General features: G+C 71.1%; 48 protein-coding genes and 3 pseudogenes (1 of these 51 running past the window's edge). 33 read left to right on the forward strand and 18 right to left on the reverse strand.

Annotation, left to right across the window (positions count from 1 at the left end; all coding sequences use genetic code 11):
• Positions 1-76: 76 nt before the first annotated feature.
• The gene (locus ABZU52_RS10385; protein ID WP_354970761.1) at positions 77-1162 is read right to left on the reverse strand and encodes a DUF3866 family protein; all 1086 of its coding nucleotides are present in this window, start codon (positions 1160-1162) and stop codon (positions 77-79) included.
• 49 nt (positions 1163-1211) lie between these two features.
• Positions 1212-2216: a cation diffusion facilitator family transporter gene (locus ABZU52_RS10390; RefSeq protein WP_354970762.1), complete on the reverse strand. Its 1005-nt coding sequence runs from the start codon at positions 2214-2216 to the stop codon at positions 1212-1214.
• Positions 2217-2333: 117 nt separating this feature from the next.
• Between ABZU52_RS10390 and ABZU52_RS10395 the strand changes: the two genes are divergently transcribed.
• The 6 genes from ABZU52_RS10395 to ABZU52_RS10420 all read left to right on the forward strand — a co-directional run bounded on the left by ABZU52_RS10395 (position 2334) and on the right by ABZU52_RS10420 (position 7145).
• The gene (locus tag ABZU52_RS10395; protein ID WP_354970763.1) at positions 2334-3332 is read left to right on the forward strand and encodes a WYL domain-containing protein; all 999 of its coding nucleotides are present in this window, start codon (positions 2334-2336) and stop codon (positions 3330-3332) included.
• Positions 3329-4384, forward strand: coding sequence for a YafY family protein (locus ABZU52_RS10400; RefSeq protein WP_354970764.1), 1056 nt, complete (start codon positions 3329-3331; stop codon positions 4382-4384). The genes ABZU52_RS10395 and ABZU52_RS10400 overlap by 4 nt, the downstream gene beginning before the upstream one ends.
• Before the next feature lie 10 nt (positions 4385-4394).
• Positions 4395-4640, forward strand: coding sequence for a hypothetical protein (locus tag ABZU52_RS10405; protein ID WP_354970765.1), 246 nt, complete (start codon positions 4395-4397; stop codon positions 4638-4640).
• A 160-nt stretch (positions 4641-4800) separates the two neighbouring features.
• Positions 4801-5115 carry a Sec-independent protein translocase subunit TatA gene (tatA, locus tag ABZU52_RS10410; RefSeq protein ID WP_124776013.1) on the forward strand — a complete coding sequence of 105 codons (315 nt, stop codon included), beginning with the start codon at positions 4801-4803 and terminating at the stop codon, positions 5113-5115.
• A gap of 18 nt (positions 5116-5133) precedes the next feature.
• On the forward strand, positions 5134-6084 hold the full coding sequence (gene tatC / locus ABZU52_RS10415; protein WP_354970766.1) for a twin-arginine translocase subunit TatC: 951 nt from the start codon (positions 5134-5136) through the stop codon (positions 6082-6084).
• Positions 6085-6230: 146 nt separating this feature from the next.
• Positions 6231-7145 (forward strand): diacylglycerol kinase, encoded by a 915-nt coding sequence (locus tag ABZU52_RS10420; protein ID WP_354970767.1) that lies wholly within the window; start codon positions 6231-6233, stop codon positions 7143-7145.
• Here ABZU52_RS10420 and ABZU52_RS10425 read toward each other — a convergent pair.
• Both ABZU52_RS10425 and ABZU52_RS10430 read right to left on the reverse strand, forming a co-directional pair.
• Positions 7108-8019, reverse strand: a complete 912-nt coding sequence (locus tag ABZU52_RS10425; protein WP_354970768.1) for an EamA family transporter — start codon at positions 8017-8019, stop codon at positions 7108-7110. The two genes, ABZU52_RS10420 and ABZU52_RS10425, sit on opposite strands and share 38 nt — an antisense overlap.
• A gap of 150 nt (positions 8020-8169) precedes the next feature.
• The gene (locus ABZU52_RS10430) at positions 8170-8940 is read right to left on the reverse strand and encodes an HAD-IA family hydrolase (protein WP_354970769.1); all 771 of its coding nucleotides are present in this window, start codon (positions 8938-8940) and stop codon (positions 8170-8172) included.
• A gap of 86 nt (positions 8941-9026) precedes the next feature.
• Between ABZU52_RS10430 and ABZU52_RS10435 the strand changes: the two genes are divergently transcribed.
• On the forward strand, positions 9027-11828 hold the full coding sequence (locus tag ABZU52_RS10435; protein WP_354970770.1) for a DEAD/DEAH box helicase: 2802 nt from the start codon (positions 9027-9029) through the stop codon (positions 11826-11828).
• A gap of 165 nt (positions 11829-11993) precedes the next feature.
• Positions 11994-12878 carry an MHYT domain-containing protein gene (locus tag ABZU52_RS10440; protein ID WP_354970771.1) on the forward strand — a complete coding sequence of 295 codons (885 nt, stop codon included), beginning with the start codon at positions 11994-11996 and terminating at the stop codon, positions 12876-12878.
• Between the two features lie 47 nt (positions 12879-12925).
• On the opposite strand, the gene ABZU52_RS10445 is transcribed toward ABZU52_RS10440, so the two are convergent.
• The 3 genes from ABZU52_RS10445 to ABZU52_RS10455 all read right to left on the reverse strand — a co-directional run bounded on the left by ABZU52_RS10445 (position 12926) and on the right by ABZU52_RS10455 (position 17381).
• Positions 12926-13816, reverse strand: a complete 891-nt coding sequence (locus tag ABZU52_RS10445) for an endonuclease/exonuclease/phosphatase family protein (protein WP_354970772.1) — start codon at positions 13814-13816, stop codon at positions 12926-12928.
• A 131-nt stretch (positions 13817-13947) separates the two neighbouring features.
• Positions 13948-14886, reverse strand: a complete 939-nt coding sequence (locus tag ABZU52_RS10450) for a superoxide dismutase (protein WP_354970773.1) — start codon at positions 14884-14886, stop codon at positions 13948-13950.
• A 161-nt stretch (positions 14887-15047) separates the two neighbouring features.
• A complete protein-coding gene (locus ABZU52_RS10455; protein ID WP_354970774.1) occupies positions 15048-17381 on the reverse strand; it encodes a beta-L-arabinofuranosidase domain-containing protein in 2334 nt (777 codons plus the stop codon).
• Between the two features lie 688 nt (positions 17382-18069).
• On the opposite strand from ABZU52_RS10455, the gene ABZU52_RS10460 reads away from it, so the two are divergent.
• Together ABZU52_RS10460 and ABZU52_RS10465 are read left to right on the forward strand one after the other, a co-directional pair.
• Entirely contained in the window at positions 18070-19845 is a 1776-nt protein-coding gene (locus ABZU52_RS10460) for a family 43 glycosylhydrolase (protein ID WP_354970823.1), read from the forward strand.
• A 344-nt stretch (positions 19846-20189) separates the two neighbouring features.
• The gene (locus tag ABZU52_RS10465; RefSeq protein ID WP_354970775.1) at positions 20190-21575 is read left to right on the forward strand and encodes an endo-1,4-beta-xylanase; all 1386 of its coding nucleotides are present in this window, start codon (positions 20190-20192) and stop codon (positions 21573-21575) included.
• Between the two features lie 54 nt (positions 21576-21629).
• Here the strand turns inward: ABZU52_RS10465 and ABZU52_RS10470 are convergent, their stop codons facing one another.
• The 3 genes from ABZU52_RS10470 to ABZU52_RS10480 all read right to left on the reverse strand — a co-directional run bounded on the left by ABZU52_RS10470 (position 21630) and on the right by ABZU52_RS10480 (position 25262).
• Entirely contained in the window at positions 21630-24515 is a 2886-nt protein-coding gene (locus ABZU52_RS10470; RefSeq protein WP_354970776.1) for a glycosyl hydrolase, read from the reverse strand.
• A 155-nt stretch (positions 24516-24670) separates the two neighbouring features.
• The gene (locus ABZU52_RS10475; RefSeq protein WP_354970777.1) at positions 24671-25069 is read right to left on the reverse strand and encodes a hypothetical protein; all 399 of its coding nucleotides are present in this window, start codon (positions 25067-25069) and stop codon (positions 24671-24673) included.
• A 40-nt stretch (positions 25070-25109) separates the two neighbouring features.
• Positions 25110-25262: a hypothetical protein gene (locus ABZU52_RS10480; protein WP_354970778.1), complete on the reverse strand. Its 153-nt coding sequence runs from the start codon at positions 25260-25262 to the stop codon at positions 25110-25112.
• Between the two features lie 317 nt (positions 25263-25579).
• On the opposite strand from ABZU52_RS10480, the gene ABZU52_RS10485 reads away from it, so the two are divergent.
• Together ABZU52_RS10485 and ABZU52_RS10490 are read left to right on the forward strand one after the other, a co-directional pair.
• A complete protein-coding gene (locus ABZU52_RS10485; RefSeq protein ID WP_354970779.1) occupies positions 25580-25882 on the forward strand; it encodes a GNAT family N-acetyltransferase in 303 nt (100 codons plus the stop codon).
• A gap of 113 nt (positions 25883-25995) precedes the next feature.
• Positions 25996-26712: an isocitrate lyase/phosphoenolpyruvate mutase family protein gene (locus ABZU52_RS10490; protein WP_354970780.1), complete on the forward strand. Its 717-nt coding sequence runs from the start codon at positions 25996-25998 to the stop codon at positions 26710-26712.
• Positions 26713-27437: 725 nt separating this feature from the next.
• Here ABZU52_RS10490 and ABZU52_RS10495 read toward each other — a convergent pair.
• The 4 genes and pseudogenes from ABZU52_RS10495 to ABZU52_RS10510 all read right to left on the reverse strand — a co-directional run.
• Positions 27438-27701, reverse strand: a pseudogene (locus tag ABZU52_RS10495) (hypothetical protein); the annotation flags it as partial.
• Positions 27702-28952: 1251 nt separating this feature from the next.
• Positions 28953-30301: pseudogene (locus ABZU52_RS10500) on the reverse strand (NAD(P)/FAD-dependent oxidoreductase).
• A 124-nt stretch (positions 30302-30425) separates the two neighbouring features.
• Positions 30426-30743 (reverse strand): annotated as a pseudogene (locus tag ABZU52_RS10505) (TcmI family type II polyketide cyclase); the annotation flags it as partial.
• 94 nt (positions 30744-30837) lie between these two features.
• Positions 30838-31635, reverse strand: a complete 798-nt coding sequence (locus ABZU52_RS10510; protein WP_354970781.1) for a BTAD domain-containing putative transcriptional regulator — start codon at positions 31633-31635, stop codon at positions 30838-30840.
• 426 nt (positions 31636-32061) lie between these two features.
• Between ABZU52_RS10510 and ABZU52_RS10515 the strand changes: the two genes are divergently transcribed.
• The 9 genes from ABZU52_RS10515 to ABZU52_RS10555 all read left to right on the forward strand — a co-directional run bounded on the left by ABZU52_RS10515 (position 32062) and on the right by ABZU52_RS10555 (position 40347).
• Positions 32062-32400, forward strand: coding sequence for a TcmI family type II polyketide cyclase (locus ABZU52_RS10515; protein ID WP_354970782.1), 339 nt, complete (start codon positions 32062-32064; stop codon positions 32398-32400).
• On the forward strand, positions 32397-34136 hold the full coding sequence (locus ABZU52_RS10520; RefSeq protein ID WP_354970783.1) for an acetyl-CoA carboxylase carboxyltransferase subunit alpha: 1740 nt from the start codon (positions 32397-32399) through the stop codon (positions 34134-34136). The genes ABZU52_RS10515 and ABZU52_RS10520 overlap by 4 nt, the downstream gene beginning before the upstream one ends.
• A 140-nt stretch (positions 34137-34276) precedes the next feature.
• Positions 34277-34780, forward strand: a complete 504-nt coding sequence (accB, locus tag ABZU52_RS10525; protein WP_354970784.1) for an acetyl-CoA carboxylase biotin carboxyl carrier protein — start codon at positions 34277-34279, stop codon at positions 34778-34780.
• A gap of 19 nt (positions 34781-34799) precedes the next feature.
• The gene (locus ABZU52_RS10530; RefSeq protein ID WP_354970785.1) at positions 34800-36230 is read left to right on the forward strand and encodes an acetyl-CoA carboxylase biotin carboxylase subunit; all 1431 of its coding nucleotides are present in this window, start codon (positions 34800-34802) and stop codon (positions 36228-36230) included.
• Positions 36227-36982, forward strand: coding sequence for an SRPBCC family protein (locus ABZU52_RS10535; protein WP_354970786.1), 756 nt, complete (start codon positions 36227-36229; stop codon positions 36980-36982). Before ABZU52_RS10530 ends, ABZU52_RS10535 begins: the two co-directional genes overlap by 4 nt.
• On the forward strand, positions 36975-37379 hold the full coding sequence (locus tag ABZU52_RS10540) for a cupin domain-containing protein (protein ID WP_354970787.1): 405 nt from the start codon (positions 36975-36977) through the stop codon (positions 37377-37379). The genes ABZU52_RS10535 and ABZU52_RS10540 overlap by 8 nt, the downstream gene beginning before the upstream one ends.
• Positions 37380-37434: 55 nt before the next feature.
• Positions 37435-38709 carry a beta-ketoacyl-[acyl-carrier-protein] synthase family protein gene (locus tag ABZU52_RS10545; RefSeq protein WP_354970788.1) on the forward strand — a complete coding sequence of 425 codons (1275 nt, stop codon included), beginning with the start codon at positions 37435-37437 and terminating at the stop codon, positions 38707-38709.
• A gap of 67 nt (positions 38710-38776) precedes the next feature.
• A complete protein-coding gene (locus tag ABZU52_RS10550) occupies positions 38777-40033 on the forward strand; it encodes a beta-ketoacyl synthase N-terminal-like domain-containing protein (protein ID WP_354970789.1) in 1257 nt (418 codons plus the stop codon).
• Positions 40030-40347: an antibiotic biosynthesis monooxygenase family protein gene (locus ABZU52_RS10555; RefSeq protein ID WP_354970790.1), complete on the forward strand. Its 318-nt coding sequence runs from the start codon at positions 40030-40032 to the stop codon at positions 40345-40347. Before ABZU52_RS10550 ends, ABZU52_RS10555 begins: the two co-directional genes overlap by 4 nt.
• Before the next feature lie 158 nt (positions 40348-40505).
• On the opposite strand, the gene ABZU52_RS10560 is transcribed toward ABZU52_RS10555, so the two are convergent.
• Both ABZU52_RS10560 and ABZU52_RS10565 read right to left on the reverse strand, forming a co-directional pair.
• Positions 40506-41384 carry a transposase gene (locus ABZU52_RS10560; RefSeq protein WP_354970791.1) on the reverse strand — a complete coding sequence of 293 codons (879 nt, stop codon included), beginning with the start codon at positions 41382-41384 and terminating at the stop codon, positions 40506-40508.
• A gap of 93 nt (positions 41385-41477) precedes the next feature.
• Positions 41478-42719 (reverse strand): IS701 family transposase, encoded by a 1242-nt coding sequence (locus tag ABZU52_RS10565; RefSeq protein ID WP_354970824.1) that lies wholly within the window; start codon positions 42717-42719, stop codon positions 41478-41480.
• 1038 nt (positions 42720-43757) lie between these two features.
• Between ABZU52_RS10565 and ABZU52_RS10570 the strand changes: the two genes are divergently transcribed.
• Genes ABZU52_RS10570 through ABZU52_RS10585 form a run of 4 tightly spaced genes read left to right on the forward strand, consistent with a single transcriptional unit; the run spans position 43758 to position 48970 of the window.
• Positions 43758-45131, forward strand: a complete 1374-nt coding sequence (locus ABZU52_RS10570; protein WP_354970792.1) for a formylglycine-generating enzyme family protein — start codon at positions 43758-43760, stop codon at positions 45129-45131.
• Between the two features lie 47 nt (positions 45132-45178).
• A complete protein-coding gene (locus ABZU52_RS10575) occupies positions 45179-46837 on the forward strand; it encodes an ABC transporter substrate-binding protein (RefSeq protein WP_354970793.1) in 1659 nt (552 codons plus the stop codon).
• On the forward strand, positions 46834-48096 hold the full coding sequence (locus ABZU52_RS10580) for an MFS transporter (RefSeq protein WP_354970794.1): 1263 nt from the start codon (positions 46834-46836) through the stop codon (positions 48094-48096). The genes ABZU52_RS10575 and ABZU52_RS10580 overlap by 4 nt, the downstream gene beginning before the upstream one ends.
• Positions 48077-48970: a class I SAM-dependent methyltransferase gene (locus tag ABZU52_RS10585; RefSeq protein WP_354970795.1), complete on the forward strand. Its 894-nt coding sequence runs from the start codon at positions 48077-48079 to the stop codon at positions 48968-48970. Before ABZU52_RS10580 ends, ABZU52_RS10585 begins: the two co-directional genes overlap by 20 nt.
• A gap of 95 nt (positions 48971-49065) precedes the next feature.
• Here the strand turns inward: ABZU52_RS10585 and ABZU52_RS10590 are convergent, their stop codons facing one another.
• On the reverse strand, positions 49066-49239 hold the full coding sequence (locus ABZU52_RS10590) for a hypothetical protein (protein ID WP_354970796.1): 174 nt from the start codon (positions 49237-49239) through the stop codon (positions 49066-49068).
• Between the two features lie 730 nt (positions 49240-49969).
• Here ABZU52_RS10590 and ABZU52_RS10595 point away from each other — a divergent pair.
• Positions 49970-50797, forward strand: coding sequence for a M55 family metallopeptidase (locus ABZU52_RS10595; protein WP_354970797.1), 828 nt, complete (start codon positions 49970-49972; stop codon positions 50795-50797).
• A 438-nt stretch (positions 50798-51235) separates the two neighbouring features.
• Positions 51236-52585: a class I adenylate-forming enzyme family protein gene (locus ABZU52_RS10600; protein ID WP_354970798.1), complete on the forward strand. Its 1350-nt coding sequence runs from the start codon at positions 51236-51238 to the stop codon at positions 52583-52585.
• Here the strand turns inward: ABZU52_RS10600 and ABZU52_RS10605 are convergent.
• Positions 52513-53199 carry a 4'-phosphopantetheinyl transferase superfamily protein gene (locus ABZU52_RS10605; RefSeq protein ID WP_354970799.1) on the reverse strand — a complete coding sequence of 229 codons (687 nt, stop codon included), beginning with the start codon at positions 53197-53199 and terminating at the stop codon, positions 52513-52515. The two genes, ABZU52_RS10600 and ABZU52_RS10605, sit on opposite strands and share 73 nt — an antisense overlap.
• Before the next feature lie 15 nt (positions 53200-53214).
• On the opposite strand from ABZU52_RS10605, the gene ABZU52_RS10610 reads away from it, so the two are divergent.
• The 6 genes from ABZU52_RS10610 to ABZU52_RS10635 all read left to right on the forward strand — a co-directional run.
• Entirely contained in the window at positions 53215-53499 is a 285-nt protein-coding gene (locus ABZU52_RS10610) for an acyl carrier protein (protein ID WP_354970800.1), read from the forward strand.
• Complete coding sequence (locus ABZU52_RS10615; protein ID WP_354970801.1) at positions 53499-53744, forward strand: acyl carrier protein; 246 nt, start codon at positions 53499-53501, stop codon at positions 53742-53744. The genes ABZU52_RS10610 and ABZU52_RS10615 overlap by 1 nt, the downstream gene beginning before the upstream one ends.
• Complete coding sequence (locus ABZU52_RS10620) at positions 53737-54840, forward strand: beta-ketoacyl synthase N-terminal-like domain-containing protein (RefSeq protein ID WP_354970802.1); 1104 nt, start codon at positions 53737-53739, stop codon at positions 54838-54840. The genes ABZU52_RS10615 and ABZU52_RS10620 overlap by 8 nt, the downstream gene beginning before the upstream one ends.
• A 161-nt stretch (positions 54841-55001) precedes the next feature.
• A complete protein-coding gene (locus ABZU52_RS10625) occupies positions 55002-55439 on the forward strand; it encodes a beta-ketoacyl synthase chain length factor (RefSeq protein ID WP_354970803.1) in 438 nt (145 codons plus the stop codon).
• A complete protein-coding gene (locus ABZU52_RS10630; protein ID WP_354970804.1) occupies positions 55436-57052 on the forward strand; it encodes a class I adenylate-forming enzyme family protein in 1617 nt (538 codons plus the stop codon). The genes ABZU52_RS10625 and ABZU52_RS10630 overlap by 4 nt, the downstream gene beginning before the upstream one ends.
• Positions 57049-57671 carry the 5' portion of a beta-ketoacyl-[acyl-carrier-protein] synthase family protein gene (locus ABZU52_RS10635; RefSeq protein WP_354970805.1) on the forward strand. 616 nt of this gene lie beyond the right edge of the window, so 623 of the gene's 1239 nt are visible here — the first part of the coding sequence; it begins with the start codon at positions 57049-57051; its stop codon lies off the right edge, out of view. The genes ABZU52_RS10630 and ABZU52_RS10635 overlap by 4 nt, the downstream gene beginning before the upstream one ends.

The following is a 57671-nucleotide window of genomic DNA, read 5'->3' on the forward strand; positions in this document are numbered from 1 at the left end:
TTCATGATCGACCAGGGCGGGGCGGGGCGGGGCAGGGCAGGGCGCCGGGGGTCGGGCGGGGGGCGGGGGCGGGGTTTTAGGGGAGCAGGGTTGCCGCATGGCGGCCGGCGGCGGCTGCCGCCAGGAAGTACGCGCGGTCGGCGTCGAGGCCGCGGCCCATGGTGGACAGCGGCACGGTGCTGGCCCGCAGCGCGGCGTCGAGGCCACCCGTGGGCACCCGCACGATGCGGTGTCGGGTCGCCAGGGGCGCCAGCGCGGCGTCCACCTCGGCGGTGAGGACCGGGTCCAGGTCCTCGGGCACCACCAGCTCCGCCGGGGCGAGCGCCACCCGGCCGTACGCGGTGAGGCTGTGGTGTGACACGCCCCGGTGTCGGGGGCGGGGGTCGGCGTCGGAGATGCGCAACGACCCGACCGGCCGCCCGCCCAACGTGGCGACCGCGTTGACCGCCTCGCCGACGGCGACGCCGGAGAAGCCCCACCGGGTGCCGGTGCCCAGGTTGCCGGGTCCCTGAGCCACGATCGCCACGTCCGCCTGCAGCACGTGCCGGGCGGCGAGCAGACCGCCGTGCAGGGTGGTGGCCTCCAGGTCGCCGCCGAACGCCTGCCCGACGGTGATCGTGCCGACCAGCTCGGACCGCAGCCCGGCGAGGGTACGGGAGAACCAGGCGGGCAGCGCCCCACCGTCGGTGAGCAGGTACGCCACCCGCGCCCGCGGGGCGTCGGCCCGGATGCCGGCCAGGATCGCCGGGAGCGCCGAGTGCAGGTCGGCGGTGACCACCGGCAGGCCGCCCAGGTCGTCCGCGTCGGCCAGCACGTCGCGGTGCGGGGAGGCCTCCTCGTCGACGCCGAGCAGGATCGGCTGCAACGGGGTGTAGCGGGCCTTGACCAGGTGCCCGGCGTCGCGGGTGTCGGCGACGTCCGGCGGGTCCGGTGGCAGCCGGTCCGGCAGGGCGACCACCAGGGCATACCCGCCGGTGCCCAACCCCATCAGCAGCGCGCCGGCGTTGAGCAGCACCCGGTCGCCGGGCTCGGGCGTGCCGACCAGTTCCGGGTAGGCCAACGCCCGCATCCGGGTGCCGTCGGGCAGGTCGACGTCCAGCTCCACCGCCCCAGCCCACTGCCGTCGCAGCGTCGCCACCGTCCCCGTACGCCATCGCACCATGACGGGCACGCTAGCCGCGCGGGCCCGGCGGCCCGCGCCCGGGTGTGGTTCAGGTCGGCTCGGGGCCCCCGGCGTCCGGGCTCGGCCGGGCCTGGGTGTGCCGGGCGCTGCCGGTGGCGCCCGGTAGCGAACGGGTGGGGTCGAGGAAGACGAACCGGATCTCCGGGTACCGGCCGGTGAGCCGCCGCTCGGCCTCGTCGGCGGTGGCCTCGATCTCTGCGCCGGTGGCCTCGTTGCGGAAGTCGACCTTCGCGGCGACCAGGATGTCGTCCGGGCCGAGCTGCATGGTCAGCAGGGTGTCGATGCGCTCCACCTCGGGCAGCCCGGCCAGGTCCCGCTCGATCTCGCGGCGCAGTCGCTCCGGCGCGGCCCGGCCGACCAGCAGCGACAGGTTGTTGCTGGCCAGGATCGCGGCGACGACAAGCAGCAGCAGACCGATCAGGATCGACGCGACGCCGTCCCACACCTCGTCGCCGGTGGCGTGCGACAGGCCGACACCGAGCCCGGCCAGCACCAGACCGATCAGAGCCGCGCTGTCCTCCAGGAAGACCGCCTTGACGGTGGTGTCGGCGGTCAGCCGCAGGAACCGCCGAGGCGTCGTCCGCCAGCGGCGGGACTCGCGGCGGACCTGGCGCACGGCCCGGGCCAGGGAGATCGACTCGATGACGAACGACACCCCGAGCACGATGTACGAGATCAGGTAGTTGCCGCTGTGCTCGTGCACCAGGATCGTGGTGACGCCGTGGGTGACGGCGAAACCGGCGCCGGCGACGAACGTGAACATGGCGGCGAAGAACGCCCAGACGTAGCTCTCCTTGCCGTACCCGAAGGGGTGTCGCTGGTCGGCCGGACGGGCGCCGCGGCGCAGCGCCTGGAAGAGCAGCACCTCGGTGGTGGTGTCGGCGACCGAGTGCGCCGCCTCGGAGAGCATCGCGGCGGATCCGGAGATCAGCCCGGCGATCAGCTTGGCCACCGCGATGGCGAGGTTGGCGGCGCCGGCGACCACGACGGTGCCGACGCTCTCGCTCTCGGGCCTGGCCTCCGCTTGCGCCATGAGGCTCACCCTATGACCGACGGCGGCGACGCGCCGGGGGAGACCCGATCCGAACAAGTGTGCGGCACGCCCGCGCGGGTGCACGGTCTGGGCGGGTCGGCTGCTAGCGTCTACCGCGTGTCGCGGACCCGCACCGAACGCCTGGTCAACCTGGTGATCTGCCTGCTGTCCACGCGACGGTTCCTGACCGCCGCGCAGATCGCCGCGACCGTGCCCGGTTACGAGCACGATCCTGACGACGCGCGCGACCACGAGGCGTTCCAACGTAAGTTCGAGCGGGACAAGGCCGAGCTGCGCGAGCTGGGCGTGCCACTGGAGACCGGCACGGCGAGCGCCTTCGACGCCGAGCCCGGCTACCGGATCGCCCACCGCGAATACGCGCTGCCCGACATCCTCCTCGAACCGGACGAGGCCGCCGCGGTCGGCATCGCCGCCCGGCTGTGGCAGCACGCCGGGCTGGCTGCCGCCGCGTCGTCCGGGCTGGCCAAGCTGCGCGCCGCTGGAGTGGACGTGGACCCGCAGGCGACCCTCGGCCTGGAGCCGATGGTCACCGTCGACCCGGCGTTCGCGCCACTGACCGCCGCCGCCCGGGACCGCCGCGAGGTGGGGTTCGACTACCGGGTGCCCGACCGAGACGCGCCCAGCCGGCGACGGCTGCAACCGTGGGGCGTGGTCTGCTGGCGCGGCCGGTGGTATGTGGTCGGCCACGACCAGGACCGGGAGGCGACCCGGTGCTTCCGGCTGTCCCGGGTGGTCGGCGCGGTCCGGGTGACCGGCGCCCCCGGAGGGTACGAGCCGCCGGCCAACGTCGACCTGATCAGCCACGTGGCCCGCTGGTCGGGTCCGGTGGAGCGCACCGGTCGGGCCACCGTGCTGGCCGCGTCCGGGCGGGCCGCCGGGCTGCGCCGCTGGGCGGTGGAGGTGACCGCCGGGCCGGACGGCGATCGGCTCGTCCTGCCGTACGCGGACCCGGACGGGCTGGCCGGTCATCTCGTCGGCTACGGCCCGGACGTGCGGGTCCTCGACCCACCGGAGGTCCGCGAGGCGGTCATCCAACGACTCAAGGAGATCGCCGTGCGCCACGACGAGCTGGCCGCCAGCGGGGGCGCCCGGTGACCCGCCCGGCCGCCCGCAGCGGTTCGCGCGCGTCCGCCGACCGGTTGGCTCGACTGCTCAACCTGGTGCCCTACCTGCTGGCCCGGCCGGGCATCGAGATCGCCGAGGCGGCCGGTGACCTGGGCGTCACCGAGCGGCAGCTCCGGGAGGACCTGGAGCTGCTCTGGGTGTGTGGGCTGCCCGGGTACGGCCCCGGTGACCTGATCGACATGGCGTTCGACGGCGACCGGGTGACCATCACCTACGACGCCGGCATCGACCGGCCGTTGCGGCTGACCCCGGACGAGGCCCTCGCGCTCGTGGTGGCATTGCGGATGCTGGCCGAGACGCCCGGGGTGGCCAACCGGGAGGCCGTGGAACGAGCCCTCGCCAAGATCGAGGACGCGGGTGACCTGGTGGGCGCCCCGGTGGCGGTCCGGTTGCCCGGGGACACCCCGCGGGTCGAGGCGCTGCGCGCCGCGGTGGAGGGCGGCAAGGCCCTGCGGATCACCTACTACACGGCCGCCCGGGACGAGACCACCGAGCGGGTCATCGACCCGCTGCGGATGCTCATGGTCGGCGGCCGGGCGTACGTGGAGGCGTGGTGTCGGCGCGCGGAGGCCGTCCGGCTGTTCCGCGCCGACCGGATCGACGCGATCATCGAGTTGGACGAGCCGGCCACGGTGCCGCCGCAGGCCGTGCCGCACGACCTCACCGAGGGCGTGTTCCGCCCGTCGGCCGACCTGCCGCTGATCACCCTGCGCATCGGCCGGAGCGAGCGGTGGATCACCGAGTACTACCCGTGCGAGCGGGTGGAGGCCGGCGACGGCGACCAGTGGCTCGTCTCGCTGCGGGTCACCGACCTGGGGTGGGCCCGCCGGTTCGTGCTGGGCCTCGGCCCCGAGGTGACGGTGGTCGCCCCGGTCGAGTTGGCCGAGCAGGTGCGGGCGACCGCGGCCGCCGCGTTGAACGCGTACGCCGTGCCCCCGCCCACGAACGTGCCCCGGCCGGCCGAGGTCGCCCCGGCGCGCGCGCCGTCGGGTGACCCGGCGGTGGCCGGCCGCACCCAGTAGGCTGACCGCCGTGCTGATCTGGATCGTGCTCGCGGTGGTGCTGCTACCCCTCGTGGCGCTCGCGCTGGCCGTGCGGCCGGTGCTCGCCCGGCTGCCCCGACTGCGCCGCGCCGCCGTGGCGTTGCAGCGGCGGGCCGCCGAGGCCGAGGCGCTGCGGGAAACCGCCGAGGCGCTGCAACAGCGTGCCGAGGAGGTCCAACGTCGGCTCGACACCACGTCCCACCGGCTCGCGGTGATCAAGGCCAAGCGCGGCTGATCGAGTACGCACCCGGCGGGTGGTTGACGGATCATCGCGGGTTGGTCAAGACTTCACCCTCCCGGCCAAACCACCACCACCCAGCGGGTGGCGGGCAGCCGATCCGCACGTACGATGGGCTGCGTACCACCCCCCGGACACAGAGCGACTGGAGCTTCTCATGGGTGCCCTCAAGCCGTGGCACATCGCTGTTCTCGTGGTTGTGCTGATCCTGCTCTTCGGTGCGAAGCGGCTCCCCGACGCGGCCCGGTCGCTGGGTCGGTCGCTGCGGATCATCAAGGCCGAGACCAAGAGCCTGCAGGACGACGACCGCGACCTCGCCGAGAAGGCCGACGCGCAGGCCGGCTACCAGCCGCTGCCGCCGCACGCCGGGCAGCAGGCGCCCTACACCGGGCAGCCGCAGCAGGCCCCGTACCAGCAGGCCCCGCCGCAGCAGCCGGTTGTCGACCCGGTGCACCGCGTCCGCGACAACTGACCGAAGGGCCCCACTCCCGTGGCCTTCGCCCTGCGTAAACGCGGCCCGAGCACCTTCGAACGGGCCGCCGACGGCTCGATGACGCTCATCGAGCACGTCCGCGAGCTGCGCAATCGTCTCTTCCGCGCGTCCGTGGCGATCCTGATCGGGTTCGGTCTCGGCCTGTGGTTGGCCAAGCCGGTGCTGCACCTGCTTCAGCAGCCCTACTGTGATCTGCCACAGGCGAGATACGTCGACGGCAAGTGTGAGTTCGTGCAGCTCGGCCCGGCCGACCTGTTCCTGCTCAACCTGAAGGTCGCCCTCTGGGTCGGGTTGATCGTGGCCGCGCCGATCTGGCTCTACCAGCTCTGGGCGTTCATCGCGCCGGGCCTGCACCGGCACGAGCGGCGGTACGCGTACTTCTTCACCGCGTTGGCCGCGCCGCTGTTCGCGGCCGGTGCGGTGCTGGCGTACTTCGTCACGGCCAAGGGCCTGGAATTCCTGCTCAGCATCTCGGACAGCGAGATCAGCACGACGCTGGAGATCACCAAGTACATCTCCTTCGTCACCAACCTGATCCTGTTGTTCGGGGTGGCCTTCGAGTTCCCGTTGATCGTGCTGATGCTCAACTTCGTGGGCATCGCCAGCGCGAAGCGGTTGCTCAGCTGGTGGCGGGTGGCGATCTTCGTGTTCTTCGCGTTCTCCGCCGTGGTCACCCCCACCCCGGACCCGTTCGGGATGACGGCCCTGGCGATCTGCCTCTCCGCGCTCTACTTCGGTGCGGTGGGCGTCGCCTTCCTCAACGACCGGCGGCGTGGGCGGGGCAAGGAGATCTACGCCGGCATCGACGACGACGAGGTGTCGCCGCTGGAGTTCGACGCGGACCCGGTCGTGGCCGGGCAGCGGGTCGACTCAGCCGCGCCGATCGGCGTACCCGAGCCGATCGCCCCACCGGCACCGATCGAGCGCCGCTACGACGACATGACCTGACGGCCCCGCGCCGCCCGGTCCACCGACGCCGTCCCCGCTTGCCGGGGGCGGCGTCGCCGCGTCACCTCACGCGTTCACAGCGGGACCGATGGTGACGGCGGCTGCCCCTGGTGAACGGCGGGTGTCCGACCGGTACGGTGCTGCCCGTGACCGCAGACGATCAGCTGCCCGGCCCGGTCGCCGTGCTCGCCAACCCGGCCGCCGGTCGGGGACGGCACCGCGGCCTGCTGCCCCGCCTACTGGACGGGTTGGCCGTCGCGGGCCGACCGGTCCGGTTGCTGTCGGCGTCCGACCCGGACGAGGCGGAGGCGGCGTGCCGGGCCGCCGTTGCCGATGGCGCTGGCGCGCTGGTGGCGGTCGGGGGTGACGGGACCGTGCACCGGGCGTTGCAGGCGGTCGCCGGCACCGACGTGCCGTTCGGCCCGATCCCGGCCGGCACCGGCAACGACTTCGCCCTGGACACCGGCTTTCCGGCCGACCCCCTCGCGGCGGCGGCGGTGATCGCCGAGGCGGTGCGCGACGGCCGCAGTCAACCGGTCGACCTGGCCCGGATGGTCGGGGTCGACGGCGTCGAGCGCTGGTACGGTGCGGTCCTCGCGGCCGGGTTCGACGCGATCGTCAACGAGCGGGCCAACCGGATGCGCTGGCCTCGCGGCCCGCGCCGGTACGACCTGGCGATCCTGGTCGAGCTGGCCCGGCTGCGCCCACGCCGCTACACGCTGCGCCTCGACGGGGTGCCGCACGAGCTGGACGCGGTGCTGGTGGCGGTGGGCAACTGCCCCACCTACGGCGGCGGGATGCGGATCTGCCCCGACGCGGACCCGACCGACGGGCTGCTCGACGTGGTGGTGGCGGGTCGGGTCAACCGGCGGACCCTGGTTCGGGTGAAGCCGCGCATCTACCAGGGCACCCACGTCAGCCACCCGCTGGTGCGCAGCTTCCGGGCCCGCACCGTGGAGTTGGCCGCCGAGGGCATCACCTCGTACGCCGACGGGGAACGGTCCCTGGCGCTGCCGGTGACGATCAGCGCGGTTCCGGGCGCCCTGCGGCTGCTGCGTTGACCCGTACCGCGCCGATGCTCGCCGCGATGACCAGCACGATGGCGGCGCACTCCAGCACTGTCAGCGCCTGCCGCAGCACCAGCCACCCGGCGAGCGTGGCGATGGCCGGGCCGAGGCTCATCAGCACGGCGAAGGTGGCGGTGGGCATCCGCCGTAGCGCCAGCAGCTCCAGGGTGTAGGGCAGCCCGGAGGCGAGCACCGCGAGGGCGGTGCCGAGCGCCAGCACCGGCGGGTCGAGCAGCACCGCACCGCCGCCGACGATGCCCAACGGCAGGGTGACCAGCGCGGCGAGGGTCAGCGCCAGGGCCAGCCCGTCCGCGCCGGGGAAGTGGCCGCCGACCCGGGCGCTCAGCACGATGTACGCGGCCCACATGGCGCCCGCACCGAACGCGAAGGCCACCCCCACCGGGTTCAGCCGGTCGAAGCCACCCTGCCCGAGCAGCGCCACCCCGGCCAGGGCGAGCCCCGCCCAGCCCCAGCTGGCCAGCCGTCGGGCGGAGAACACCGACAGGGCGAGGGGGCCGAGCACCTCGAGCGTCACCGCCGGGCCCAGCGGGATACGTTCGATGGCCTGGTAGAAGAGCGAGTTCATGCCGGCCAGCGCCAGCCCGAACGCGCCGGCCGCGAGCCAGGCCGAGCGGTCGTGCCCGCGCAGTCGGGGCCGGCACACGACGAGCAGCAGCACCGCCGAGATGGTCAGTCGCAGGGTCACCGCGCCGGCCACCCCGGTACGCGGGAAGAGCAACGCGGCCACGGCGGAGCCGAACTGCACCGACAGGGCCCCGCCGAGCACCAGCCCCACGGCGGCGACGCCACCGCGCCGGGCGGGTGGCGCGTCGGCCGGTGGTGGCGTGGGCAGCAGGATCTCGGTCACGGGCACGACGGTAGGCCGTCCGCTTCGGCCACCTTGCGGCGGTATCCACCTCCCGACACGGCCGTAAGTGTTCGCCAACGCGGTACTACCAGCGGCGATGGCGAGCTACCGGTGATCCACATTCCCGACTGACGGCACACAAACCGCCTCTCAGCCTGGCAGGGCGAGGTCGAGCACCGCTCCCAGCCCGTTCTCCCGGCCCGGCTCGGCCGCCGGGAGCACCAGCACCGAGCAGCCGGCGGCCACCGCGCCCGCGTCCGCCGGTGTGTCGCCGACCATCAGGGTCTGCTCCGGGTCGACGCCCAGCATCCCGCAGGCCCGCCAGAAGATCGCCGGGTCGGGTTTGCAGCGCCCCACCTCGTAGGAGAGCGCGAACGCGCCGACCAGGTCGGTCAGCCCCCAGGCGTCGAAGTGTGGCCGCAGGTCGAAGCCGATGTTGCTGACCACCGCCACCGGCACCCCGGCGTCGCGCAGCGCGGTCAACGTGGGCGCGGTGTCGGCGTACGGTTGCCAGCCCTCGGCGACCAGCAGCCGCTCGTAGAGCGCGTCGGCGAAGCCGTCGATGCCGGCGTCGACGGTCTCGGCCAGCCCGGTGTACGCGCCCCGGTGGGCGTGTTGGTAGAGGTCCCGGTCGGCCCACAGTTCGGCCAGCCGGGGTGGCACCCGCGCCGGCAGTGGCCCGCCGGCGCGGCCGGCAGTCAGCAGTCGGTCGGCCAGCGAGGTGGCGCGGACCCGGTCCAGGGTGACGCCGCACGCCGCCGCGGCCTTCAGCACCCACTGCTGGGGGTCCTCCACCTGGGCGAGGGTGCCGTGGAAGTCGAAGAGCACCGCCTTGACAGGGCGTCGGGACGCCCGGCGGGCGGCGGGCGCCTCGGCGGTGCCCGGCGGACTGGTCTGGGGCGGTTCGGCATGGTCCGGCACGCCGTGCACCCTACCGACCGCCCCCGACCGCGCCTCCGGACGGCCTTGTGGGGTGACGTGTCCCGGCACGCACTAATCTTGGTGACATGTCGAGCCCCGCCGAGCGGTACGCAGCGGCGCGCCGCAAGGCCGCACAAGCCGCACAGTTTCCGGCGCTGGACGAGTTCGCCCTCGAGTTGGGGTTTGATCTCGACGACTTCCAGCGGGAGGCGTGCCAGTCGCTGGAGCGGGGCAGCGGTGTGCTGGTCTGCGCTCCCACCGGCGCCGGTAAGACAGTGGTCGGGGAGTTCGCCGTCCACCTGGCGTTGCGTGGGCGGCCCGACGACCCGGTGCCCGCCGCCGACGCGACGACCCCGCCGGCGCGGCGCAAGTGCTTCTACACCACCCCGATCAAGGCGTTGTCCAACCAGAAGTACCACGACCTGGTCGCCCGGTACGGCGCCGAGCAGGTCGGGCTGCTGACCGGCGACAACGCGATCAACGGCGACGCGCCGGTGGTGGTGATGACCACCGAGGTGCTGCGCAACATGCTCTACGCGGGTTCCAGCACCCTTCAGGGCCTCGCGTACGTGGTGATGGACGAGGTGCACTACCTGGCGGACCGGTTCCGCGGTGGGGTGTGGGAGGAGGTGATCATTCACCTGCCCGCCTCGGTCACCCTGGTCTCGTTGTCGGCGACCGTGTCCAACGCCGAGGAGTTCGCCGACTGGCTGGTCACCGTGCGCGGCGAGACCGCCGTGGTGGTCAGCGAGCACCGGCCGGTGCCGTTGTGGCAGCACATGCTGGTCGGCAAGCGGATGTTCGACCTGTTCCACGACGCCGACGCCGCCCGCAAGCACGACGTGCACCCGGAGTTGCTGCGCTACACCCGGGACACCGTGCGGCGGCTGGAGTTGGGCGAGGGGCGCAGCGCGGGGCCCGGTGCCGGTCGGCGTGGGCCGCGCTGGCGTGGCCCGATGCGCCCCGACATCGTCGACCGACTGGACCGGGAGGGCCTGCTGCCGGCGATCCTGTTCATCTTCAGCCGGGCCGGTTGCGCCGCCGCGGTGCAGCAGTGTCTCGCCGCCGGGTTGCGGCTCACCTCGGCGGAGGAGCGGGCCGAGATCCGCCGGGTCGTCGAGTCCCGGGTCACCGCCATTCCCGGCGAGGACCTGTCGGTCCTGGGCTACTGGGAGTGGTTGGACGGCCTGGAACGCGGCCTGGCCGCCCACCACGCCGGCATGCTGCCGGTTTTCAAGGAGGTCGTCGAGGAGCTGTTCGTCCGCGGTCTGGTCAAGGCGGTCTTCGCCACCGAGACCCTCGCTCTGGGCATCAACATGCCGGCGCGGTGCGTGGTCCTGGAACGGCTGGTCAAGTACAACGGCGAGGCGCACGTCGACCTGACCCCGGGGGAGTACACGCAGCTCACCGGGCGCGCCGGTCGCCGGGGCATCGACGTGGAGGGCCACGCGGTCGTGGTGTGGTCCCCGGAGACCGACCCCCGGCACGTGGCCGGGCTCGCGTCGACCCGCACCTACCCGCTGCGTTCCAGCTTCCGGCCGTCGTACAACATGGCCGTGAACCTGGTCGGCACGGTCGGCGCGGAGCCGGCCCGGGCCCTGCTGGAGTCCTCGTTCGCGCAGTTCCAGGCGGACCGGTCGGTGGTCGGCCTGGCCCGGCAGGTGCAGCGCAACACCGAAACCATCGAGGCGTACGGCGCGGAGGCCGCCTGCCACCACGGCGACTTCGACGAGTACTTCGCGCTGCGGGTGGCGATTGCCGACCGGGAGAAGGCGATCGCCCGGCAGGGGCAGACCCAGCGCAAGGCCGCCGCGGTGGCGGCGTTGGAGCGGCTGCGCGTCGGCGACGTGATCCGGGTGCCGTCGGGCCGCCGCGCCGGGCTGGCCGTCGTGCTGGACCCGGCGACCGGCGGGTTCGGTGAGCCCCGACCGCTGGTGCTCACCCAGGACCGGTGGGCCGGGCGGGTCAGCCCCGGCGACTTCACCACGCCGGCCGAGGTGCTGGCCCGGATCCGGGTGCCCAAGCACTTCAACCACCGGTCCCCGGCCGCCCGCCGGGATCTCGCCGCCGAGGTCAGCGGCACCGGCCTGGACCGGCACGGCGGCCGACGCGGTGGCCGGTCCCGGCCGGCGACCGGCGAGGACCACCGGATCACCCAGCTCCGCACCGAGCTGCGCCACCACCCCTGCCACGCCTGCCCGGAGCGGGAGGAGCACGCCCGCTGGGCGGAGCGGCGTCGGCGGCTGGAGCGCGACACCGAGGAGCTGCGCGAGCGGGTCAGTGGGCGTACCGGGTCCCTCGCTCGGACGTTCGACCGGATCGTGGCGTTGCTGACCGAGCGCGGCTACCTCGCCGCCGACGGCGCGGTCACCGACGCCGGTCGGATGCTGGGCCGGATCTGGACCGAGGCGGATTTGCTGGTCGCCGAGTGCCTGCGCCGGGGGGTGTGGAACGGGCTGTCCCCGGCCGAGTTGGCCGCCGCGGTGTCGGTGGTGGTGTTCGAGGCGCGCCGCGATGTCGACGAGCGGGCGTCGCTGCCGCGTGGGCCGGTGGCCGACGCGGTGGACGAGACGCTGAAGCTGTGGGGGGAGATCGAGGCCGACGAGGCGGCGCGGGGGCTGACCGCGACCCGGGAGCCGGATCTCGGGTTCGCCTGGCCCGTCTACCGGTGGGCCCGGGGCGAGGCGCTGGCCAAGGTGCTCGGCAGCGGTCACGAGATCGAGGGTGAGATGCCGGCCGGCGACTTCGTCCGGTGGGCCCGACAGGTCGTCGACCTGCTCGGTCAGATTGCCGACTCGGGCGGTGCCGCACCGGAGCTGCGTTCCACCGCCCGCCAGGCGATCGCGGCCGTCAATCGGGGCGTTCTCGCGTACCATACGTCGGCCTGACAATTACTTTCGGTAGTTATTGTCGTCGAATCGACGCAGCGCACGGTCACCGCAACCGCACCCCTCGGATAGCCCGGGGGGTGCTGTTGCTCCTGCTCACAGCACCCCTGATCATTGCCGAGGCGTCTCGTTGACGCGCCGGTAACTAATGGGGAGAGGTCCGCCGTGGCGGAGATCAATCATTTTGAGTACGGGTGGATCACACCCGCGCTGAGCTACGCGTTGTCCGTGCTCGGCTCGATCCTCGGTCTGGTCTGCGCCGGGCGCATTCGCACGGCCCGGACGAACGGTCAGCGGGCGTGGTGGGGTCTGCTGTCGGCCTGGGCGCTGGGTGGCACCGCCATCTGGGCGATGCACTTCATGGCCATGCTCGGCTTCGCCGTCGAGAACACCCGGATCCGCTACGACGTGCCGCTGACCGCGGCCAGCACGGCCATCGCCGTGGTGGCGGTCGGTGTCGGCCTGGCCATCGTGGGCACCGGCCGGCTGAACCCGGTCCGACTGATCGCCGGCGGCGTCTTCACCGGTGCCGGGGTGGCCTCCATGCACTACACCGGCATGGCCGCCATGCGGCTCAACGGCACCCTCGGCTACGACACCGTTCGGGTGGTGCTCTCGGTGGTCATCGCCGTGGTGGCGTCCACCGTCGCGCTGTGGCTCGCGATGACCGTTCGGCGGGCGTTGGCGATCTTCGCCTCCGCGCTGGTCATGGGGATCGCCGTCAACGGGATGCACTTCACCGGCATGAGCGCCCTGTCGGTGCACCGCCACGAACGGGCGGGCGAGGTGACCGGCGCCGGGGTGAGCACCCTGCTGGTGCCGATCGTGCTGGCCGTGATCTTCGGGGTGGTCGGGCTGCTCTACGCGCTGCTCGCCGCTCCGACCGACGACGACCGGGCCGCCACCGCGTACCTGGACGGGCGGCGGCTTTCGGCACCGGCGGCCCCGACGCCCACCGCCGCTCCCGACCCGGTGGGGTTGCGCGCCCGCTCCACCCTCGGCCAGCCGGGTAACCCGTTTCCGTCCCGCCGGGACACGCCGCCGCGCTGACGCCGTCCGGTCGGCCCGCGCCATCCGTGCCCGGTACGGGAGGCCGATCAGGCCGGCCGCCGGCCGGGTCGGCTGGGGTCGATGGTGAGGGTGGCCAGCAACCCGGGGTGGTCGGTCGCGCCGTGCATGGGCACCAGAGTGCGACAGCAGAGCGTGATGTCGCTGGTCGCCGTGATGTGTTGCAGTCGGCCGTCGTCGATCCGCTGATGGCCCGACGGTGTGCAGGACCGCACGTCCGGGTCGTGGCCGGCGCGCAGGTTGAGGTCGCCGCCCAGCACGGTGGGCTCGTACCCGGCGTCGCGGCTGATCGCCGGCAGGATGGTGTCGAGCAGGTGGTCGCACTGGCTGAGCGCGACACGGTAGCCGGTGGCCGACAGGTGCGTGGTGCAGGCGAGCAGGACGCCGTCGGCGTCGACGCAGAGCCAGGCTCGTTCCTCGGGGTCCGCGAGGTCCTGCGTGGGGTGGGTTCCGGCGTAGACGGTGCTCGGGGTTGCCGGCGTCGGCACGTGGGTCAGCAGCCCGATGCCGAACCGTTGGCCGTTGCGGCAGCGGGTGTCGTCGCCGCTCGGGCGGTCGCCGGCAGCTTGGAACGCGGCCACGACGGTGCGCCCGGGGTGGACGGTTTGGAACACGCCGTGCAGGGCGGAAAGGTCGCCCGCGCAGATCTCGTTGAGGGTGACCAGATCGGGTGCCTCGTTGGTGATCACCTCGGTCGCCCTGGCCATCGCGCGGCCGGTGTAGCAGCCGGCGCGGCCACTGTTGCAGAGGTTCAGCTGGAGCATCCGTAGGACCGTGGGCTGCGGGGCGTCCGTGGCGTCGGTGGCGTCGGTGCGTGCGGCCAGCGGCGCGACCGGCCGGGTGGCCGGCAGTGCGGCGGCGGCGAGGAGGCAGCCCACGGCCAGGGTTCGGCGCAGGAACCGGTACGAACGGGCGGCCACACGGACTCCGGGGTGCACAGGCGACAGTCATCGCCGAGGAGTCAGTGATCCTACCGGCGGCCGATCGGCGATCGAGATCCAGAGCGGTGGGCCGAGGGGGCACCCGGGTGGCGGATGCCCCCTCGGGCCGCTCAGCGGGCGCTGACCGCGACGGCCGTGTACGGCGTGCTGGGGGTCGGCGGCGTGGTGAACCGGGCGTTGGGCAGGTAGAGCCGGCCCAGCGCCTGGGCGACGGTGGTCGGCACGTCGAAGTTCGGGTCGGTGATGGTGGTGGTGAGGGCCCCGGCGGTGCCGGCGTGGTTCAGCCGGACCACCGCGATCTGGTTGAGCCGGTTCTGCACGACGTAGAGGGTGCGGCCGAGCAGGAGCAGCCCATCGCCGTTGGTGAAGGTGTGGCCCGGCACGTCCACGGCGGTGCTCACGCCGGTCGTCGGGTCGACCCGGTACAGCGTGCCGGTGGTGGACTGGACGACGATCAGCGCCCGGCCGTCCGGTGTGGCGGCGATGCCGTTGAGGTTCACACCGGTGCCGACCTGCTGGTACGCGCCGGTCAGCGTGATCGTGGTGAAGGCGTCGGCGGGCGGCAGCGCCGCACCGCGGCCGAGCGGCAGCCGGTAGAGCACCGGCCGGTTCGAGTCGGTGAAGTACGCGGCGTCGCGGGTCAGGACGACGTCGTTGACGAAGGTCGGGGCGGTGGCGAACTGGTAGCGGGCCAGCACCTCGCCGGTGCGGGTGTCGAGCACCCGAGCGTCACCGGCGGTGCCACCCGAGACGAAGAGCCGGCCGCGTGTGTCGACCTTGAGGCCGAGCGACGGGGTGCCGGTGGCCGCGCCGATCGTCGTGCCGCGGCCGGTGACCAGGTCGACGCGCTGGATGGCGCCGGTCGCGCGGGAGCCGAAGTAGGCGTACCGACCGGCGGTGGCGATGCCCTCGGGCTGGAAGCCGTCGGGGAGGGCGAGGACGGTCGGCGGCTGGGATCCGGGGTGCGCCTGCGCCGGCGCGACGGCGACAGTGGCCAACATGGTGGCGGTCAACGCGCCGACGAGCGTGGTGCGGAGGGGGCGGTTCACTGTGCTCCTTCCGGGCGGAAAGCGGCACGAGCCGACACGTCCGCCACGTTCACTGGGGCCAGGACCCTCCCCACTGTACGACCGCTGGCGCGCGACCGCCCGGCGTCACCGGCGCGGCCTTCGGGTGACCGCGCCGGTGAGCCCGTGCAGCGGGGCCGGGATCAGGCGTTGCGGACCAGTCTCCACCGGTTGTCCGCGCTGCCGTTGTCCGGATCCTGCACGGCCTGCGCACCGTAGGCGGTCGACCCGTTCAGGATCCCGAGCAGCTTGTTGCTGTTGACGTTGCGGATCTTGTAGGTGCCGTCGCCGTTGTCCACCAGGATCCACCGGTGATCGGCGGTGCCGTTGTCGGCCCACTGCAGGACCCGGGCGTTGTCGGCGATGGACATGTTCTCCACGCCCAGCACCTTGCCGCTGTTGACGTTGCGGAACCGGACCGCGTTGCCGTCGGTCACCATCACCCAGTTGTGGTCGGCGGTGCCGGTGTCGCCCCACTGCACTGCCAGCCCACCGTCGGCGGTGGACATGTTCTGGATGCCGAGGACCAGGCCGGTGCCGACGTTGACCAGGCGGTAGCTGCCGCCGGTGCTGCCGCCTCCGCTGGCATTCCAGTAGACCGTGTAGTTGTAGCCGTGGGCGTCGTAGAAGGGGGCGAGGTTCACCGTGGAGCCGTTGGCGCTGGCGGTGAACGCGAGCGAGCTGGTGCTGGTTCGCGCGATCGAGGAGACGGTGAGCGACGGCAGGGCGCTGAGCGCGGTGTTGCCGTAGTTGCCGGCCAGCACCGTCGGGCCGTACGTGACGGCGGCGACCGAGGTGTTGTCGTTGGCGGCCCGCATGACGACCTGCATCGGCAGCCGTACGGTGATGGTGTCGCCGGCGGCCCAGGTGCGGGTGACAGTGGCGTAGCTGCCGGGCGTGGTGGCGACGTTCTGTACCGTGCCGTTGACGGCGATCGTCGCGCCGCTGGTCCAGGACGGGATGCGCACCCGGATGCTCCACGAGCCGCTCATCGACCCGGACAGGGTCAGGGTGCTGGTGTCGCCGACCGGGTAGCTGGTGCTCTGGGTGACGGTGATGCCGCGCTGGGTCCAGTCCAGCACCGACGGCGTGAACAGGTTCACGCTCAGTGTCGTGCCGTTGTAGAAGTAGATGGAGTCCATCAACCTCGTGTTGATCTCCAGGCCGGTGCCCTGGCAGCACCAGAACGAGTTGTAGTCGGTGCTCCAGGTGCCGCCGCCCCAGGCCGGGCCCACCCCACGACGCCCGCCCGGCCGCAGCGGGGTGAAGTAGGTGATGTGACCGTGGCTGTCGGCCGGGTTCTGCCCACCGATGAGGTGGTTGATCAGGGCGCGCTCGTAGAAGTCGAAGTAGTCGGTCCGGTTCGGGTCGAGCAGCCACAGCTCCCGGGTCAGCTTGAGCATGTTGTACGTGTTGCACTGCTCGCAGGTGTCGTTGCTGAGGTAGCCGGCGATCGCGTTGGGCGCCCGGAAGTGCTCCGCCTGGCTGTTGCCGCCGATGACGTAGGTGTGCGCGCCGACGGTGATGGTCCACGCGTTGCTGGCGATGTCCCGATACCGGGTGGTCCCGGTGGCCTTGTACTCGCGGGCCGCGCCGATCCATTTGGGCACCTGCGTGTTGGCGTGCAGCCCGTTGAGCTGGTCGGAGTTGGCGGCCAGCGGGTTGAACACGGCCGCGTGGTCGAACCGCTGGGCGGCGGTGAGCCAGCGGGAGTCGCCGGTCTGCTGGTAGATGTCGGCGAGCACGTCGTTCATGCCACCGAACTCGGTGCCCAGCATCGACTGCATCTGGCTGGAGCTCAGTCGGCTCGTCCGGGTGTCGACCCAGCCGGCGAGGGCCAGCAGCACCGTACGGGCCTGGGTGTTCCCGGTGTAGCGCCAGACGTCGAGCAGCCCGGCGAGGGTCTTGTGGATGCAGTAGTAGGGCACGTTGCCGTTGGACAGCGTCCGGGCCTCGAGCGCGGTGAAGTCGGACTCCGGGAACCCGGAGAGGTAGCCCGCGCCGAACCCGGCGGCGGAGTTGTTGGCCTGGCACTTGGCCAGCTCAGCCACCATGTAGTTGGCCTTGTCCCGGCAGGTGGTGTCGCCCAGCACCGCGTACGCGTACGCCCAGGCGCTCAGGAAGTGCCCCTGCATGTGGGTCCGGAACGGAAAGTTCGGCGCGTCCCAGCCGCCGTTGGTGGCGGCGCCGTTGGTGGACAGCCGGTGGTTGGCGCGGAAGTTGTAGAGCATCCGGTCGACGTCGACGAACCGCAGGTAGTTGAGTGTCCGGGTCTGGTTGTCCATCCAACGGCCGGCGTTGAGTCGTACCTGACCGGGGTCGAAGGGGTACGCCGAGACGCCGATGTCGGACCGGGCCGGGGGCACGACGGCGGCGGACGCGCTCCCGGGGGAGACGGCGGCGCCGGTCGCGGAGAGCACCACTGTGGCTCCGGCGGCCTGGAGCAGGTGGCGGCGGCTGAGGGGTGGGGGTGGCATGGGAACCTCCAGGTGGCCGGGTACGTCGGGGCCGCCATTGATGGCGGCGGATCGTCGGTGACAGAGGCCGACAGCGGATGCGGTGTGGGTGGTGGAACGCGGGCGCCGTGGACGCCGGGTGCCCACCCTGGCGCCTATCGCGACACATCGATGTGATCGCTAACATAGTTGGTCGTTAACACGCCCGCAACCCCCGCGACGCCACGCCGACCCCACTCGGCGGCGACCTGACCTGGGGGCGCCGGGTCCAGTGGCAGCTATCGTCCGAAACGGACACTCACCGGGCTCACAATCGCCGGAGTGTCACGGTGAGTGACGCATGGCGAGGAATTCTCCTCCGTTGACGCCCGCCCGGTCGCTCAGTACGGTGCATCGTAAATCTTCGATGTCAACGTCGATACATCAAAGCTGCGATGTGGTTACGACGGTCATCCCGTACCCCGCAAAAATCCAGGTCAGATAGGGGAGGGGGTATCCACAAAGATCTGTTAACGCTAACACGGCAGCCGGTTGCTGCTCGACCTGCGGACGGCAAGGCCCGTTCGGGCGACGGTCAGGGCAGCGCTGGCTCGCCGAGTCGGACATCGCGTACCGCGCACTCTCTGTGGGAGCAATCGTGAAGGTGAAAGATCCAGCCACAACCCGAGCCACCCGCCGGGCCAGGCGCGCCATCGCCTGGCTGGCGAGCATGGCCTGCGTCCTGGCACTGATTCCGGGCACGGCCCGGGCCGACAACCCCATCGTGCAGCACATCTACACCGCCGATCCGGCGCCGTTGGTGCACAACGGCCGGGTGTACCTCTACACCGGACACGACGAGGACGGCTCGACGTACTTCACCATGAAGGAATGGCGGGTGTGGTCGTCCGCGGACATGGTGAACTGGACCGACCACGGCTCGCCGATGAGCCTGGCGACGTTCGCGTGGGCGGACGCCAACGCGTGGGCCGGGCAGGTCGTCGCGCGTAACGGGAAGTTCTACTGGTACGTGCCGGTGCGCCAGCGCTCCAACGGGCAGATGGTCATCGGCGTCGGGGTGGCGGACAGCCCCACCGGGCCGTTCCGCGACGCGCTCGGTCGACCACTGGTCGGCAACAACGAGATCGATCCGACCGTCTTCATCGACGACGACGGCCAGGCGTACCTGTACTGGGGGAACCCGGGTCTGTGGTACGTGAAGCTGAACCAGGACATGATCTCGTACTCGGGCAGCGCGACCCGCATTCAGCTCACGACGGCGGGGTTCGGCACCCGTAACGGCAACGCGAGTCGGCCGACGCTGTATGAGGAGGGGCCGTGGGTGTTCAAGCGCAACGGGTTGTACTACAACGTGTTCGCCGCGGAGTGCTGCTCGGAGTTCATCGCGTATTCCACGGCGACCGGGCCGACCGGGCCGTGGACGTATCGGGGAACGATCATGCCGCGACAGGGCAGTAGCTTCACCAATCACGCGGGTGTCGTCGACTTCCAGGGTGGATCGTATTTCTTCTATCACAACGGGGCGCTGCCCGGTGGTGGTGGTTACACCCGTTCGGTCGCGGTGGAGAAGTTCAGCTACAACAGCAACGGCACGATTCCGACGATCACCATGACCACCACGGGCGCGCCGCAGGTGGGCACGCTCAACCCGTACGTGCGGCAGGAGGCCGAGACGATCGCGTGGGGCTCGGGGATCGAGACCGAGGCGTCCAGCGAGGGCGGGATGAACGTCGGTTGGATCGAGAACGGCGACTACATCAAGGTCAAGGGCGTCGCGTTCGGCGCCGGTGCGACCTCGTTCAGCGCCCGGGTCGCGTCGGCCACCAGCGGCGGCCGGATCGAGGTACGCCTCGACAGCGCCAGCGGTCCGACCGTGGGCACCTGCACCGTGGGCGGCACCGGCGGTTGGCAGACCTGGAGCACCACCACCTGCGCGGTGAGCGGCGCGACCGGCACCCATGATCTGTACCTGCGGATGGCCGGCGGCAGCGGCAACCTGTTCAACATCAACTGGTGGCAGTTCAGCGGCAGCACCGGCGGCGGCGCCAACCTGCTCACCAACGGCGACGTGGAGAACGGCACGACCGGCTGGGGTGTGCACGGCAGCGGAACGCTCGCCAGGAACACCACCGTCGCGCACGGCGGCAGTGGGTCGCTGTCGATCACCGGCCGGACCGGCGCGTGGAACGGCCCCAGCCAGGACGTGACCGCCAGGCTCACCAACGGCAAGAGCTACACCACAAACGTCTGGGTACGCGCACAGAGCGGCACCCCGTCGGCGAAGGCGACGCTCTCGCTGACCGCGAACGGCACCACGAACTACCTCCAGCTGACTCCGGCGGTGGGGGTGAACGTCAACGGCTGGACCCTGCTCACCGGCACCACGACCGTGTCGTGGAGCGGCACGCTGTCCAGTGCCGCCTTCTATGTGGAGACGGCGGAGGGCACCGACAGCCTCCTCGTCGACGACGCCTCGCTCCAGTGACGGGTGCTGCCGGAGCCGTGCTCGTACGGCTCCGGCAGCGCAGCGACCTGCCCCCGCCGCTGCGACCGGGGCGACCCCGCGCCGGGCCCGTCTCGTTACGACTTGACGAACAGCATGTTATCGCTCACAGTCGATGGTTGAGGGTGGCCGCACCTGTGGTTCACCGGGCGAATCTGCTGTGGCCCCTCGGAGCGCGACGTCCGCCCAGGGCATGCCGGACGTCGGTTCAGGACTCCCCGCACTGCTGCCGCGACGGCGACCGCTGCTGCCGTCTCCGATGTCGCGCAGGAGCAGATTCGGGCGCTGCGCCTCCATCGCTGCACCACCACAGAGAAGGAATCCGCATGAATCACAGAAGAGCCTGGCGAGCGGCGGTGACCATCGCAGTCACCGGCGTTCTCGCCGCCGGAATGACGATGGCACTGACCTCCACGGCGAGCGCCGGCACGACCCTTCGGGCTTCGGCCGCCGAGAAGGGCCGCTACTTCGGCGCCGCTGTCGCCACGGGCAAGCTGTCCACCAGCGCCTACACGACCATCCTGAACCGTGAGTTCAACAGTGTCGTGCCCGAGAACGAGATGAAGTGGGACGCCACCGAGCCGCAGCAGGGCCAGTTCAACTACGGCGGTGGTGATCGTCTGGTCAGTCACGCGCAGGCCAACGGCATGAGCGTGCGGGGTCACACGTTGCTGTGGCACGCGCAGCAGCCGGGTTGGGCGCAGGGCTTGTCGGGTACCGCGTTGCGTAACGCGGCGATCAACCACGTCACGCAGGTGGCGACGCATTTCCGGGGCAAGATCTATGCCTGGGATGTGGTGAACGAGGCGTTCGCTGACGGTGGTTCCGGTGGGCGGCGTGACTCGAATCTGCAGCGCACGGGGAATGACTGGATCGAGGCGGCGTTCCGGGCTGCGCGGGCGGCGGATCCGGGTGCGAAGTTGTGTTACAACGACTACAACACCGACGGGATCAACGCGAAGTCGACGGGGATCTACAACATGGTGCGGGACTTCAAGTCCCGTGGCGTGCCGATCGACTGTGTGGGCTTCCAGTCGCACCTGGGTACCTCGTTGGCCGGTGACTACCAGGCCAACCTGCAGCGTTTCGCTGATCTCGGTGTGGATGTGCAGATCACCGAGCTGGACGTGATGACCGGCGGCAACCAGGCCAGCATTTTCGGGTCGGTCACCCGCGCCTGCATGAACGTCTCCCGCTGCACCGGCATCACCACCTGGGGTGTGCGCGACTGCGACTCGTGGCGTGGTTCGGACAACGCCCTGCTGTTCGACTGCAACGGCAACAAGAAGGCCGCGTACACCAACGTCCTGAACGCCCTGAACGCCGGCCCCGGCATCCCGACCACGCCGCCGCCCACGACCCCGCCGCCGACCACCCCGCCGCCCACGACCCCGCCGCCCACCACTCCTCCGCCGGGGACGGGTGGCTGCTCGGCGTCGGTGTCACTGAACTCGTGGACCGGTGGATTCGTGGCCACCGTGAAGGTGACCGCCGGCTCCGCCGGAACCAGCGGCTGGAACGTCAGCGTCACGCTTCCGAGTGGTGCGAGTGTCACGAACACCTGGAGCGCGACGGCCAGTGGCTCCACCGGCACGGTCCGGTTCGCCAACGTGGACTACAACGGCCGGCTCGGCGCGGGCCAGGTCACCGAGTTCGGCTTCCAGGGCAACGGCAGTGCCGCCGGCATCACGCCCACCTGCACCGCCTCCTGAGAATGACCGACTGACCGCACACCGGCCGACATCGTGTCGCGACGAACGGATCGGTCAGGAGTACGGGAGCCGCAGCACCGACTGGTTGCCGATGCCCACAGTGCTCGGGTTGTTGCCGATCGCCGACCACACCTCCACCCGCACCGTGCCGTTGCTCAGCGCGCCCAACGTGCCGGTGGCCGAGGAGAGGCCGGCGTTCTGCGTGTAGTGCTCGTAGCCGGGGACCGGGTCGGTGGCGAAGTAGCGTGACGTCTCCACCCGGTCCCAACTGCCGTTGCCGGTGAGGTCGTAGGAGATCCGCACCTGCACGCCGTTGCCGACCGCCGACCCGGCGTCCACGAACAGGTCGAACGCGGTCTGCCCGCCGCCGTACGCGAGGTTGAGGCCGGTCGCCGTGAAGACCTGGGCGTTGGTGGGCGTACCGTCGTGGTTTCCGTTCGCCGCCGCAACCGTCGTGGTGGCCGCGCTACCGGCGGCGCCCAACCCACCCCCGGGCAGCAGATACCGCGTCGGGTTGCCCGGCGTCGGCGGCGGGGTGGTCGTCGGCGGCGGGGTCGTCGGCGGTGGGGGGTCGGTCGGCGTCGTCGGCGGGACGCCGCCGGCCGCATTGCCACCACTCCAGGTGTACGCCCCGGTGGTGGCCGTCTTGCCGGCTCCCACCGTGAGGACGGTGCCGTTGGAGAACGTCACAGTGATCGGCGTCGCCGTCGGGTTCGACGCCACGTAGGTGCGGGCCCCGTTGCGGGAGAAGACCGCGGAGAGCGGATGGTTGCCGGTCACCGTCGTGTCGACGGTGCCGAGGGCGGCGAGGTTGCGGATCCAGTGGAACGTGTGCGCCCGGCTCTCTCCCTCCTCCGGGGTGTAGCCGGGGTTCGCCCGCAGGTTCGCCAGCGCCGTGTCGGCGTCCCCGAGGGCCTGGAACTGCCAGAGGATGTCCTGCCACACGGTCGGTGGCCCGCCGTTGTTGCGGACGAGTTCGGCGTAGTTGGTCCGCACGTACGCCGGGTTGTTGCCCAGGTAGAGGTGACCACCGGTGACCGGGAGCAGGTTGATGCCCTGGATCATCTCCGGCTCGCCGCTGAACCAGGTGGCGTACGCGCCGCCGTCGCCCCAGACCATGCCGACCGTCGAGTGCCCGAACGCGCTGGGGAAGTTCTGGTCGCTGACGTCGAACCAGTATTCCTGGATGGCCGCGGCCTGCGTGGTGTAGAGGAAGACGCCCGCGTCGCGGACGGCGGTGTCGCCGGTCGCCTGCCCCCACTGGATCAGGGCGCTGGCGAAGTTCATCCCCTCCGACGAGGACTCCTGGTTGTTGCCGGAGCCGAAGGAGCCGTGCCCGGACGCCCAGTCGTGACCGGCGTAGATGTCGAAGTCCCGCAGGTACGGGAAGCGGGTGTCGTCGCGCCGGTAGTTGTTGGCGTCGCGGATCAGCAGGTCGACCATGCCGCCGTAGCGGCTGGTGGCCGCCCAGGTCGGGTCGAACTTCGCCAGGGTCGCGGCGGCGGCGATGTAGTAGCCGTAGTGGAAGTGGTGGTCGTTGAGCTCCTGGTCGGACCCGTACGACGCCGGGTAGCCGATCAGGGTGCCCCAGTTGTTGTCGTAGTAGAAGACCCGGCTGGTCTTTCCGCTGGACGCGGTGAACCAGTCGGTGAGTGTGCTGCGGATCGCGTTCAGCGCGCTGTCGCGGGTCGTGACGTCGTTGACCTGGTCGGCGATCTCGGCGATCCGCGCGGCCCGGCCGAGCCCCTTGCCGGTCCAGTAGGTGTCGTTACCGCGCTGGTCCATCGGGTTGGCGCGGGTGGCGGTCAGGTGCCCGGTGAGCGTCGCCAGGTCACCGCCGCTGCCGTCGCCGACGGCCGGCAGCTCCGGCAGGATGCCCTGGAACTTCATGGCGGTGCGGAACTGGTTGACGCCGGTGAGCACCTTCATCCGGCCGCGCGCCGACGGGTAGGTCGGCGTGATCGCGGTGGACCCGCTCAGCGACTTCCACTGGTGCGGGTAGAGGCTGACCACGGTCTGCGTGGCGGTGCCCTCCCGGGCGGTCGTGGTGAACGCGTACGTGGTGGTCAGGCCGCTGGTCGCCGGGTTGTACGCGTACGAGACCTGGGTGCCGGTCACGTGGGCGTGTGCGTACTGGCCGTAGGTCGCGGCCAGGCTGGCCCGCTCGGTGGTGCTCGACGTCGGCGGCAGGAGGGCGACCGAGAAGTAGCCGCGACCGGCCAGGGTGGACGAGATCTGACCGGACGCCACGGTCCAGTTGGCGCCGCTGGGCGCGAACCCGACGTAGTCGTGGCCGTTGACCCGGAAGCCGATGGTGGTTCCGCTGTTGGACCAGACGTCGGGGGTGCCGGCGGTGCTGATCTGCGCGTTGCCGCCGGTGGTCTGGAAGTACGCGAAGGGCAGACCGTGGCCGATGGTCGCGCGCATGGTGCGGGTGCCGTCGCTCCAGTGCGGGCTGACCGTCCAGTCCGTCCAGCCGTCGACCTTGACCAGGGGTGCGCTGAGCCCGGCCACACCGACCCGGATGTCCTGCACGTACGGGTAGTGGTATTCACCGACACCGGTGGCGGTGCCGCTGATCGCGGGGGTGGAGTTGGCGGAGAAGCCGAGCCCGTCGCCGAACGTGTCGTACGAGATCGGGTGGGCGTGCAGCGGCTCGCTGAAGGAGCAGTCGGTGCGCTTCCAGAGCAGCGAGGACCACCAGTCGTTGGTGGGTATCGGCCCGGCGGGCGCGTTGGCGGTGGCGAACTGCCGGGGGTTGCTGGACATCGCGCCGCAGCCGGTGGGGAGCGGGCCGACCGGGGTGGTGGTGTAGCTGCCGGCGCCGACGGGTGCGGCTTCGGCCGCGCGGGTGACGGGGATGGTGAGGCCGCCGAAGACCAGGGCCAGCGCGGTGGCGGCGGCCAGGGCCCATCGGCGGTGGGGGACGGGAGGTTTCATCGTGCCTCCATCGCGCGCCGGGTGCGGCCCTTGCCGGGTCCAGCGCGATGCGTCTGAATTGGGGGGAAGGTCAGGTGAGAGAGCGCTCTCTCGGCCACCGTAATGGAGTACCGAGATCCCCGTCAATGTGTCCAGCGCGTTGCGTGCTGATGTCGCTATTTGCCGGCGCTCTCACGGTCGCCTGGCAGTGCGCCCTCGCGGCCGCTCCGCAACGCGTCCGGCAGGCGCATCCGCCACGCGTCGGTCACCAGCTCGGTCAGCCGGTCCAGGTCGACCGCCGCCAGGCGCAGCAGCACCAGGGGCAGGCCGTCGTAGCCGGGCGTGGTGAAGAAGATCTCGGGCTCCCCGAGCAGGAGAGCCTGCTTCTCGGCCTCGTCGCCGACGAACAGCACCGCGATGTCGAGTCGAATCACCCTCGGCTTGCCGGGTATGCGCTCCGGATAGGACCAGACGAAGCCCTTGTCGGCCACCCGGAAGTCGAAGCCGTCACTGGGGTTCTCCACCGTGTGCGGCAGGGCCAGAGCCACCCGGCGTACGTCGTCCGCGTCAGCCACCGAACCCCCTCGTACCGCGCACCAACCGCATGCGCCGAGATTACGCGGTGGACAGCTCGACGGCGGTGGCCCGGTCGCCGTTCTCCCGGACGTAGCCGACCACGCTCGCGCCGCGCCCGCCGACGAACTCGAGGGTGCCGTTGACGACCATCTGCGGGGGCTTACAGACCTCGGGTGCCGAACGCGCGGGCATACGCCTCCTGCCGCGCGGTGTACGCCGGGTCCGCGCACTGGTCGGGCCACCCCAGACGATCTATTCCGAGGGTCCGGTGAGCGGGGGTGTTGGTGCGTCTGATGGTCGAAGACCGTGCCGGCGACGCCGTCCGAGGCGGTTGACAGGGTAGATCTTGGACAGTTTCCGTTAGCTAACGGGAAGTGTCCAAGATTGCCAGCGATGGCGGGTGAAGCGGCGGCGTTGCGTTTCCCGTTTCGGTGCAGACGATGCGCGTGCGGTCACGTCCCCGCCGGCCTCGCGGCGAGCGCCGCCGGGTCGGGTGGTTGGATGGTCGGGTGCAGTTCACCGTGACAGACGCGCCGGCGCGGGAGCGCTTCGAGGCGCGCGACGAGACAGGCGCGGTCGCCGGGTTCGTCACCTACCAGCTGACCGGCTCGATCATCGCCTACACGCACACCGAGGTCGATCCGGCGTACGAGGGCAAGGGCGTCGGGTCAACGCTGGCGCGGGCCGTGATGGACGACGCGCGCAGCAAGGGCCGGACCGTCGTGCCGATCTGCCCGTTCCTCGCCGACTGGCTGGTCAAACACCCGGAGTACGAGGGCATCGTGGTCCGGTCCACCCGCAAGATCAAGTAAGCGGCGCCCCTGCGGCGGAGCGCGGCGCCCTGCGGCGGCGCAGTGCTTGACTCCAACGGCGGACACACCCCCTGAGCCTCGCCCCCCCGCAGCCCCGTCGGGAGACACCAACGATGACAGCCTCCACCTTCCGCGCCCTGCACCACGACCGTGCCGCCGGCGACCCGCTCGTCCTGCCGGGCCCCTGGGACGCGGCCAGCGCCCGGGTGCTCGCCGACGCCGGCTACCCAGCGCTCGCGACCCCGAGCGCGGGTGTCGCCGCCTCACTCGGTTACGAGGACGGCGCGACCCCGCCGGACGAGATGTTCGCGGCGGTCGCGCGGATCGTCCGCGCCGTCTCCGTTCCGGTGTCCGCAGACGTCGAGGGCGGTTACGGCCTCGCGCCCGCCGAGTTGGTCGGGCGGCTGTTGGAGGCCGGCGCGGTCGGCTGCAACCTGGAAGACTCCGAGGGGCACGCCACCCTGAAGGACCCGCAGCGGCACGCGGACTGGCTGGCCGAAGTGCGCGCGGAGGCGGGCGACGCGCTCTTCATCAACGCCCGGGTCGACACGTTCCTGTTCGGGACGGGTGACCCGGCCGACGCGGTGGAACGCGCCCGCCGCTACGTGGCGGCCGGCGCCGACTGCGTCTACCCGATCCTGGCGCCGCTGAAGGTGCTCCCGCAGCTGCGGGAGGGCATCACCGGGCCGATCAACATGGCCGCCGGCCCGGACCGGGAGTCCATCGCCGAGCTGGGCCGCCACGGCGCGACACGCATCACCTTCGGCCCAAGGATGCAGCGGTACGCGATGGCGTCGATCGGCGACCTCGCGGCCGAGCTGCGCGCCTGAAGCGGGCCGTCACCCGCGCGCCGGCGCTCCGACCCGGTCCCGCCGCCGGTCAGGTGCAGCGGCCTGGTCCCGCCGCCGGTCAGGTGCAGCCGATTTTGCCGACAAGATCGCCCATCATCGTGGATGTAGTGGCATCCGCCGCGCCTGACACCACTACATCCACGACAAGACCGTTTCATGACCGCTGTGGCCGGCTGGTCAACCCGTGCTGGCGAAGGGGCTCCTGGTCGATCACCGCAGGTGGAGCGAGTAGCTCGCGCCGATCGCGCGGTTTCGGGTGTCGACGTGGGTGGAATGCACCTTGTGTCGGGACAGAAAGTGCAAGGTCGCGGAGCAGGGGCAGTGCGGGCGCGGCGATCATGCAGTTGTGGTGCCCGGCTTAGCGGTTTACGGGCGTTTTGTTGCCCACCACAACTGCATGATCGGCGAGGTGGCGCCGGTTGACGAACAGCCGTTCCGCCTAACGCAACGGCGTTGACATCCACGATCGAGCACGATCTTGGAGTGCGGTGCATCGCTCGCCGTGTGCTGAGGGCGTGGGTGCACGGGCGCTCGCTGGGGTGATCGACTCGGGTTTCTGCCATCCGGGGTGTCCGGGTCGGGCGCGGTTTCCTGAATGCCGAGTGGATCACCGGTATGGCCGGCGTCGGAGGCGTCGGTAGCTACGGCCGAGCCCCCGGCGCGCCGTCGCGATGGACGGCTGCCGGGGGCTCGAATGCAGGCGGTCAGGCCGGGTTGCCGTTCGGCAGCACCGCGGCCATCTCGTCGCCGGCGCCGGCGAGCACGCGTGCCTGCTGCGGCCAACTGGCCAGCCCAGGTGCGGCGCGCAGCCCGGCGGCCCGGATCAGGTCGCGCAGCGCCGGCTCGTCCAAGTCGCCGAGTTGGCCGTACGTGCGCACGCCAGCGTCCTGCAACGCGGCCGCCATCTTCGGCCCGATCCCCTGAATCCGGCGGAAGTCGTCGGCCGGGCCCGTCGGGTCGGCGTCGACGCCGCTGACCGCAGTGTCGCCGGAAGGGACCGGAGTGGTCGCGGCGGCGCTCGGCCGGACCGGAGGCGTGGCCACCGCCGACCGCTCGGCCTCCGCTGCGGCAACCGCAGGCTCGGCGTGCACGGAGTCGGCGCGCACCGGCTCGGCGTGCACGGAGTCGGCGTGCGCCGGCTCGGCGTGCACGGAGTCGACCTGGACCGGCTCGGCGTTCACGGAGTCGACCTGGACCGGCTCGGCGTTCACGGAATCGGCGTGCACCGGCTCGGCATCGGACGGTCCTGCGGTCGACAGTGCGTCTGCCGGCGTCGGGTCGAGCGACGTGGCCTTGGTCTCCGCGTCGTCGGCCGACGTCGTGTCGGCGGACGCGCTGTCGGTCGAGGTGGTCGTGGCCGGCGCGGTGTCGACCGGGGTGGTCGTGGCCGGCGCGTCGTCGGCCGGCGTCGTGTCGATCGGTGCGGTGTCGGCGGACGGAAGGTCGTCCGCCGGCTGGCGGGGAGCGACCACGGCCGTCGGGGCGGGCTGCTCGTCGACCGTGACCGGCTCGCGGGCCGGTTCCACGGCCGGTTCGGCAGCGTCGGACCGGTCGGAGACCGGTACCGGCGGCGGGTCCTCGGTCAGCGCGATGTCCGCCGGGTCGACGGCGCTCGGGGTGTCCGCCGGCACGGGCACCGGGGTGGGACCGTCCGGTTCGGTCATCGCGGCCGGCGCGCTGACCGTGTCGACCGGTACCGGCTCGTCGGCGACCGCGGTGGGTGCCGGGTCGACGGCGGCCACGGGCCGGGCCTCGTCGGTGGTGGCAGCCGGCGTGGGTGTTTCGATCACGGCCAGGCCGGCGACGGGGTCACCATCCACAATCGAATTGCCTGGTACGCCCCGCCGGCCGCGCAGCAGCCACCCGGCGGCCAGGCCCAGCACCAGTGCCAGTACCACTATCAGTGAGTGTCCGAAAGACCACGCCACGGCGAACCTCCCTCTCAGCTCGTTGGAAAAGTCACGAGAAAAACTCGCCGCAGCTTCGCACACCCGTATTGCCGACGACAGACAGGATCGGCCGTCAGCGTTGCGGGTGGGCCAGCCACCTCAGCCGGTGCCTGCCGGGTGACACAGCGTCGCCCGATCACCCCGAAACCCGACCGATGAGATCGGGCATGGAGCGCGCCACGTGTGGATCGGTCGGGCGGTGCGCGCCGGACACGACGAGACCCGGGTCCCGGCGGGGAACGCCGAGCCCGGGTCGGGCAGCCGCGGGGTTCAGTCCTGGTCGCCCTCGTAGGTGTGGAAGTCGTCGACGAACCGGCGACGGAGCCGGGGGACCCGGCTGGTCACTCCGAAGTAGCCGCGTGCGCCGAGCAGCGCGAGCCGACCCACCACCGGCCGGTACATCCGGTCGTCGCCGTTGGTGCCGCTGCGGTTCAACGATTCGGCGACCCGCGCGAAGCCGTACGGCGCCATCACCGCCTCATAGTCGGCCACCGCCTGGAGCAGCGTCTTGTCACCGGCGGTGGCGCGGAGGAGCTGCTCGCAGAGCAGGCGTGCGTCGCGCAGCGCGGTGTTCGCGCCCACGCCGCGACCCGGGGTCATGGTGTGGATGGCGTCGCCGAGCATGATGACGGTGTGCTCTTCCAGGGCGGCACCGGCTCGGACGTGGACACTTTGATCGGTAGGGCGCTGGCCGGGTCCGCGTGGGTGAGCAGCTCCCGCAGATGCGGGTGCCAGTTCGAGGTGAGGTCCAGGGCGACCTGCACCAGGTCCTCGCCGCGGCGTTCCATGATGTCGGCCGGGAACCGGCGGGCCGTACTCCAGATGATCAGGTTGATGTTGTCGGTGGTGGTGTCGTGCGCCAGCCCGGGCCAGTCTCGTAGCCGGGCCGCGTCGGCCTCGCTGACGCCGGGCTTGATCGCCCGTTCGGCGTCCCACTTGAACTCCATGACGTGCAGCACGCCCATCATTCCGCCGACGCCGAAGATCAGCGAGATGCCCTGCTGGACCCGCTCCGGAATGAGACCGCGGGTGTACGGGGTCAGCGGGATTCGGGTGGCGATGTTGATGGTCCCGGCGTCGCGGGTGACGGCGTGCGGCAGGTACTGACGGCGTACGGCGGAATGGGTGCCGTCGGCCGCCACCAGCAGTTCGCCGGTGGCGCTGGTGCCGTCGGCGAAGTACGCGGTGACAGTGCCGTCGTCGCGCTGCTCGTACCGGATGAAGGTCTTGTCGAAGTGCACCACGTCGTCCAGGCCGGTCAGCAACACCTGGCGCAGCACCATCCGGGCCACCGAGTGTTCGGTGCGCACCGGGTCCGCGCTGGGCCGCAGCGCGAACGACGCGGTCTGGCGGAGGCCCTCGGTGACGACGTTGAAGTAGTTCGGCGGCCGGGCGCAGGTGGCCAGGAAGGTGGCGAACAGCTCCGGGGACAGGCACTCCCGCAGCGCCCGGCTACCGGTGGGGCCGATGCCGACCCGGTAGCCGAGCAGCCCATCGGCGCGGTCACGGTGCCGTTCGTAGACGGCGACGCTGATCCCGGCGCGGCGTAGGCCGTGCGCCAGGCACAGCCCGCCCGTGCCCGCGCCGATGATCAGGACGTGCGGTGGCGCGGCGGACATGTCAGCGGGCCGGGTGCGCGGCGGGTGCCTCGGTGCCGGCCAGGTGCGCCGTTGGCGCGTCGGTGCTGGCTGGGCGCGCCTCCGGCGCGTCGGTGCTGGCTGGGCACGCCTCCGGCGCGTCGGTGGCGTCCCACCGGTAGAAGCAGCCGGCGACCGCGTCGCGGGGGGAGCGCCAGGTCGGCAGGTACGGCGACGTGTGCGCGGAGAGCCGCTCGTTGACCTGCTGGAAGAGCGGGTGGTTGCGGGCCGCCGCGAGGGCGTCCGGGTCGACGTCGTCCGAGGTCTCCAGCAGGTGTACGTACAGGTCGTGCAGGCAGTACAGGGAGCGGTGCGTGACGCCGGTCAGGCTGGGCAGCTCGGTGGCGTCGGATTCGGCGAAGATCTGCGCGACCCGCCCTTCCGCTCCCGGGATGATCCGGCTGACGATCAGTAGACGACTCATGGGACCCCTTCCGCCGGTGGCCTGCCCGACCCCTCGGGGATCGGTGCCACGTGCTGTGTGCGCCCACCGTGCCGCAGCGCCTGTCACATCACCGTCACGTACGCCGACCGGCCGGTGACGGGCGGTCGGTGATGGCGTTGCGGCTGGCCTGGCGGATCGGGGCGAGCGTGTCGTCGAGCAGGGCGCTCATGGCGGGGCTCGGCTCCAGCCGCAGCTCCCGGCGCAGCAGGTCCCGGTAGACGTAGAAGGCGTGCACGGCTTCGAAGGCGTTGCCCTCGGCCAGGTGGATGCGCACCACCAGCCGGTGTGGTGTCTCCCGTAACGGCTCGGCGGCCATCGCCTCCAGCGCGGCTTCGAGCGCCTCGCCGTGCCGTCCCGCGGCCAGGTGATGCCCGGCCACCTGTTCGAGCATGTGCAGGCGGAGTTGGCGCAGGCGCTCCCGGTCCAGGAGCACCCAGTCGTCGTACCAGCCGGGGAGGAGGTCGTGCCGCCCGGCGGCGAGCGCCCCGGCCGCGGTGCGGGGGACGTCGCCGTCGCGGACCCGGGCCGCGGTGCCGACCAGGTCGTCCACGTCGAGCCGCACCGCCGGGGCGAGGCGTACGGTGTCGCTGGCCACTGTCATCGGGCAGCACGGGTCCTGTCGGAGCCGCCACAGGGCGGTGCGCAGGGAGGACAGCGCGCGTTCCTCCGGCGCGTCGGGCCAGAGCATGCCGGCGAGTTGGCTGCGGGTGGCGCCGGGGCGGAGCCCGATCAGCGCGATCACCCGCTGCAGCCCACGCGGCACCACGACCGGCACTGCCTCGCGGAAGAGTCGGAAGCCGCCGAGCAGGTGGAGTGAGACACCCTCCTCGGGCGGGTCTCCGGCGGTCGGCACGGACGGATCAGCGGCCACGGCGGCACCCCCTGCGGAACGCTTGTCCCGACTGTCTGCTGTGTCCCGGATCGGTTGCCCGCGACGCCACTGTCGACCCCGCCGATGAGGACGTGGCCGGGCGCGGCCCGGCCCGCCGAGGCCGCCGGGCGGACCACGCTGAAGATTATCAATAATCGTCACATTGAGTCAACGCCAGTGTGGCCCTACTATTCGCGACAGTCAACCCGAGATCGGTTCTGAACTGCATAAACATTAGCGGGCGGAACGCGCCTGGCGCATAGCTGATACACAGGCTGCGTCAACGCAGCGTCACCATCATGGGTCGCTGGCCGACCGGGCGCGGTGACGCCGCCGTGACGAGGATCGGCGCATCGTGTCCGCAGTCGTCCAGCGCGTCCGGGGGCCACCCGTCGCCGACCGGACGCTGTGGGGGGAGGCCCAGGTATGGAACGATCGCTGATCATCGCGAAGGTGGATCCCACCGCCGAGGAGCGGGTCGCCGAGATCTTCGCCGAGTCGGACACGACGGAGCTGCCGCGCCTGGTCGGTGTCCGGCACCGCTCGCTGTACCGGCTGCACGACCTCTATGTGCACCTGCTCGAAACCGCGCAGCCGGCGGAGGGCGCGGTGGAGGCCGCCCGGGACCATCCCGAGTTCATTCGGGTCAGTGACCGCCTGCGCCCGTACGTGTCGCCGTACCTGTCGACCTGGCGCTCGCCGCGGGACGCCATGGCGCGGTGCTTCTACCGGTTCGACGCCCCGGACACCGGGCGGCGGTCGTGACGGCCACCGCGCCGCGCGAAGAGCAGCTCTGGTCCCGCTGCGCCGGCTGCGCCAGCCTGCTCTACCGCAAACGGCTGCGCCGCAACCTGGACGTCTGCCCGGAGTGTGGCGAGCATGCCCGGCTCGGCGCGCCGGAACGCCTGCGCCAACTGGTCGACCCGGGTTCGCTGTGCCTGCTGCCCGACCGGCTGCCGGAGGTGGATCCGCTCGACTTCGTCGACGTGCTCCCGTACCCGCAACGGCTCACCGGCGCGCGGGCCAGCACCGGCCTGGCCGAAGGGGTGGTCTGTGCCACCGCCACCATCGGTGGGCACCCGGTGACCCTGGCCGTGATGGATTTCCGCTTCCTCGGCGGCAGCCTGGGCTGCGCGGTGGGCGAGTTGATCACAAGGGCGGCCGAACGGGCACTGGATGACCGCACCCCGCTCGTCCTGATCACCGCCTCCGGCGGGGCGCGGATGCAGGAGGGCGCGCTGTCGTTGATGCAGATGGCGACCGTCAGCCAGGCCATCGCCGCGCTGCGCGAGGCGGGGCTGCTCACGGTGAGCGTGCTCACCGACCCGACCTACGGTGGGGTGGCCGCCTCGTTCGCCACCAACACCGATCTGGTGCTCGCCGAGAGCGGTGCGCGGATGGGCTTCGCCGGCCCCCGGGTGATCCGCCAGGTCACCGGGCGGGCGCTGCCGGACGGCTTCCAGACCGCCGACTTTCTGCTCCGACACGGCCAGGTCGACATGGTGGTGCAGCGCCGGTCGCTGCGCGGACGGTTGATGGCGCTGCTCGCCGCGACCAGTGCCGGCCGTCCGGCGCGTCCTCCCGTACCCCGGCAGGAGCCGGCGCCGGGTCGCGAGCGTCTCGCCGACGACGGCGCGGCCCCGGCGGACCCGGCGGCCGACGCAGACGCCGGCACCCCGGCGGTACGCGACGCGTGGGACACCGTCCGGATGGCCCGGCACCCCGGGCGACCCACCACACTGGACTACCTGGATTCCGTCTTCGACGGGTTCGTGGAGCTGCACGGCGATCGGCTGGGCGCGGACTGTCCGGCGATCGTGGGCGGGTTGGCGCGGCTGGCCGGCCGACACGTGATGGTCATCGGCCACCAGAAGGGACACACCACCGCCGAGTTGGTCGCCCGCAACTTCGGCATGGCCAGCCCGGCCGGGCACCGCAAGGCACTGCGGCTGATGCGCCTCGCGGCCCGGCTCGGCCTGCCCGTGGTCACCTTGGTGGACACCCCCGGCGCCGACCCGGGGGTGAGCGCCGAGGAGCAGGGCCAGGCCGCGGCCATCGCCGAGAACATCCTCGCCCTCACCGTGCTGCCCACTCCGGTTCTCGCGGTGATCACCGGGGAGGGCGGCAGCGGCGGCGCGCTGGCGCTGGCGGTCGCCGACCGGGTGCTGATGCTGGAGAACGCCGTCTACTCGGTGATCAGCCCCGAGGGGTGCGCGGCGATCCTCTGGCCGGACCGGTCCGCGGCGCCGCAGGCCGCCCGCGCGCTGCGACTGACCGCGCCCGACCTGTGCCGGCTCGGAGTGGTCGACGAGGTCGTGTCGGAGCCGTCGAGCGCCGCGCATGACGACCCGGCGGAGACCGCCCACCGGTTGCGCGCGGCCCTGCTGGCCAACCTCCTGCCTCTGCTGGAGGTGCCGCCCGCCATGCTGGTCCGCCTGCGCCGGCAACGCTTCCGACGGTTCGGCGCGACCCGCGCCGGCGCCCGGGTGGGCCTGCGATGACCGCCGGCGAAGGGGCGGTGTCGACCGTCGAGGCTTCCGACGACGTCGGTGTGGGCGGTGCGGCGTCTGACGACGTCAGGGTGGACGGTGCGAGGTCCGACGACGTCAGGGTGGGCGGTGCGAGGTCCGAAGACGTCAGGGTGGGCGGCCCGTCCGATGAGGCCGGTGTGGGCGGCGAGGATGCGCTGGCCGGGCTACGCCGGCAGGCGCAGCACCTGATCGCCGAGCTGGCCGGGCCGGTGCGTCGGATCCGGCTGCGCAGCGGGCCGGCGGTGCTGGAGGTCGAGTGGCACCCCGACGAGGTGACCCGACCGGACCTACCCGCCGCGCGGTCCGAGCTGGCGCCGGCGGTCGTGCCGGCGCCCGGCGCACCGCCCGCGGTGATCCGGCCACCGGTGCCCGGGCGCGCCGCGGTGCGGGCACCGATCGTCGGCACCTTCTACCGGGCGCCGGAGCCCGGGGCGCGGCCGTTCGTGGCGGTGGGCGACCTGGTCCGCCCAGGCCAGCCGGTCGCCATCGTCGAGGCGATGAAACTGATGAACGAGGTGACCGCGGACCGGGCCGGCCGGGTGGTCGCGGTCCTCGTCGAGGACGGCCAGCCGGTCGAGTACGACCAGCCGCTCGTCGAGCTGGACCCGGCATGACGGCGCGAGGTAATTGATCATGTTCGAGACCGTGCTGATCGCCAACCGGGGCGAGATCGCGCTGCGGGTGCTGCGCGCCTGCAAGGAACTCGGCGTCCGGACAGCGGTGGTCTACTCCGCCGCCGACGCCGACTCGGCGGCGGTCCGCCTCGCCGACCAGGCCGTCCGGATCGGGCCGGCATCCAGCCGGCGCAGCTACCTGAACGCCGCCGCCATCATGGAGGCGGCCCGGCAGGTGGGCGCGCAGGCCGTGCACCCCGGTTACGGCTTCCTCTCCGAGGACGCCGACTTCGCCGAGATCTGCGCCGACAACGGGTTGACCTTCATCGGCCCACCGCCCGCGGTGATGGCCGCGCTTGCCGACAAGTCCTCGGCACGGGCACTGATGAGCCGCGCCGGCCTGCCGCTGTCGCCGGGCAGTGTCGCGCCGGTGCCGACCGCCGCCGCGGCGGCCGAGGTGGCCGAAGCCGTCGGCTACCCGGTGATCGTGAAGGCCGCCGCCGGGGGTGGGGGCCGGGGGATGACGGTGGTGCGCACCCCGGGGGAGCTGCGCCGGGCGTACACCCGCACCCGGGCCGCCGCGCAGGCCGCCTTCGGCGACGACCGGGTGTACGTCGAGCGCTACCTCACCGACGCGCGACACGTCGAGGTGCAGGTGCTCTGCGACGCGCACGGGAACGGCGTGCACCTGGGCACCCGGGACTGCTCGGTGCAGCGCCGGCACCAGAAGCTGGTCGAGGAGGCGCCCGCCCCGGCGCTGTCCGCCGCCGTCCTCGACACCATCGCCGAGACCGCCCTGCGGGGCGCACTCCAGGTCGGCTTCGTCGGTGCCGGCACGCTGGAGTTCCTGGTCGACGCCGAGGAGAAGTTCCACTTCCTGGAGATCAACTGCCGGATCCAGGTGGAACATCCGGTCACCGAGATGGTCACCGGGATCGACCTGGTGCACGAGCAACTGCACGTCGCCGCCGGGGTGCCGCTGCGCTGGCGGCAGGAGGAGATCCGCCTGCACGGCGTCGCGGTGGAGTGCCGGGTGAACACCGAGGATCCCGAGCGGGGGTTCGCCCCCACCCCCGGCCGGTTGGAGCGGTTCACCCCACCCGGCGGCCCGTTCACCCGGGTGGACACCCACGCCAGCGCCGGTTACCTGGTCGGCCCCTGGTACGACTCACTGCTGGCCAAGGTGATCGTCTGGGCGCCCGACCGGGAGCTGGCCCTCAACCGGCTGGAACGTGCCCTGGACGAGTTCGACATCGCCGGTCCGGGCGTGCACACCACCATCCCGTTCGTCCGGCGGGTGCTCGACGACGCCGCATTCCGCAAGGGCCGCTACACCACCGGCCTGGTCGACCGTCTGCTCGCCGCGCCCGCGCGAGGGTCGGCGGCCACCCCCGCACCGCGCACCGCGCCCGCCGCAGATCCCGACGCAACCCACAGGAGGACCCGATGACCGTCACCCATGGTCGACCGATGACCGCCGAGATCACCGACATCCTGGTGGCGCACTGCGGGCTGGACGCCGACGCCGCGGCCCGGGCGCCCGCCGCATCCCTGGAGGAGCTGGGCATGGACTCACTGGCCCTGCTGGAGCTCTCCGCTGTCGTCGCCGACCGCTGGCAGGTGAGCATCCCCGAGCAGGCCGGGGAGTTGAGCATCCCGGCGGTGGCCGATTTGATCGCCCGCCGCACCGACCCGCCCGGGCACACCGAGAACAGCGTGGTCATCGACGCGCCACTGGGGCTGGTCTGGGAGGTCACCAACGACGTGGCGAACTGGACCGAGCTGTTCACCGAGTACGCCGTGGTGGAGATCCTGCACCGCGAGGGGCACACGGTGCGGTTCCGGCTCACCATGTATCCCGACGAGAACGGCGTGAGCTGGAGCTGGGTCAGCGAACGCACCGCCGATCCGGTGAGCCGGCAGGTCCGGGCACACCGGGTGGAGACCGGGCCGTTCGAGTACATGCGCATCCACTGGCGCTACACCGAGGAGGCCGGTGGCACCCGGATGACCTGGACGCAGGACTTCGCGATGAAGCCGACCGCGCCGGTCGACAACGCCGCGATGACCGAGCGGATCAACACCAACAGCGTCATCCAACTCGGAGTGATCAAGGACCGGGTGGAGCGGATCGCCCGGCAGCGCGCCGACCAGGGCAGCCCGGCCGCCAGCGACGAGCCGACGGAGGCCGACGATGAGTGACCTCACCACCCGCCCGATCGCCGCCCGGGACGTACCCGCCGACCGCCGTCGCGGCGGGGAGCTGCGGGTGCTGCTCGGCCCCCGCACCGTCGGCAGCACCTCGGGCTTCCTCGGGGTGGCCACGCTCGCGCCGGGGGAGCGGATCGCCGAGCACTACCACCCGTACAGCGAGGAATTCCTCTACCTGGTGCGCGGCGCGATCACCGTCGACCTGGACGACCAGCCGACGCTGCTGGCCGCCGGCGAAGGACTGTTCGTACCGGTGAACGTGCGGCACCGACTGCGCAACACCGGCGTCGAACCGGCCGAGGTGGTCTTCCACCTGGGCCCGCTCGCCCCCCGGCCCGAGCTGGGGCACGTCGACACCGAGCTTGTCGAACAGCGGGGCGGATCATGAGCGCGAGGAGTGAGCCGGGTTTGCGAGCCCCGCGGTCGCGCACAGAGGTGACCCGATGACCGGGCGCCGCACGGTGGTGACCGGGATTGGGGTGGTCGCCCCGGGCGGCGCCAGCCGGGACCGCTTCTGGAAGACCATCACCGAGGGACGCACCGCCACCCGGCGGATCAGCTTCTTCGACCCGTCGGCGTTCCGGTCGCAGATCGCGGCGGAGTGCGACTTCGACCCGGTCGCGGCGGGGCTCAGCGAGGCCGAGCGACGCCGGGCCGACCGGTACGTGCAGTTCGCGCTGGCCTGCTCGGCCGAGGCGGTCGCCGACGCCCAGTTGGAGCTCACCGACGCGGAACGGGACCGGGCCGGGGTGGTGTTGGGCACGGCGGTGGGCGGCACGATGGCGTTGGAGCAGGAGTACGTCACCGTCAGCGAGCACGGCCGGCGCTGGCTGGTCGACAGCGCGCGCGGTGGCCCGTACCTCTATCAGGCGCTGGTGCCCAGCAGCCTCGCGGCGGACGTGGCCTGCCGGCACGGGTGGCACGGCCCGGCGCAGGTGGTGTCCACCGGCTGCACCTCCGGCATCGACGCCATCGGGTACGCCCACCAGATGATCGTGGACGGTGAGGCGGACGTGATGCTGGCCGGCGCGTCCGACTCACCGATCTCGCCGGTCACTGTCGCCTCGTTCGACGCGATCAAGGCGACCAGCCCGGACAACGACGACCCGGCCCACGCCTCCCGCCCGTTCGACGCGGACCGGCACGGGTTCGTGCTGGCCGAGGGTGGGGCGGTGCTGGTGCTGGAGGAGGCCGGGCACGCCCGGCGGCGCGGGGCGCACATCTACTGCGAGGTGGCCGGCTACGCCAGCCGCAGCAACGGCTTCCACATGACCGGGTTACGGCCGGACGGGCTGGAGATGGGCCTCGCCGTCAGCGACGCGCTGCGGCAGGGCCGGATCCTGCCCGAGCAGGTCTCCTACATCAGCGCGCACGGCTCGGGCACCCGGCAGAACGACCGACACGAGACGGCCGCGTTCAAGCGGGCGCTGGGCCAGGCCGCGTACCGGGTGCCGATCAGCTCGATCAAGTCGATGGTCGGGCACTCACTCGGCGCGATCGGGTCGATCGAGATGGCCGCGTGCGCCCTCGCCATCGAGTTCGGTGTGGTGCCGCCGACGGCGAACTGGAGCACCCGGGACCCGGAGTGCGACCTGGACTACGTACCCAACGAGGCGCGGGAGGTCCCGGTGGACGTCGCCCTCTCGGTGGGCAGCGGGTTCGGCGGTTTCCAGTCGGCCATGGTGTTCCGTCGGATGCTCGGCGCGGTGGCGGCGTGAGCGAGCGAACCATGAGGCACAGCAGCGTGGCGTCTCGCGCCGGCGCGGAGCGAAGCGGAGTGGCGGCGTGAGCACCGGGGTCGCCCGCGCGGTGGTCACCGGCATCGGGGTGGTCGCGCCGAGCGGCATCGGCGCGGACGCGCACTGGCGCACGGTGCTCGCCGGCACCCGCCGGACCGGGCCGATCACGTTGTTCGACCCGTCCGGCTATCCGACCCGCTTCGGTGGGGAGGTGCCCGGCTTCACCGCCGACTCCTACGCCGAGAGTCGACAGCTGGTGCAGACCGACCGGTGGACGCACCTCGGCTTCGCCGCCACCCGGCTGGCGTTGGCCGACGCCGGCCTGCCCGAGCGGGCCCCCGACCCGTACGGCTACGCGGTGACCCTGGCCAGCTCGTCCGGGGGCAACCTGTTCGGTCAGCGGGAGCTGCAACGCCTGTGGGGCGGTCCGTCACGGACGGTCGGGGCGTACCAGTCGATCGCCTGGTTCTACGCGGCCAGCGTCGGGCAGCTCTCCATCCACCACCAGTTCAAGGGCCCGAGCGGGGTGCTGGTCGCCGAGTCGGCCGGCGGGCTGGACAGCCTGGCGCACGCCGCCCGCGCGGTACGCCGGGGCACCCCGGTGGTGATCGCCGGGGCCACCGAGTGCCCGTTGAGCCCGTACGCGCTGGCCTGCCAGCTGCGCTCCGGGCTGCTCAGCGACGTCGCCGACCCGGAACGGGCGTACCGGCCGTTCGACGCCACGGCCAGCGGCTACCTGCCCGCCGAGGGGGGCGCGGTGTTCGTGGTGGAGGAATTGGGGCACGCCCTGGCCCGGGGCGCCCGGGTCTACGGCGAGGTGAGCGGATGGGGGTCCACCCACGACGCCGCGCACACCACCGCGGAGAGCACCGGCGACCCGGCCCAGTACGCGCGCGCGATGCGCCTGGCCCTGGACCGCGCCGGCGTGGCCGCGGCCGGCGTCGACGTGGTGCTGCCCGATGCGTTGGGTGTGCCCCGCTACGACCGCAGCGAGGCCGAGGCGCTGCGGGCGGTGTTCGCCGACCGGCCGCCGCCGGTGACCACGCAGAAACCGCTGACCGGTCGGGCGTACCAGGGCGGCTCGGCGTTGGACGTGGCTACCGCGTTGCTCGCCTTCGCGCACGACACGCTGCCCGCGTCTGCGGGGCCGGACGAGGTGGCCGAGGGCTGCGAGCTGGACTTCCTGCGGGAGCACCGCCGTCCGCGCAACCGGCTCGCCCTGGTCTGCGCGCGTGGCTTCGACGGGTTCAACAGCGCGCTGGTTCTGCGCGGGGCCGCGCCGATGAGGGGAAAGGCGTCATGACCGACCAACGGGCCCGGGTGGTCTTTCTGGTACGGGTGCCGGTGCCGCGCACCGAGCAGTTCCTCGCCGCGTACGAGCAGGTGCGGCACCTGGTGGCCGGCGGGGTGCCGGGGCACCTGGTGGACCAGGTGTGCCGCTCGTCCACCGACCCGGAGCAGTGGCTCGTCACCAGTGAGTGGGCGAGCCTGACCGACTTCGAGGCGTGGGAGCGCACCGAGGAGCACCGCGATCTGGTGCGCCCGATGCGGGAGTGCTTCACCGACGCCCGTTCGCTGCGCTTCCACATCCACGCCCAGACACCAGCCCTGGCCTGACGCTCCGCGCTCGCCCGGATGATCGCGCTCGATCCATGAAGTCAACGCCATTGCGTTAGTAGTGCTTTGTTAGGTTGGGACGAGTTGGCGGCAGAGGGGGCAGAACCCGAGCCAGGTCGCGAGTAGGTACTGCAGTTCGCGGAGGACGGCGTACAGGCTCAGGTTCGCCCCACTGCTTTTGGGCGTGCCAGCCTCAGTTGGGTGAGGAACAGTTGGGCGGCCGAGGCGAGGGTGACGTGGCGGTGCCAGCCGATCCAGGAGCGGCCTTCGAAGTGGTCGAGGCCGAGGGCGGTCTTGAGTTCGCGGTAGTCGTGCTCGATGCGCCAGCGGCTCTTGGCCAGGCGGACCAGCTCGGCAAGTGGTGTGTCGGCGGGCAGGTCGGACAGCCAGTAGTCGCTGGGTTCGTCCTGGTCGGGGGGCCATTGCACGAGCAGCCAGCATTCGGGAAGGACTCCGTCGTCGCCGCGGTGGGGTCCGCGTTGGATCACTCGGCCGGCGGGACGCACCCGCAGGGCGAAGAAGTGTCCGGACAACTCGCCGACGGGCCGGTCCGGGGTGCGCTCGGGTGCGGGTAGCCGGGCACGCCAGCGCACCAGGCGTGCTGCGTCAGCACCGTGGGCGAGGGCGAGGTCTTTCAGGCTGCGGGCCGAGTGGGGGTAGCGCGGTGTGGGATGCGGGCCAACTCCGGCGTAGGGCACCTCGACGGGTTGGGCGTCGCCGGGTTGCGCGGTGGTGGACGACGTGGTCGCCACGATGTAGCCGATGCCGCGTTCGGTCAGGCCCTGACGGAACTCGGCGACCTGGCCGTAGCCGGCGTCGGCCCACGTGGACGAGGTCAGGAACTGCTGCAACTGCTGGTGATCCACCCCGAGCCGCTGCGCCATCGGCTGCATCGACTTCCGCCGACCATCCAGCATCAACCCCCGCAGATACCGCAGACCCGTCGCCCGCTGATCCGAGCGCCGCAACCCCGCGAAGATCCCCGCCGCGAAGTCCTCCAACCGCGCCCGCACCCGAACCAGATCCCGCTCATCCACGCACCGCAGCCAAACACCGCCACCATGCCCGTACAAGCGACACGCCACAACGACCTAACAAAGCACTACTAGTACTCCAGCCGGGGATTGTGATCACGGCTCGGTGAGGGCTTGGCGGGCGTAGTGGCTGGTCATGGCTCGTGCTTGGTGACGGCGTCGGCGTACGGACCAGAGCAGTGGGTCGCAGCGGCGGCGGGCGGGTTCGATGATCAGGATGTTGAACAGGTGACGTAGTTCGTTGACGGTCAGCGGGATCAGCCCGGCCGGGTCGGGATGGCTGCGGTGGGTGGTCGCGGCGGCGAGGAAGGCGTGGGCGAGGATCGCCAGGGTGGTCCAGCGGTGCCAGGACGTCCAGCGGCGGTGTTGGTGCTGGTCCAGGCCGAGTCCGGTCTTCGCGGCTTGGAACGACTCTTCGATCTTCCAGCGGCGGCCGGCGACCAGGACGAGGTTGCGTAGCGGGACGGCCTCGGGTGCCCAGCAGCGGTAGAAGGCCAGCTCACCGGTGCGGCGGTTGCGGCGGATCAGCAGCCAGTGGTGCCCGCCGTGGGCGTCGGCGGCGTGTGGCAGTGCGGTGAAGGACCAGTCGTAGTAGCGGTAGCCTTTCGCGCCTCGACCCGCGGAGATCCGCTGCCAGGCGGTGGCGGGAAGACCGGTGGCGAGGGCGTCGACGCGGTAGGCGCCGAGGCCGGTGATCACCTGGTGAGAGCAGGCCACGGCCAGGACGTAGCCCAGTCGCAGCTGACGGAGTTGGGCTCTCAGGCGCGGATCGTTGCCGTAGGCCTCGTCGCCGGCCACCCATTGACACGGCAGCCCGGCGGTGACCGCTGCGGCGATCATCCGAGACGCCAGCTGCGGCTTGGTCGCGAACCGTACCTGCTGCGGGACACCGGCCTCAACGCGGCGTTCAGCGTCGTCGCACCAGGATTTGGGCAGGTAGAGCGCCGTGTCGAGCATCGCGTGGCCAGTATCGGTGGCGTAGACGAGGTGCACGGCGACCTGACAGTTCTCGATCTTCCCGGCGGTGCCCGAATACTGCCGCTGCACCCCGACGGTGTGCCGGCCCTTCTTCAGATCGCCCGTCTCGTCGATGACCAGTACCGCCTCGGCGTCGCCGAGGTGGCGGCCGACGAACTCACGGACATCGGCGCGGACCTCGGCATCGTCCCACTTCACCCGGGTCAGCAGGTCCTGCATCCCGTCCGGACCCGTGTCACCGGCATGCTCCGCGATCGTCCAGCAGTTCTTCCGCGGCAACGGCGCCAGCAAGCCCCGGACGAAGTCACGCACCCGACGGCGAGGCTCCGGCCTGCGGAAACGTTGCCCAACCGTCAGCATCAGGTCGTCGAACAACACCCGCCACCGCTGGGCGTCTACCCTGTATCCGGCAGCCACCGCTGCATCATGGTCAGTCCACACAACCGTCCATGATCGACGGGTGGCTGCCCTCGTTCCCGCACCGCATCGAACCCCAGCTCAGCCAAGGTCAACAACCCCGGCTGGAGTACTAGCGGCTCGCGGCTCTGGTACGCCAGGGCCATCAAGGCGCTCGCCCGCCTCATCGAGGGAGATTGTGGGACCGCCGGCCGCGCCAACGGGAAGGGCGACCGAAGCCGTTCGGCCCGGCTGACGAAACGACGCTCCCAGAGGCCTGAGATCACCGCAGCCAGGTAGCGACATGTCGCCGCGTCCCGACCGCTTGAAAGCGTCCCTGTGGGGTGGACAGACCGAAAAAGGTCAGCATAAGGCCCAGCACTCAACAGAACCCCCGTCAATGCCTGCGAGCGGTGAACCCAAACCATAACCTAACCGAGACTCGACGGGAAGGTTTGGTTACCGAACGTAGCTCTCGACGTTCAAGTCACTTGAGTGCCTGACGATGAGTGACCGTAGCCCGACGCCAGCACGCTGATGCACGACAAAGAGAGAGCTGCGGCTCAGGTGACGCGCGTTCGACGAAGGCCTTCCGCCTCACGAAAGCGGTAGCCGGACGACGACGGAGGCTTCCCATCGCTCACCCGTCGTTGCGTCGAGGATAAATAGCGGTGTCGTCTTAATATCCGCGCTCGCGTAATACAACAGATATAAAGAGTCGCCAAGTGATTCTGATCACATCAGTTGCGCACCGTTAGCACTAGATTACTCACTCGCCAATCCACTAGCGTCGAAGTCATCACTTGAGGGGAGGTGAGTTAAATGTCGTACTCGAAGAAGTGGGAGGCTGCGCGCACCGCGCGTAAGGTCCGCCCGGTCCTGTCGTTCGGCGAGAAGTGGTGAACCACGCCTTAGGCGTTAGGTGATCCGGAATGGGCTCGAGCCCGACAGGTTTCGACACAACGGGCTCGAGCCCGTTCCACACAAAGGAACGTCGCGGATATGAAGAATTGGCAGTCCCTACTCAATGACATATCTGCTGCAGCCGCGTCATCCGACGCGAACACGCTTGCGACCGCGATCACGGAGTTGCGTGTAGCGGTAGTCAACGCAGCCGAAGCTGACCGCGACGAACTAATGGCCGTCGCCGCCATGCATGAGCTGCCCTGGGTCAGGGCCGCTCTCCTGCGTGGTCTCGTGGCCCGTTGGCCGGACGGTTCGGACGTGCGCGAAGTGGTTGGCTGGTTGACCCACGACTTCGAGGACTTCGTCGCCTTCGAGGCGATCGATTTGGCCGGGCGAATGGGCCTCCGGGATGTGCTAGCTGACCTGCTGCTGATCGTTGGCAAGGCGAGTGAACGGATCGCGCACCGCGCTGGCAAGCCGGTCGGCATCGGGCATGCACTGGTTCTACGCACCGTCACCGCTATCGTCGGAAGTGATTCACCAGCTGCCCTGGCCGACGTGGAGAAGGAGCTGTTCACGGGCGGCGTTGACGGGGACGAATATCCACCGATCCCGCCTCGGGACTCCATCGCGGCGGGTGTCCACACCCACAATGGCATGCGTCCCGTATCCGGGGGGCAGGTTCATGCCGGATCACCGCCGTCATTCGATCCCACTGAACTGGTCTTCGACTGGAACGATCCATCAGAACCAGCATCGTGCGGTGACTTCTGGCTCGATGTACTGCCAGTGAGTAACGCTGAGTACGATGCCTTCAGTCGTAGCGAAGATGCTCGTCGACACAAATTCTGCCATCCAGCCGAACCCAAAGAGAAACTTCACCTTCGAAACACAATGCTCGACGGACGGAGCCAGCCCGATCATCCGGTCACCGGTGTCGACTGGTTCGACGCCTACGCCTATGCACGGTCGAGGGGAAAGCGGCTGCCAAGTGAAACAGAATGGCAGCGAGCGGCGCAGGGCGATGATCGGCGCGCCTACCCGTGGGGCGAACGGTTCGATCCGTCGCTCGCGCACTGCCTACCCGGGGATTACCCACAAGACTGGCAGGGCGTGCAGGCGTGGCGACGTTCTTTGCTTACCCTGGTTGATCAGCCCCCCGCGGTCACAACGAGGCGTCGCGGCATCGTGGGGAGCGAAAGCCCCTTTGGGATCTCGGATCTGTCCGGCGGGGTTTGGGAGTGGACCAGTTCGGCATTCGCTGGCTCGCCATTTAGTCCGAGCGACAGCGACCGAGACGCCATCGACATTATCTACGATCAGCGTTCGTATGCGGTGATCAAGGGTGGCACCTGGACGTCGCTCCCGGAACAGGCCTCAGTCGCGTTCCGGGGCCGCGACCTCGCCTACGACCGTCATTTCGAGATCGGCTTCCGCTGTGCGTGCGACTGCGCGCGAGAAACCCTTTGAGGGATGGCGTACCTGCCTGCCCTGGCGCTCAACCGAGGGGGAGCCCCGTGATCGACCGCGCGAACCTAGCCGTCCCGACGTCCACCGTCGTGATCGATGTCTTCGACGACGTGCCTACTTTGGATCCGCACCGGGGCGCGGAGAGCGCCTCGCGGCATCCGATCCTGAACGTCTACGAGAGCCTGCTGGGCCTCGACACGACCGGACACCCCTTTCCTCGTCTCGCCGCTGCTCTTCCGCGCACAGAGCGCCGAGGGTCCGAGTGGGAGGTCTTTGTCCCGCTCCGGGATGATGTCCGCTTCCACGATGGCGCCGCGATGACCATCGACGACGTCGTCTATTCTTTGCGCCGCAGCATGATCACCTCTGACATGGCGGCCTCTCTGTGGGCCGATCCGCTCCTCGGCGCGCCGGTGTCGCGGGTAGACGAGGAGTCGGCGATCGAGATGGCACGACGGGTAACAGCGGCATCCGGAGGCGTCCTGCTACGGATGCCCGCGCCTTTCTCGCCGCTGAACGCCTTGATCGTGCAGTGGGCGCTCGTCGTTCGACAGTCGTGGTGCAGGGACCGGGGAGAGTGGGATGGCGATCTGTCCAGCATCGCCCGATTCCTGCGCCCCAGCTCGACCGCGTTGGACAGCGAGTGCAACGGCACCGGTGCGTATCGTCTGGAGTTCTGGAACCGCGCGTCGCGCGAGCTGTCGTTCCGCCGAAGCGAGTACGGGAGTGACACGGACGCCCCGGAGCGGATTGTCCTACGGTCGGTCGACGACCGTACCGCTCGTGAAGGTGATCTTCTCGACGGCACCTGCGACTTTTCGGTGTGCCAGCCGGAGTCCCGGGAACGGCTGGGCGACCTCAACGGCGTGGTGCTCGAGAAGCTACCGGAGGAGTGGGGTGTCAACCCCATCGCGTTCATCAATCAGCGGCTCGACCCGGGGTGCGAGGCGGTGGGCTCGGGAAGGTGGGGTCCGGACGGGTTGCCGCCGGATGCGTTCTCGGACGTGCACCTGCGACGCATGCTGACCCTGTGTTTCGATCATGAGCGATACGTCGCCGAGGCCCTCGACGGCGAATACCTGAACCATCGCCCTCCGTTCCCGGCGCCAGCGTTGCCTCCTGTGACGACACCGCCGGCCAAGTTGGACATCGAGGCGGCCCGAGCGGAATTCGAGCAGGCTTGGGATGGACAGGCCGCTCGTAAAGGCTGCCGGATCGTCATCTACACGCACACCGCGAACATCTCCCGGCAGATTGCCGCCGAACTGCTGGCCGAGGGGCTGAGAGCAGTCAGCCGCCGCATCGTTGTCGAGATCATCAGCCTCGAGATCGGTCCGCTGATGGACGTGCTGTACGCGGGCGCCGCGCCGGTGCTGTGGATGGGCTGGGCAGGCGATTTCCTTCATCCCTACGCCTTCGCCTCCGCCCTCGTTGACGCCCGCGCACCTCTGCCCGCTGCGCTCGGCATCAACGATCCAGTCGTGGCGCAGCTCGTCCGCTCCGCCCGCGTAGCCAAACCGGAGGACGAGACGGCCATCTACGAACGCCTCGCCGAACGGGTCGCAGACGAGGCGCTGTTCCTCGTCCCGCCAGGAAAGGTCAGCTACATGACGTACTCCGACCGTTGGGAAGGGGTGCGCCTGAAGAACCACGTACCCAATGTCCTCGACTTCACCAGCTTCCGGCCACGAGCAACGACGCGATGAAGCTCGTCCAGACCTACCGCACGCTGGCGGGGAAGCCCTACTTCCGCCGGTATCTCGCCGGTGAGGCGGTGTCCAGCCTCGGCGACGCGATGAGCGACATCACCGTGGTTCTGCTGGCCCTGACACTGGCGAGGGGCAACTCGGCGCTGGCGGTCTCGCTGGCAACTGCGGCGTACCTGATCCCGGGAATCCTCACGGGTGTGTTTGCGGGACGACATCTAGGCAGGGTGAGCCCCCGCACGCTGCTCCTGATCGACAGTGGGTGGCGCGGCCTGTGGCTTGGGCTCGCCGCGGCGATGGCCCTGCTCGGGAGCCTGCAACTGTGGATGTTCGTGGCTCTGCTGGCTCTTGCGTCACTGACCCGCCCGGCCAACGCGGCAGGCGCACGGGCACTACTGCCGCAGCTCCTGGACCGATCCCACCTCTTTTCCGGCAATTCGTTGTTCCAGGGGACCATCCAGATCGCGACGATGCTCGGCCCCGCCCTCGCCGGTGTGCTCGCCGGGACCGTCGGCGCGGGTGCCGCTCTGGCATTCGACGCGCTGTCGTTCCTCGTCATGGTGGCCGTACTGTCCACCATGCCGTCGGCGATGTCGCCGGCGGTTCGCCGAGAGCCGAAGGAAGCCCGGACCGAGCGGCCGGGCCGGTTCGCCGATTGGCTCTCCAACGCCCAGTTTCGACCGGTGACCAGCCTGTTCCTGATCACGGCGGTGATGACTGTCGCGTACGGCCCGGTCGTCGTCGGTCTGCCGATCCTGATCGGTGACCGGACCAGCGCCCTGCCGGTGGCCACCGAACTGGGCCTCCTGTGGTCGCTGTTCGGCGTCGGCATGGTCGTCGGTGGGCTCATCGCCGGCAGCATGCCATCGTTGGCAACGACGCGAACGGCCGCGCTGCTCACCGCCGGATGGGGCCTGACTGTCCTGGTCCTGGGCCTACCAGCGCCCGTCTTCGTCACCGCGGCCGCGATGCTTGTCGGCGGACTCGCCTACGCGCCGTTCACCGCCATCGTCTACACCGTCATGCAGGAGAGGCTGCCACAGGACCGACTCGCCGAGGGCGCTGCCTACCTCAACTCACTGAAAAGCCTCACCACCCCCGGTGGCGTCCTGCTCGCGGGTTTTGCCGTAGCGGCATTGGGAGCCACGACGGCCATCATCACCGCAGGAGTACTGCTGGTGGCGATCTGCCTATTCATCGCCGCACGCTCCGAGCCACCCGCGAAGAAAGGGGCGATCGTTGACCGCCAGCTGGCATGAGCAGATTTTCTTCAACCAGGCGGTGAAACGCCTGGAATCCCTTGTCGCTCATCCTCCGATGTTCGTCGCAACGACGATTCCCGACGATGAGCAGTCGCAGGCGGACGAGCAGTACCACGACGGCGAAGCAGATCGATACGACAGCTATTCTCAGACACCGCGAATCGCGGTAGCGGAGCGGTGGATCCTGTCATGGATCAGCAGAACCATTCCAAACGGTGTGATAGTAGATCTCGGCTGCGGCACCGGACGGATCGCACGCCAACTGGCGGACACGAATCGTCGGGTCATCGCCATCGACCGGTCGCAACAGATGTTGGCCCAAGCCGGCGCCGCCCTCCCCGCCGACACCACAGCACTGCTACGCTGCGACGCCCGGATGGTCCCGGTAGCGGACGGCAGCGTCGACGCTGTGGTGTGCTCCGGGGTACTGCACCATATTCCGGACTGGCCGGCTGCCATACAAGAGATGTCTCGGATACTACGGCCCGGCGGCACCATGATCGTGCGGGAGCCGAACGCAGAATATCCGGAAGCGTTGTTCGCCCCGGTGGAACGGGCGATCGCGACTATGGCGAGAATCGCTTCGCGGCACCAGCGGCCAGCGCAGGTGGGTGAGCTCGACCAGTTCCAACCCTCTCCGGTCGAACAACCCATCGTATTGGCAGAGGTCTCAAAGCAGGCTACACAATATGGATTGAGGCCAACTTGGGAGGGCTCGGCGAAGTTCTTCGCTTCGCTAGGCATACCGGATGCCGTGCCACTTCAGCGACTGTATTTTGAGGTCGCGAATTTGGTGGATCGGGCGATCATGAATTCGATAGGACTGCGACGCGGATCGCTCGCAATCGGAGTCTACACCAAGAGCATCTGAGGCCTCGGCTCTCAGCCCGACGTTCGCCATACCTGTACCCGTCGCTGCACCCAAAGCCAGGAGCCCGAAGGATCCGTGGCTGGCCCCCGGGTTCCTCATCGTAATTGAGGCCGTCTGAGCAGGTCAGGCGTTTGCCCCGTTGCTGCCGGCTTGTCGTCGGTCGACGACGCCGGCAGATACCGCTGCATCGCATCCGGCCGGGCATGCCCGGCCTGCTCGGCCAACTGCCAGCACGTCTTCACCTCGATGCCGGCCAGCAGCCCGGTCACGAACTGCCCCGCCGCACGACGCGGCTTGACCCGAGCAAACGGGCCCGCGAAGCACCCAGCACCTCGGCCAGCACCCGCTCCCACCGACCAACGCCACCCTGTGGCACGCGACCACCGCAAGACCTGACGTCATGTCCACAGCAGACAGACGATCACGCCGTGGCCGCACCTCGCCTATCCGACCCCACCAGCCAACATCTCAAACGGCGGCTACCGCATGAGGCGGAACGGCTGTTCATCAACCGGCGCCGCCTCGCCGATCATGCAGTTGTGGTGGGCAACAAAACGCCCGTAAACCACTAAGCCGGGCACCACAAGTGCATGATCGACGCGCGCCCGCACTGCCCCTGCTCCGCGATCTTGCAATTTCTGCCCCGACACAAGGGGCACTCCACCCGTGTCGACACCCGGAACCGCGCGATCGGCGCGATCTTCTCGCTCCACCTACGGTGATCGACCGGGAGCCCCTTCGCCAGCACGGGTTGACCCGCCGGCCACAGCGCTCAGGCAATGGTGTTGTCCATGAAGTAGTGGCCGCGCTCTCGCTCCGACCGTGCCCGGCGACGCCGCTAGCTCCCTGAGAGAGTTGGCCGGGTAGATCTTGGCCAGCTGCCGGGGCAGCGGCGTGTGCGGAGGCAGCCTGCGGCAAGAGGCCGGCAGGCTGGGTCAGATGCCCGTGCGCACCGTGCGAGGTCGACCTTCTGTCGAGAGCGCGTAGGGTCCTGTAGCCATGAAGGTACTGATCTCGGTGGACCTGGAAGGCATTTCGGGGATCGTGCATCCCACCGAGACGAATCCGGATCGGTACGACTATGAGCGCGGCCGGGCGTTGATGACGGCCGAGGCGAACGCGGCGGTCGCCGGGGTTCTCGACGCCGAACCCGACGCGGTGGTGTGGGTCGCCGACGCTCACGGGTCGTTTCGGAACATCGTGCCGGAGGACCTCGACCGGCGTGCTCACCTCGTGCGGGGCAAACCCCGCCCGCTGGGCATGCTCGCCGGGCTGGACGAGCACACGGATGCCGTTCTGCTCATCGGCTATCACGCTCGGGCCGGTGCCGGGCCCGCCGTGCTGGCCCACACAATGAGTGACGCCATCCTCGACGTACGAGTGGCCGGACGATCGGTGGGCGAGATCGGCCTCAACGTCGCCATGGCGGGACACCTCGACGTACCCGTCGTCCTGCTCAGCGGAGACGACACCGCCTGTACGGAATTCAGTGGGCTGGTGCCCTCGGCAGTCACCGTCGCCGTCAAGCGGACCCTGGGCCAGGCCGCCGCGGTGGCCCTGCATCCGCAGGAGGCACGGGAGCGGCTGCGCCACGGTGCCGCCGATGCAATCGCCCGGCGCGCCTCGATTCCCCCGGCGAAGATGGCCGGGCCGTTGGACGTCGAGGTCGACCTGTACGGCCCGTACATGGTCGACCTCGCAGTCCTGGTGCCGGGTGTGACCCGAGTCGGCGGCGGCCGGACGGTCGCCTTCCATGCCGCTGACGTCGCCGAGACGTACCGGCTGGTCCAGCTACTCGTTCAACTCGCCAGCATCAAACCGAGCTAGCGCGCGAACCGCTCGTCGCCACCGGGCATGTCCCGCACCGATCAGGAGGCGATGAGGTCCCGGGCATCCTGACCGAATTGGCGGACCGTGGGGGTCAGCCGCCAGCGTGGCGCGACTCGCCACCCTCGTCGGGCTCACCCGGTGACCGGGACTATCGGCCGTCCGGCTGAGGCCGCACGACGGTTGTACGAGGCGTCATGCCTCGGTGACGCTGTGCCGAATCACCCGCCCGATCCTGCCCGCCGAACGGGCTGTCGGCAATCCGGCCGGCCGCTGCTTGTGATCCATCCATTCGCATCTAGCAATGGCCCTGTGGGCGTCGTATGGTTCCCCGCAGCACCCCGACAAGCGTACGTGATGGGCGGATTCGCCCTCTTTGATGCTGGGCGGTGAACGGCAGTGGCGGCAGAAGATCCTACGGCGACAGACCCTGGATGGGTGGACGACGTTCTGTTCACAGGCCGCCCGACCGACGTTTGTTTCCGTCTGCCGGAGCCGATCGACCGGGCCACTCTGCGCCGGCTGGTCACCGCCGCGCAGGACCGGCTCACCGCCGCCGGACTGCGCCCCGGTGGCGCCGCCGCGCTGCGGCTGCCGCCGTCCCTGGCGTACGTGGTGAACCTGTTGGCCACCTGGCGTGCCGGGGCGCAGGCGATCCTGCTCGACCACCGGCTCACCGACCACGAGGTGGACCTCGCGCTGCTCCGGTTGACCCCGCAGGTGGTGGTCGCGCCGCTCCGCACCGGTGGCGGCCCGTTGAAGGTCTTCGTCGACGTCACCGAGGGCGTCACCCGGTATGCCGACCGTCCGGCGGTCAGCGGTCACGCGGTGATCCAGCTCAGCTCCGGCTCCACCGGCCCGTCCAAGGTGATCGGCCGCACCGCCGCCGATCTGGTCGCCGAGGTGCACCGCTACACCCGGATCGACGGGGTGGCGCTGCCCGGCGAGCGGATCATCCTGCTGCCCTCGATGGTGCACGTGCTCGGTCTGGTCGGCGGCCTGCTCTACGGGCTGCACGCCGGGGTCGAGCTGGTCCCGCCGGAGCGGCTCAGTGGCGACGCCGTGCTGGCCGCGATCAGCGCCGGCAGCACACCGGCCACCGTGCTGGGCGTCCCGTTCCACATCGGACTGCTCGCCTCCACCCGCCCGACCGGGCCACTGCCGCAGCTGCGCCGGATGACCACCGGTGGCGAGCTGGTGCCGGCCGCCGTCGCCCGGGCGTTCACCGACCGGTACGGGGTGCCGCTGGGCAACATGTACGGGATGACCGAGGTCGGGGTGATCGGCACCGACCTGCACGGGTCACACCGACCGTCGATCGCCCCGGCGCCCGGCATCGAGGTCCGCGAGTCCGGTGGTGAGTTGTGGGTGTCCTGCCCGGCGTCGCCCTACGTCGGGCTGAGCGACCCGACCCGCTGGTCCGACGGCTGGCTGCACACCCGCGACGCCGGCACCGTCGACGGCGACACCGGCCTGGTCACGGTGCGCGGCCGACTCGACTCGCAGGTCTCCGTCGGCGGGATGAAGGTCGACCTGACCGAGGTGGAGGCCACCGTCGCCGAGCTGACCGGCGTGGCCGCCGCGGTGGTGGTATGGGACGACGGCATCACCGCGTACGTCCAACCCGACGGCCCGCTGTCGGAGGAGACGCTGGACAAGCTCCTCGCCGAACGGTTGGCCGGCTACAAACGACCCCGCGTGCTGCACCTGCTCGATCAGTTGCCCCGCACCACCACCGGCAAGCTGGTCCGCTCGACCGACGCGTTGCGCTCGGCGGCCATCTCGTGACCGGGCCACTGCACCATCTCGACGTCGACCGGCGCGGTCGTGTACGCGGCGACCGCCAGGACCAGACCCCCGCCCAACCGCGGGTGACCGACCCGCAGGGGCTCGGCGCCGGGCACCGGCCGCAACGGCAGGCCCGGCGCCGGCATCAACCGGCGCAACCCACCGTCACGCAACCCGCGTCCGAGCGCCTTACCGACCGCCTCCTTGGCGGTCCACAGCCGCAGGAAGTCGACCGCCCGGCCAGCCTCGGGCCGATCGCCCAACCAGGCCAGCTCGGCGGGCGGGAACCAGCGGCGGGCCAGCGCGAGCGCCGGCAGCGGCCGGATCAGTTCCACGTCCACCCCGACCGCGCCGGCCCGACGGGCGGCGACCACCACCAGCCCGGCGGTGCGGCTGACGCTGACCGCCAGCTCGACCGACCCGGTCGCCTCGTCGACCCGGACGACCGGCCGTCCTTCGCGGTCGTGCGTCAGCACCAGCTCGGTCTCCGCGCGACCGAGCAGCAGAGCGCCCGCCCGCCGCAGCAGCACCGCGGCCGGATCCGGCTGACCGCCGGTGTCCCGGCCGACCCACACGTAGGCGATGTCCCGACCGGACACCGTCAGCTGACCCACGCAGAGAGGGTATCCATGAGAGCCGAGGTCCGCGCCTTCGTCGTCGAGCAACTCGCCGACATGAACTACGACGTCGAGGGGCTCGACGACGACACCACGCTCGGCCCCTCCGGCGTCGACCTGGAGTCTCTCGCCCTGGCCGACCTGTCCGTGCGGGTCGAGGACCGTTACGGCCTGACGTTCGCCGACGACGAGTCGGAGCAGCTGGCCCTGATGACGGTCGGCGAGTTCACCACCATGGTCGCCAATCGGGTCGCCGAGGCGACGAGCAAGACGGCGGCGACGAGCGACAGAGCCTGATGAGCGGTCAGCCCGATCTGGGGCGAGCTGACCTGCTGACCATGCTCGCCGAACTCACCGCGAAACCGGCTGCCGAGGTGTCCGACCGGATCGGCTCGATGGAGCTTGCCTGGCTGGTGCATCTCGTCGAGCAGCGCTACGAACGCCGGCTGGACCTCGCCGACGACGAACTGGCCGGCATCCGCACCGTCGACGACGCCCTGGTGGTGTTCCGGGCGTCGCTCACCGCCTCCGCAGATGGTTGAGGCGCGCGTCGCCCAGCTCACCGGTGTGTACGCGGCCAGCGCCCTGGGGCGGGGCGCCGACGCGCAGCTCGCCGGTGTGCTGGCCGGGGTGCCGGCGTTCGGGCCGGTGGGCCGATTCGACACCGCCGCCCGCCGGGTCACCGTGGCGGCCACCCTGCCCGAGGTCGGTCCGCTCCCCGACGAGCTGGCCGACGCGGTCGATTCGGCCTGCCGGGCGGCCGGCCTGGACCGCGCGCAGCGTGCGGGGTGCGCCCTGCTGCTCGCCGTGCACGGTGGCCCGGCCGCCGGTCCGGCCCCGGCCGTGCTCGCCGGTCAGCTCGCCGCCCGATGTGGACTCTCCGGTCACACCCGGGTCTACACCAGCGCCTGCGTGTCGGCGAGCACGGCGGTGGCCGACGCCGCCGCCCAGATCACCAGGGGTGACGTCGAACGGGTGGTGGTCGCGGCCGGCTACCTGGTGGAGCCGGACCAGTTCGCGCTCTTCGACGCCGGTCGCGCCCTCGCTGCCGACGGCGCGGTCCGCCCGTTCAGCGCCGGCCGCCGGGGGCTGCTGCTGGGTGACGGCGTGGCCGCGGTGGTCCTCGAATCCAGCGCCGGGCATCGACGCGGGGCCGAGCCGCTGGCCACCGTGGCCGGTTGGGGCCGGGCCGGTGACGCGTTCCATCCCTGCCAGCCGGAACCCGGCGGCGTCGGGCTGGCCCGCGCGGTCGACGGCGCGCTGCGCCGGGCCGGGCTGCCGCCGCAGGCCGTCGGTTACGTCAACGCCAACGCCACCGGCACCGCGCAGAGCGACGCCGCCGAGGCGGCCGCACTGCGCCGGGCCCTCGGCGGGCACGCCGCGCGGGTCCCGGTGAGCTCCACGAAGTCGGTGCACGGGCACGCGCTGGAGGCGTCCGGGCTGCTCGAACTGGTGGTCACCGCGCTCGCGCTGCGCCACGGCGAGCTGCCGGTCAACGCCGGCTGGCGAGGCCCCGACGACTCCTGCCCCCTGAACGTGGTGACAGGCCATCCACAGAAGACGGAAACTACCCACGCCCTGACCCTCAACGCCGCCTTCGGTGGCGCCAACACCGCTCTCCTGGTCGGCGTCGGATGATCGCCCCCCACACCCCGCGATCGTGCACTTTCTGTCCCGACGAATCCCACAAACCACCCGGAACGACAACCGAAACCGCAAGAGCGCCGGGGGAGAGAGCAGGCGAGCGGGCGAGGGCCGCGTGGCCTGAGGGTGGGGACGCGGGGGGCAGCGCGCCGGGGGTGCCAGGGTTCGTGCACTCGGACTTCGCGCCGGTGGTGGTGGCCGTCGCGGAACGGTGTCTGCGGCGGGGGTACGGGTCGGCGGGGGTGCCCGCCGGGGTGCGCACGGCGATCGTGTTGGTCACGGCCAGCGGCGATCTCGCCAGCGCCCAGCACGTACGGGCGACAGTCGAGGCCGGTGGGCGGATCGGCCCGCTGTTCTTCTTCCAGTCCGTGCCCAACAGCGTCGCCGGACACCTCACGGCCCGCTGGGACCTGCGCGGTCCGGTGGTCTGCCTCAGCCCCACCGGCGACCCGTACGCCGACGGAGTCGCCGAGGCCGACCTGCTACGCGACGACGGCGACGCCGACGAGGTGTTGCTGATCCTGATCGAACAGGCACCCGACCGGCCGACCGAGGCGGTCGCGGTGCTGCTGGGGGGAGGAGCACGACCATGAGGACACCGGGACTGCGCGGCGCACTGGCCGCCGACACCGAAATCGGTGCGGGCAACGTCCTGGCCCGGGTACTGGCGCACGGCGCCGACCCGGACGGGCCCGGCCTGACCTTCGACACCGCCGTCGACGGGCACCCCGCCGAGACGCCACTGACGTTGGGGCGGCTCGACGAGCGGGTCGCCGCCCGCGCCGCCTGGCTGCACGAGCGCGGGGTGCGCCCCCGCGACCCGGTCGCCGTCTGGGCCACCGCCGCTGCCGACATGGTGCTCAGCTTCCTGGCGCTGGCCCGGCTCGGGGCGATCCCGGCGCTGATGAACGGCAAACTCCGCCCGGAGATCGCCGCCGAGTACATCCGCCGCCTACGGGGCGTCGGTGTGCTGGCCGACGACGCGCACACCGCACTGTTGGCCGGGCACGACCTGGGCGTACCCCTGCTCGGCACCCCCGCCCAGGCCGGCGCGGGCGACCCGGCCGCAGCCCCGGCGCACTACCGGCACCACCCGGACGACCCGATCGTGATCACCCACACCTCCGGGACGACCGGGGTACCCAAGGCGGTGCTGCACTCGCACGCCAGCCTCTTCGCGGCCACCCGGCACCTGCTCACCATGCCGCAGGCGCAGGGCACCAGCCGGATCCTCAACGCGCTGCCCGCACCGCACACCGCCACGGTGCTGATGGTCAACCAGGCGCTGGGCAATCGCGCGCAGATGTTCCTGCTCTCCGAGCAGGGCGGCGAGCGGGTGCTGGACGCGATCCAACGCTGGCGCCCCGACGGGGTGTTCGGCTTCTCGGTCACCTGGGCGGAGCTGGCCCGCTTCGACCTGTCCGGGTACGACCTGGACTCGGTGCGGTTGTGGTTCAACACCGGCGACGCCTCGCACGAGCCGCACATCCGCCGCCTCGTCGCGGTCGGTGGGCACGACACCGTCACCCGCGACGGGGTGGTGAAGGTGCCCGGCTCGGTCTTCATCGACGGGCTGGGTTCCAGCGAGATGGGGCACTCGATGTTCCACATCACCCATCGCGCCGACACCGACCGGTACGGCCGCTGCATCGGCCGCCCGTACCGGTTCGCCAGGGTCGCGGTGCTCGACGCCGACGGCGAACCGGTGCCGGTCGGCGAGGTGGGTTTCCTGGGCATCGACTCGCCGTCGCTGTTCCGGGGTTACTGGAACGACTCGGTCACCACCTACCGCTTCCGGCAGCGGGGCTGGTACCTCACCGGTGACCTGGTCCGCGCCGACCCCGACGGCCGCTACTACCACCTGGACCGGGCGGTGGACTCGGTCGACGCCGGCAACGGGCGGCGCTTCTACACGGCGCTGTCCGAGGAGCGCATCCTCGCCGCCTGCCCGGACGTCACCGACTGCACTGTGGTGATCGTCGCCGAGGGCGGCGCGGTGGTCACCGACGTGCTGCTGGAGTTGACCGCTGGCGCCGACGAGGCCGAGGACCGCACCGAGCGGGTCCGCGCCGCTCTCGGCCCGGACGTCGGCGCCACGCTGCGCCGGGTCGTGCCGGTGCGCTCCGCCGACATCCCGGTCACGGTGACCGGCAAGGTCCGCAAGGTGGTCCTGCGCGAGCGCTACCTCACCGAGGCGAGATCGTGAGCGCCCTGATCACGGGGCTGGGTCTGTTCACTCCGGTCGGGCGGGGCGTCGAGGAGACCTTCGACGCGCTGACCACCGGCCGGTCCGGGCTGACCCGCCCGCCCGAGGGGCACCCGGTGCGGGAGTCGCTGGACGTCGCCGGCCTGCTGCCCGACATCGACCCGCGGACCGTCGCGTCCGGGCCGGAGACCCGGGTGCTGGACCGGATCGTCGTCCTCGCCCTGCTCGCCGCGGCCGACGCTCTCACCGACGCCGGCATCGAGGTGGGCCGCGACGTCGAACCCGACCGGATCGGTGTGATCGTCGGCGGGGTCGGCGGGATGGCCACCCTGGAGTCGCAGGTGCTGGCCCGGGCGGCCCGGGGTCGGGCGGCGGTCAGCCCGTACCTGCTCACCGGGATCCTGCCGAACATGCCGGCGGCGCGAATCGCCATCGCGCACGGCATCCGGGGCTACAGCTCGTCGGTCGGCACCGCCTGCGCCTCCGGTGCCCAGGCGGTCGCCGACGGGGCGCGGCTCATCGCGACCGGAGAGGTCGACGTGGTGCTCTGCGGGGCCAGCGAAGCGCCGCTCTTCCCCACTTTCGCCGACACCTTCGGCAACGCGCGGGCGTTGGCGCG

The organism is Micromonospora sp. NPDC005220, assembly GCF_040607895.1.
Classification (GTDB): domain Bacteria; phylum Actinomycetota; class Actinomycetes; order Mycobacteriales; family Micromonosporaceae; genus Micromonospora.

Excerpts from the sequence above, each read along its gene's own strand:
- ABZU52_RS10390 (WP_354970762.1), bottom strand. The coding sequence starts at position 2,216 with ATGGCGCAAGCGGAGGCCAGGCCCGAGAGCGAGAGCGTCGGCACCGTC.
- ABZU52_RS10620 (WP_354970802.1), top strand. The coding sequence starts at position 53,737 with ATGGTTGAGGCGCGCGTCGCCCAGCTCACCGGTGTGTACGCGGCCAGC.
- ABZU52_RS10530 (WP_354970785.1), top strand. The coding sequence starts at position 34,800 with ATGTTCGAGACCGTGCTGATCGCCAACCGGGGCGAGATCGCGCTGCGG.
- ABZU52_RS10540 (WP_354970787.1), top strand. The coding sequence starts at position 36,975 with ATGAGTGACCTCACCACCCGCCCGATCGCCGCCCGGGACGTACCCGCC.
- ABZU52_RS10580 (WP_354970794.1), top strand. The coding sequence starts at position 46,834 with ATGAAGCTCGTCCAGACCTACCGCACGCTGGCGGGGAAGCCCTACTTC.
- ABZU52_RS10595 (WP_354970797.1), top strand. The coding sequence starts at position 49,970 with ATGAAGGTACTGATCTCGGTGGACCTGGAAGGCATTTCGGGGATCGTG.
- ABZU52_RS10545 (WP_354970788.1), top strand. The coding sequence starts at position 37,435 with ATGACCGGGCGCCGCACGGTGGTGACCGGGATTGGGGTGGTCGCCCCG.
- ABZU52_RS10630 (WP_354970804.1), top strand. The coding sequence starts at position 55,436 with ATGAGGACACCGGGACTGCGCGGCGCACTGGCCGCCGACACCGAAATC.
- ABZU52_RS10435 (WP_354970770.1), top strand. The coding sequence starts at position 9,027 with ATGTCGAGCCCCGCCGAGCGGTACGCAGCGGCGCGCCGCAAGGCCGCA.
- ABZU52_RS10610 (WP_354970800.1), top strand. The coding sequence starts at position 53,215 with ATGAGAGCCGAGGTCCGCGCCTTCGTCGTCGAGCAACTCGCCGACATG.
- ABZU52_RS10460 (WP_354970823.1), top strand. The coding sequence starts at position 18,070 with ATGGCCTGCGTCCTGGCACTGATTCCGGGCACGGCCCGGGCCGACAAC.
- ABZU52_RS10480 (WP_354970778.1), bottom strand. The coding sequence starts at position 25,262 with ATGCCCGCGCGTTCGGCACCCGAGGTCTGTAAGCCCCCGCAGATGGTC.
- ABZU52_RS10490 (WP_354970780.1), top strand. The coding sequence starts at position 25,996 with ATGACAGCCTCCACCTTCCGCGCCCTGCACCACGACCGTGCCGCCGGC.
- ABZU52_RS10565 (WP_354970824.1), bottom strand. The coding sequence starts at position 42,719 with ATGCTGACGGTTGGGCAACGTTTCCGCAGGCCGGAGCCTCGCCGTCGG.
- ABZU52_RS10555 (WP_354970790.1), top strand. The coding sequence starts at position 40,030 with ATGACCGACCAACGGGCCCGGGTGGTCTTTCTGGTACGGGTGCCGGTG.
- ABZU52_RS10615 (WP_354970801.1), top strand. The coding sequence starts at position 53,499 with ATGAGCGGTCAGCCCGATCTGGGGCGAGCTGACCTGCTGACCATGCTC.
- ABZU52_RS10515 (WP_354970782.1), top strand. The coding sequence starts at position 32,062 with ATGGAACGATCGCTGATCATCGCGAAGGTGGATCCCACCGCCGAGGAG.
- ABZU52_RS10465 (WP_354970775.1), top strand. The coding sequence starts at position 20,190 with ATGAATCACAGAAGAGCCTGGCGAGCGGCGGTGACCATCGCAGTCACC.
- ABZU52_RS10455 (WP_354970774.1), bottom strand. The coding sequence starts at position 17,381 with ATGCCACCCCCACCCCTCAGCCGCCGCCACCTGCTCCAGGCCGCCGGA.
- ABZU52_RS10570 (WP_354970792.1), top strand. The coding sequence starts at position 43,758 with ATGAAGAATTGGCAGTCCCTACTCAATGACATATCTGCTGCAGCCGCG.
- ABZU52_RS10385 (WP_354970761.1), bottom strand. The coding sequence starts at position 1,162 with ATGGTGCGATGGCGTACGGGGACGGTGGCGACGCTGCGACGGCAGTGG.
- tatA (WP_124776013.1), top strand. The coding sequence starts at position 4,801 with ATGGGTGCCCTCAAGCCGTGGCACATCGCTGTTCTCGTGGTTGTGCTG.
- ABZU52_RS10470 (WP_354970776.1), bottom strand. The coding sequence starts at position 24,515 with ATGAAACCTCCCGTCCCCCACCGCCGATGGGCCCTGGCCGCCGCCACC.
- ABZU52_RS10535 (WP_354970786.1), top strand. The coding sequence starts at position 36,227 with ATGACCGTCACCCATGGTCGACCGATGACCGCCGAGATCACCGACATC.